Below are 57,671 nucleotides of genomic sequence, written 5' to 3'. Positions count from 1 at the left end.
GGCCCCAGACCACCTTGTTGACGTTCCAGCCACCGCCACGGAACACGCCTTCGAGTTCCTGGATGATCTTGCCGTTGCCGCGAACCGGGCCGTCGAGGCGCTGCAGGTTGCAGTTGATGACGAAGATCAGGTTGTCCAGCTTCTCGCGGCCGGCCAGGGCGATCGCGCCCAGGGATTCCGGCTCGTCGCACTCGCCGTCGCCCATGTAGCACCAGACCTTCTGCTTGCCGGCCGGGATGTAGCCACGGGCTTCCAGGTACTTCATGAAGCGCGCCTGGTAGATCGCCTGGATCGGGCCCAGACCCATGGAAACGGTCGGGAACTGCCAGAAGTCTGGCATCAGCCATGGGTGCGGGTAGGACGACAGGCCGTTGCCATCGACTTCCTGGCGGAAGTTGTTCATCTGGTCTTCGCTGATGCGGCCTTCCATGAAGGCGCGGGCGTAGACGCCTGGCGAGGCGTGGCCCTGGAAGAAGATCAGGTCGCCGCCGTGCTCTTCGGTAGGAGCCTGGAAGAAGTAGTTGAAGCCGATGTCATACAAGGTGGCGCTGGAGGCGAACGAAGAAATGTGGCCGCCCAGGTCCGAGTCCTTCAGGTTGGTGCGCATTACCATGGCCAGCGCGTTCCAGCGCACCAGGGAGCGAATGCGGCGTTCCATGAACAGGTCGCCAGGCATGCGTGCTTCGTGGGTGACTGGAATGGTGTTGCGGTATGGCGTGGTGATTGCGTACGGCAGCTGCGAACCACTGCGGGTGGCCAGCTCGCCCATACGGGTCATCAGGTAGTGAGCGCGGTCTTCGCCTTCTTTGTCGAGGACCGACTCCAGGGCGTCCAGCCATTCCTGGGTTTCGACGGGATCGAGGTCTTGCATGGCTTGCTCCAGGGCGGAAAGGCTTCCAGAATCGGTTGCCTGAAGTTTGCGACTGGCCTTTTGGGCAGACGACATGAATTCTTGGATTACCGGAGGTAGTCCCGGCGGCGTGTAGTTTTACTACAAATCGTTCCTCATTACATGCCTTCGACTGAAAAAAGCAGTAGTAAAACTACATCGGAACGACGTCCGGCCATCCGTTGGCTTGTGAGATAAAACGATACCGGTGATTGAAAACCGGTTACGAAAAGGTCTGCTGTGATGTTTTCTGCCAAAAAAACCGGATTTGCAGCTATTTCCAACTTTTGTACGACAGTCCAACCCGGGCCGCGTTCCGCCCGCCTCGTCACTGCCTGCCTTTTCCCGCGGATCAAGGATAGACCATGAGCCTGCCTTCGCTGGTCCAACTGCCAGAAACCCTGAAAGCCACCGCCCTCAATAATGAACAGGCCCTGCGCGATGCCGTGACGGCCCTCGACGGCCTCACCCTGGACGACTGGAGCAGCGAGCGCTGGAGCGCCTTCGCCCGGGTCTCGGCGGCCAGCGTGTTCGTCCTCGAACAGAGCCTGCGCGACCCGGCGATGCTCCTCGACCTGGCCGCCAGCGGCGACCTCGACCGGCGCTTCGCGCCCGGCGAGCTGTGCGCGCAACTGGCCGCCGCGGCCACCGCCGCCGGCAGCGAGGACGAACTGGCGCGCAACCTGCGCCGCCAGCGCAACCGGCACCAGGTGCGGATCATCTGGCGCGACGTGACCCGCCAGGCCGACCTGATCGAAACCTGCCGCGACCTCTCCGACATGGCCGACGCCGCCATCGACCAGGCCTACCAGTGGCTTTACCCGCGCCTGTGCGAGCAGTTCGGCACGCCGACCGGCAGCCGCAGCGGCCTGCCGCAACAGATGGTGGTGCTGGGCATGGGCAAGCTCGGCGCGGTGGAGCTCAACCTGTCCTCGGACATCGACCTGATCTTCGCCTACCCCGAAGGCGGAGAGACCACCGGGGTCAAGCGCTCGCTGGACAACCAGGAGTTCTTCACCCGCCTCGGCCAGCGCCTGATCAAGGCGCTGGACCCGATCACCGTCGACGGCTTCGTCTTCCGCGTCGACATGCGCCTGCGCCCCTACGGCTCGTCCGGCGCCCTGGTGCTGAGCTTCAACGCCCTGGAGCAGTACTACCAGGACCAGGGTCGCGACTGGGAACGCTACGCCATGATCAAGGCCCGCGTGGTAGCCGGCGACCAGGCCGCCGGCGCGCAGTTGCAGGAGATGCTGCGACCGTTCGTCTACCGCCGCTACCTGGACTTCTCCGCCATCGAGGCGCTGCGCACCATGAAGCAGCTGATCCAGCAGGAAGTGCGGCGCAAGGGCATGTCCGAGAACATCAAGCTCGGCGCCGGCGGCATCCGCGAGGTGGAGTTCATCGCCCAGGCCTTCCAGCTGATCCACGGCGGCCGCGACCTGAGCCTGCAACAGCGCCCCCTGCTTAAAGTGCTGGCGACCCTGGAAGGCCAGGGCTACCTGCCCGCCGCCGTGGTTACCGAGCTGCGCGAAGGCTACGAATTCCTCCGCTACACCGAACACGCGATCCAGGCCATCGGCGACCGCCAGACCCAGATGCTGCCGGTCGACGACCTGGACCGTGCACGCATCGCCTTCATGCTCGGTTTCCCGGACTGGGATGCCTTCCACGCCCGGTTGATGCACTGGCGCGGACGTATCGACTGGCACTTCCGCCAGGTCATCGCCGACCCGGACGAAGAGGAAGGCGAAGGCGAGGTGGTGGTCGGCGGCGAATGGCTGCCGCTCTGGGAAGAAGCCCAGGACGAGGAAGCCGCCTGCCGCCAGCTGGAAGACGCCGGTTTCCGCGACGCCCCGCGCGCCCTGAAACTGCTCGCTGGCCTGCGCTCCAGCCCACAGTTGCGAGCCATGCAGCGCCTCGGCCGCGAACGTCTCGATGCCTTTATTCCACGCCTGCTGGCCCAGGCCGTCGAGCACGACGATCCGGACCTGGTGCTGGAACGGGTGCTGCCACTGGTGGAAGCCGTGGCCCGCCGCTCCGCCTACCTGGTGCTGCTGACCGAGAACCCCGGCGCCCTGCGCCGCCTGCTGACCCTTTGCGCCGCCAGCCCATGGATCGCCGAGCAGATCGCCCGCTTCCCGCTGCTGCTCGACGAACTCCTCAATGAAAGCCGCCTGTTCAGCCCGCCGAAGGCGCCGGAACTGGCCGCCGAGCTGCGCGAACGCCTGACCCGCATCCCCGAGGACGACCTGGAACAGCAGATGGAGGCCCTGCGTCACTTCAAGCTGGCCCACAGCCTGCGGGTCGCAGCCTCGGAAATCGCCGGCAGCCTGCCGCTGATGAAGGTCAGCGACTACCTGACCTGGCTCGCCGAAGCCATCCTCAACCAGGTCCTGGCCCTGGCCTGGCGCCAGACCGTGGCCCGCCACGGCCGCCCGCAGCGCAGCGACGGCAGCCCCTGCGACCCCGGCTTCATCATCGTCGGCTACGGCAAGGTCGGCGGCATCGAGCTGGGCCACGGCTCCGACCTGGACCTGGTGTTCATCCACGACGGCGACCCACAGGCCGAGACCGACGGCGCCAAGCCGATCGACAGCGCGCAGTTCTTCACCCGCCTGGGCCAGCGCATCATCCACCTGCTGACCACCCAGACCAACTCCGGTCAGCTCTACGACGTCGACATGCGCCTGCGCCCGTCCGGCGCCTCGGGGTTGCTGGTGAGTTCGGTGGGCGCCTTCGAGCGCTACCAGCAGAACGAAGCCTGGACCTGGGAACACCAGGCCCTGGTCCGCGCCCGGGTGCTGGTGGGCTGCGAGCAGGTCGGCGCGGCCTTCGAAGACGTGCGCGCGCGCGTCCTCGGCAAACAGCGCGACCTGGCCGCCCTGCGCGCCGAAGTCAGCGACATGCGCGCCAAGATGCGCGACAACCTGGGCAGCAAATCCACCGCCGCCGGCACTGCGGCCAATGCCTATGACGCCGGCGTTCCCTTCGATATCAAGCAGGATGCCGGTGGTATCGTCGATATTGAATTTATGGTGCAATACGCCGCGCTCGCCTGGTCCCACACCCATCCGGCGCTGCTGCGCTACACCGACAACATCCGCATCCTCGAAGGTCTGGAGGAAGCCGGGCTGATGCCCGCCAGCGATGCCGTGCTGCTGCGCGAGGTGTACAAGGCGTTCCGCTCCGCCGCGCACCGCCAGGCCTTGCAGAAGCAGGCCGGGGTGATCGATGCGGCGCAGTTCGCCACGGAACGCCGCGAAGTCCGGCGGATCTGGAGCGAACTGGGGCTTGGCTGAGCGAAGTGCGAATCCGGCGGCAGGAAGCCAGCCAGCATCGGCCTACACTCTTCTGGGCGTAGGCCGTTGTAACCGAGCCTGACTATAAAGAGGGGAGGCCAGCGCTGTTGGAAAACAGGCTGCAGCCTCCCTGATCGTTTCTGGATAAAGCATGAGAATTTTGATAATCGGGCCCAGTTGGGTGGGCGACATGGTGATGGCGCAGACGCTGTTCCAGGTCCTGAAGCAGCGTCACGCCGACTGCGTGATCGACGTGCTGGCCCCCGAGTGGAGCCGGCCGATCCTCGAACGCATGCCCGAAGTGCGCCAGGCCTTGAGCTTCCCGCTCGGCCACGGCGTGCTCGACCTGGCCACGCGCCGGCGCATCGGCAAGTCCCTGGCCGGCCAGTACGACCAGGCGATCCTCCTGCCCAACTCGCTGAAGTCGGCGCTGGTACCCTTCTTCGCCGGGATTCCCAAGCGCACCGGCTGGCGCGGCGAATTCCGCTACGGCCTGCTCAACGACGTGCGGCGCCTGGACAAGGCACGCTACCCGCTGATGATCGAGCGCTTCATGGCCCTCGCCTACCCGGATGGCAGCGACCTGCCCCAGCCCTACCCGCGGCCGAGCCTGCGGATCGAGGATGCCAGCCGTGCCACCGCCCTGGCCAAGTTCGGCCTGGAGCTGGACCGCCCGGTCCTGGCCCTGTGCCCGGGGGCCGAATTCGGCGAAGCGAAGAAGTGGCCGTCGGAGCATTACGCGAAGATCGCCGAGCTGAAGATCCGCGAAGGCTGGCAGGTCTGGCTGTTCGGCTCGAAGAACGACCACCCGGTCGGCGAGCAGATCCGCGACCGCCTGATCCCCGGCTTCCGCGAGGAATCCAGCAACCTGGCCGGGGAAACCTCCCTGGCCGAGGCCATCGACCTGCTGTCCTGCGCCGATGCCGTGGTGTCCAACGATTCCGGCCTGATGCACGTCGCCGCGGCGCTGAACCGCCCGCTGGTGGCGGTGTACGGTTCCACCTCGCCGGGCTTCACCCCGCCGCTGGCCGACCAGGTCGAAGTGGTGCGCCTGGGCCTGGATTGCAGCCCCTGCTTCGACCGCACCTGCCGCTTCGGCCATTACAACTGCCTGCGCCAACTGGAGCCCGACGCCGTCGCGGCGGCGTTGCAGCGGCTCAACGGCCCGTCGCTGGTCGACATCAGTGCAGAGGTCGACTAAGTGCGGGTCCTGCTGATCAAGACAACCTCCCTGGGCGACGTGATCCACGCCCTGCCGGCGCTGACCGATGCCGCCCACGCCATCCCGGGCATCCAGTTCGACTGGGTGGTGGAAGAAGGCTTCGCCGAGATTCCCACCTGGCACCCGGCGGTGGACCAGGTGATTCCCGTGGCGATCCGCCGCTGGCGCAAGAACCTCTGGCAGACCTTCAGGAACGGCGAATGGCGCCAGTTCAAGCAACGCGTGCGCGAGCGCAAGTACGACCTAGTGATCGATGCCCAGGGCCTGGTCAAGAGTGCCTGGCTGACCCGCTACGTGAAGAAGACGCCGGTGGCGGGCCTGGACCGCTACTCGGCACGCGAAGGCTTCTCCAGTCGCTTCTACGACCGCCGCCTGTCGGTCGAGAAGGGCCAGCACGCGGTGGAACGCATCCGCCAGCTGTTCGCCCTGGCCCTGGGCTACGACATCCCCGAGGGCATCGGTGACTACGGCCTGGACCGCAGCCGCCTGGAGCAGATCGGCGTGGCGCCCTACGTGGTGTTCCTGCATGGCACCACCTGGGACACCAAGCACTGGCCCGAGCTGTACTGGCGCCAACTGGCCGAGCGCCTTGGCCGCGCCGGCCTGCATGTCTGCCTGCCGTGGGGCAACCCGGTGGAGAAGGCCCGCGCCGAACGCATCGCCCAGGGCTTGAAGAACGCCCGGGTACTACCCAAATTGAACCTGGCCGGGGTGGCCAAGGTGCTGGCCTCGGCGAAAGCCTGCGTGGCGGTGGACACCGGCCTCGGGCACCTGGCGGCGGCGCTGGACGTGCCGACCATCTCGCTGTTCGGCCCGACCAACCCTGGCCTCACCGGCGCCTATGGCAAGTCCCAGGTCCACGTGGCCAGCGACTTCCCGTGCGCGCCCTGCCTGCGCAAGAAGTGCACCTACAAGCCGAGCGCCGAGGAACTGCGCCGGTTCGATCTCAAACGTGAGTGGCCGCTGTGCTTCACTCGCCTGAATCCCGAACGTGTGGCCCGCCAGTTGGGCGAGCTGCTGCGGGCCGAGGATGTTCGTTGATGCAACTGGCTTTCGTGCTCTACAAGTATTTCCCCTTCGGTGGCCTGCAGCGTGACTTCATGCGCATCGCCCTGGAGTGCCAGCGGCGCGGGCACCAGATCCGCGTCTACACCCTGATCTGGGAAGGCGACGTGCCGCCCGGCTTCGAGGTACTGGTGGCGCCGGTCAAGGCGCTGTTCAACCATCGGCGCAACGAGAAGCTCAGCGCCTGGATGGAGGCGGACCTGGCCAAGCGCCCGGTGGACCGCCTGATCGGCTTCAACAAGATGCCCGGCCTGGACGTCTACTACGCCGCCGACGGCTGCTTCGAGGACAAGGCGCAGACCCTGCGCGGCGGCCTGTACCGGCGCTGGGGCCGCTACCGGCACTTCGCCGAATACGAGCGCGCGGTGTTCGCCCGCGATGCGCGCACCGAGATCCTGATGATTTCCGAAGTGCAGCAGCCGCTGTTCATCAAGCACTACGGCACCCAGGAAGAGCGCTTCCACCTGCTGCCGCCGGGTATCTCCCAGGACCGCCGGGCCCCGGCCAACGCCGCCGGGATCCGCGCCGAATTCCGTCGCGAATTCAACCTGGGCGACGACGACCTGCTGCTGGTGCAGATCGGTTCCGGGTTCAAGACCAAGGGCACCGACCGCAGCCTCAAGGCCCTCGCCGCCCTGCCCCCGGCCCTGCGCAAGCGCACGCGCCTGATGGTCATCGGCCAGGACGATCCCAAGGTGTTCCAGTTGCAGAGCACCGCCCTGGGCCTGGGCGACCAGGTGCAGTTCCTCAAGGGTCGCAGCGACATCCCGCGCTTCCTGCTCGGCGCCGATGTGCTGATCCACCCGGCCTACAACGAGAACACCGGCACCGTGCTGCTGGAGGCGCTGGTCGCCGGCCTGCCGGTGCTGGTCACCGCGGTGTGCGGCTACGCCCACTACATCGCCGAGGCCGACAGTGGCCTGGTACTGGACGAGCCCTTCGAACAGGACCAGCTCAACAGCTACCTGCAACGCATGCTCGAAGACCCGGCCGCCCGCGCCAGCTGGGGCCAGAATGGCCTGGCCTTCGCCGAGACCGCCGACCTGTACAGCATGCCCGAGCATGCCGCCGACGTGATTCTCGGGGAGCGCCCATGAAGCTGATCCTGGCAGAACCCTTCAAGCGCCTGTGGGCCGGCCGCGATCCGTTCGATGCCGTCGAAGCCCTGCAAGGCGAGGTCTACCGCGAGCTGGAAGGCCGCCGCACCCTGCGCACCGAGGTCGACGGCGAAGGCTTCTTCGTCAAGATCCACCGCGGCATCGGCTGGGGCGAGATCTTCAAGAACCTGTTCAGCGCCAAGCTGCCGGTGCTCGGCGCCGGCCAGGAATGGACCGCCATCCAGCGCCTGCACGAAGTCGGCGTGCCGACCATGACCGCGGTGGCCTTCGGCGAACGCGGCAGCAACCCGGCAACCCAGCATTCGTTCATCGTCACCGAGGAACTGGCGCCCACCATCAGCCTGGAAGACTTCAGCATCGACTGGGTCCGCCAGCCGCCGGAGCCACGGCTCAAGCGCGCGCTGATCGCCGAAGTGGCGAAGGTGACCGGCGGCATGCACCGCGCCGGGGTCAACCACCGCGACTGCTACATCTGCCACTTCCTGCTGCACACCGACCGACCGGTGACGGCGGATGACTTCCGCCTGTCGGTCATCGACCTGCACCGCGCCCAGACCCGTGACAAGGTCTCCCGGCGCTGGCGCGACAAGGACCTGGCCGCCCTGTATTTCTCGGCGCTGGACATCGGCCTGACGCGCCGCGACAAGCTGCGCTTCCTGCGCGGCTATTTCCAGCAGCCGCTGCGCCAGGTGCTCGCGGAGCACGCCAGCCTGCTGCGCTGGCTGGACGGCAAGGCGCAAAAGCTCTACGAGCGCAAGCAACGGTATGGGGACGCGCTCTGATGGCGGGTTGGACACTGGAGCCGAAGTACGCGGCCCTGGCAAAGGATTTCGGCAGTATCGACGCGGTGTTCGCCCTTCAGGGCGAGCGCCTGACCCGCGACCCGCTGAGCGAGGTGGTGCGCGTCGAGCGCGACGGCATAAACTATTACGTCAAGCGCTACACCGGCGCCGGCAAGCACCTGCGCCGCTACCTGGGCCGGCCACGGATCAAGGCCGAATGGCAGAACCTCAAGCAGTTCGCCAAGTGGCAGATCCCCACCGCCGAGGTGGTCGCCTGCGGCCTGGAGCGCAACGGCCTGAGCTTCGGCCGCGGTGCCATGATCACCCGCGAGCTGCCACGCACCGAGGACCTGTCGGTGCTGGCCGAGCGCAACGACCCGCGTCTCAAGGATCGCCAGTGGGTCGACCACATCAGCCGCCAGCTGGCCCGGCACACGCGGATCATGCATGACCACCACTTCACCCATAACGACCTGAAGTGGCGCAACCTGCTGGTGGATGACGCCGGCACGCTATTCTTCATCGACTGCCCCACCGGCGACTTCTGGTGGGGCTTCATGTTGCGCTATCGCATCACCAAGGATCTGGCGTGCCTGGACAAAGTGGCCAAGTATCACCTGTCGGCCACCCAGCGCCTGCGCTTCTACCTGCAATACCGCAATCGGGCTCGCCTGAATGCTGCGGACAAGAAGCGCGTCCGCCATATCGTGAAGTTCTTCGAGGGACGCGAATGAGTGATTTTGTGGCCAGTGCCGACACGGCGCTGCTCGAACGCCATGGCCTGAACGGCTTCGAACAGCTCTGGGCACTGCAACTGGACGCAGTGGACGAGCCCAATACCGGCCGTGGTGGCTGGAGCAGCGTGTTCCGCCTGGAACTCGAAGGCAAGGGCTACTACCTCAAGCGCCAGAGCAACTACCTGACCCACACCCTGCACCGGCCGTTCGGCGAGCCGACCTTCGCCCGCGAGTTCCGCAATATCAGCCGCTACCAGAAACTGCGCATCCCGGCGCTGCAAGCGGTGTACTACGGCGAACGCAAGGTCGACGGCCAGCGCCGGGCGATCCTGATGACCCGTGCCCTGGACGACTGGAACGACCTCGACAGCCTGCTCGGCCAATGGCCGCAACTGCCGCTGCCGCAGCGCCAGGGCATCCTGCGCGCCTGCGGGCAACTGGCGCGGACCCTGCACGGCGCCGGCCAGGTGCATGGCTGCTTCTATCCCAAGCACATCTTCCTGCGCGAGCGCGGCGACGGCTGGCAGGCGCAACTGATCGACCTGGAAAAGACCCGCCCGCTGCTGTTCGGCCAGCGCGACCGGACCAAGGACCTGGAACCCTTGCTGCGCCGCGCCCCGAACTGGACCGAGGCGGAGGTACGCCTGCTGCTTTCCGCCTACCTGGACCAGCCGAGCGACAGTTCGCTGGTCAATGCCTGGCTCCAGCGCCTGCTGAAACGCCGCCGCCACAAGGAAACCCGCTGATGCGTCTGTCCGAACTCAAGGATGCCGGGCGCACCCCGGCGCTGCCATTGAGCGTCACCCTCGCCGATGCCGCCGGCAGTGCCGATCTGCAACTGCTCAGCCTGCTGCGGGTACTGCCGGGGCAGCGTTATGTCGGTGCCGGCGTCTGGCGCGGCAAGCCGGTGCTGGCCAAGTTGCTGGTTGGCGGCAGTGCCGCACGGCACTTCCAGCGCGAGCTGGCGGGCGTGCGCCTGCTGGCCGACAACGGCGTGACCACGCCGCAATTGCTGGCAGACGGCCTGAAAGAAGGCGAAGGCGGCTGGCTGCTGTTCGAGTTCCTCGAAGGCTCCACCAGCCTGGGCGACGTCTGGTCCAAGGTCGAAGGGCAGCCACCGTTGAGCGACGAGCAGAGCCTGGTGCTCGGCGAAGCCCTCGCGGCGGTGGCCCAGTTGCATGCCAAGGGCCTGTGGCAGGACGACCTGCACCTGGATAACCTGCTGCGCCACGACGGCCGGCTGTTCGTCATCGACGGCGGCGGGATCAAGGCGGAAACCCCGGGCCAGCCACTGTCGCGCCAACAGGTGCTGCAGAACCTCGGCGTGCTGTTCGCCCAGTTGCCCAAGCGCCTGGAGCCGTTCATCGAGGAACTGCTGGTGCATTACCTGCTGGCCAACAGCGAGCACGCGCTGCCGCTGGAAGCCTTGCAGAAGCAGATCGACAAGGTCCGCCACTGGCGGATGAAGGATTACCTGGACAAGGCCGGCCGCGACTGCACGCTGTTCAGCGTCGAGCGCGGCGCCTCGGGCCTGAAGGCGATCCCGCGCAGCGAAGTGGCGGCGATGCAGCCGGTGCTGGACAACGCCGACGCGCTGATCGACGCCGGCCACCTGTACAAGACCGGCGGTGCCGCCAGCGTGGCGCGGGTCGAGGTCCAGGGCCGGCCGCTGGTGATCAAGCGCTACAACATCAAGGACACCGCCCACTGGTTCAAGCGCTTCTGGCGCCCGAGCCGGGCCTGGCATTCGTGGATCGAAGGGCATCGCCTGGCGTTCCTCGGCTTCGCCACGCCCAAGCCGCTGGCGGTGCTGGAGACACGCTGGCTGGGGTTGCGCGGCAAGGCGTACCTGGTGACCGAACTGCTCGACGGGCCGGACCTGATGGCCGCGTTTGCGCCCTATGTGGAAAGCGGTGATGTGCCAGAAGAGCAGTTGGCAGCGTTGCAGCAGTTGCTGGCGCGGCTGATTCACGAGCGCATCAGCCATGGCGACCTGAAGGCCTACAACCTGTTCTGGCAGGACGGGCAATGGGCGCTGATCGACCTGGATGCCATGTCGCAGCACGCGACCCAGCTGAGCTTCGCCCCGTCGTTCGCCAAGGACCGGGCGCGGTTGCTGAGGAACTGGCCGGTGGAAAGTGCGCTGTACAAGCGGCTGGACGAGTGCCTGCCCAAGCTCGCGGACTGAACGGCTCCCTGTAGGAGCGGGTTCACCCGCGATTGCAGTAGTGAATTCACCATCGCAATCGCGGGTGAACCCGCTCCTACAGGGGGGCCGTGTACAACCATTGAAAAAGGGGCCAATCACGGCCCCTTCTTCATTCCGGCTTACGCCGCACTGAACATCTTGTGCGGGTCGATCACGAATTTCTTCGGTACGCCGGCATCGAACTCGCCATAGCCTTCCGGCGCCTGGTCGAGGCTGATGACCTGCACGCCCACTACGTCGGCAATGTTGATGCGGTCCCACATGATCGCCTGCATCAGCGCGCGGTTGTACTTCATCACCGGGGTCTGGCCGGTGTGGAAGCTGTGGGACTTGGCCCAGCCCAGGCCGAAGCGGATGCTCAGGGCACCGATCTTCGCCGCGGCGTCCACCGCACCCGGGTCCTCGGTCACGTACAGGCCTGGAATACCGATCTTGCCGGCGACGCGGGTCACCTGCATCAGCGAGTTGAGCACTGTGGCCGGAGCCTCGTGCTTGGCGCCTTCATGACCATGACCACGGGCTTCGAAGCCGACGGCATCGACCGCGCAATCCACTTCCGGCTCGCCGAGGATGTCGATGATCTGCTCGTGCAGCGGGGTGTCCTTGGACAGGTCGACCACCTCGAAGCCCTGGGACTTGGCATGGGCCAGGCGCAGCGGGTTGAGGTCGCCGACGATGACCACCGCCGCACCCAGCAGGCGCGCCGAGGCAGCGGCAGCCAGCCCCACGGGACCGGCACCGGCCACGTATACGGTGCTGCCCGGGCCAACGCCTGCGGTGACTGCGCCGTGGTAGCCGGTCGGCAGGATGTCGGACAGGCAGGTCAGGTCGCGGATCTTCTCCATGGCCTTGTCGCGGTCCGGCAGTTTCAGCAGGTTGAAGTCGGCGTACGGCACCAGCACGTACTCGGCCTGGCCGCCGGTCCAGTCGCCCATGTCGACGTAGCCGTAGGCACCACCGGCGCGGGCCGGGTTGACGGTCAGGCAGACACCGGTGTGCATTTCCTTGCAGGAGCGGCAGCGACCGCAAGCGACGTTGAACGGCACGGAAACCAGGTCGCCGATCTTCAGGTTCTCGACGTCGCTGCCCTTTTCCACCACCTCGCCGGTGATTTCATGGCCCAGGACCAGGCCGACCTGGGCGGTGGTACGACCACGGACCATGTGCTGGTCGGAGCCGCAGATGTTGGTGGAGACCACCTTGAGGATGACGCCATGCTCGATCTTGCGACCGCGCGGGTCCTGCATCTTCGGATAGTCGATCTTCTGCACCTCGACCTTTCCGGCGCCGAGATACACCACTCCACGATTGCCAGACATGCTCTTACCTCGCTTGACTTGTAGTTATGCAGCGTTGGTTGAAGCGCCGCCGTCCATGGGCGGCCAGTGTTACTGGAATGGGGGAATTGTGGGCTTGGTTGGCGGGGATGCAGTGACTGATTGCGACAGCGGTTTATCTGTAGGCGGCAGGATTTCTGTCGGTTTCAGAAATGCAAATCGCCGGCAAGCCGGCCCCCACAAGGAAAACGGTATGCACCATCCCTGTGGGAGCCGGCTTGCCGGCGATGAGGCCAGTCAGAGCACTACAGTTCGATTGGCGTTCAGGAACACCCGTCGCTCGATGTGATACCCGACAGCCCTGGCCAGGGTCAGGCATTCGATATCCCGCCCCTTGGCGATCAGGTCCTCGGGGTAGTGACTGTGATCCACCACCTCCACGCCCTGGGCAATGATCGGCCCCTCATCCAGGTCGTTGTTGATGTAGTGCGCGGTGGCACCGACCATCTTCACGCCCTTGTTGTAGGCCTGGTGATACGGCTTGGCGCCCTTGAAGCCGGGCAGCAGCGAGTGGTGGATATTGATCGCCCAGCCATCCAGGCGCCGGCACAGCTCCGGCGAAAGCACCTGCATGTAGCGGGCAAGGATCACCAGTTCCGCCCCGGATTCCTCGATCACCTGCAGTACCTTGCGCTCCTGCGCCGGCTTGTCGTGGGGATCCAGCGGGAAGTGGTGATAGGGAATATGGTGCCACTCGGCCAATGGCTTGAGGTCCGGGTGGTTCGACACCACCGCCACCACGTCCATGCCCAGCTGGCCGATGCGCTGGCGATAGAGCAGGTCGTTGAGGCAGTGATCGGCCTTGGAGACCATGATCACCACCTTCGGCCGGTGGTTCGGCGCGGTCAGCTCGAAGAGCATGCCGAAGGCCTCGCCACGCTCGGCGAGGCCGGCGCGGAAGCCAGCCTCGTCGAAGTCGTCCGGCTGGCGGAACTCGACGCGGATGAAGAAGCGCCCGGACAAGCGGTCATCGAACGAATGGTGCTCGGTGACGTAGCAGCGCTGCTCGTAGAGGAAGCGGGTGACCACGTCCACGGTGCCGAGCAGGCTCGGGCAGTCGGCGGTGAGGATCCAGGTGTCCGGGGCTCGGCTCATGGCAATGCTCCTCAGGCTTCGATGGCCAGGCCGTACTCGGCGGAGGCGTCCTGCAGCCACAGCCACCAGTAGTCGGAGAAGCTGCGGCGGATCAGCAGTTCCCAGGTTTCCTCGCCGGTACGGCGGATCACCAGTTGCGACTTGGCGAACACGGTGCCGACCGCCTTGCCCACCGGGAAGTTGTTCGGGTGCACGTCGTAGCTGGTGGACTTCATCAGCACTTCGCGCACTTTCGGACCGCTCAGCTCCAGCAGGGTCTGGCCGCCGCTGACGTTGACGACCTGGATGTGCTGGCCGTCCAGCGCATCGCGCAGGGCGTTCTCCACGGCGAACTCCTGGCCGCCGGGCACGATCAGCAGCCACTCGTCGGGGCCAAGCCATTGCAGCGACATGTCGCCGTTGGCCACCACGGTCAGGGCTACCGGCAGTTCCAGGCCGATGGCCTTGAACACGCCGCTAGCGAAGGCCGGATCATGGCCGTCGCCGCGAATGGTCAGGTGACCGAGGAATTTCTTCTCGCGCAGGGTCACCCCGGCGTTCTTGCGGCCCTTGCCGACCAGGCTGGACAGGTCGGCGTGGTGCAGCGGCGATTCGGCCTTGGCATCGGAGCCAGGGCGTTGTTCGTAGACGTTGATGGCGCTCATCTTTTTATACCTGCCTGAATTCTGGAAACCTTGTTGGGGCTGCTTTGCAGCCCTTCGCGAGCAAGCTCGCTCCCACAAGAGCAGCTCCACTCCACCGTGGGAGCGAGCTCGCTCGCGAAGGACCGCACAGCGGTCCCAAAGCTTCAAACGTTCTGCCGCTCACCCTTCGGATCGAAGAACACCGAAGAACAGATCTCCGCCTCGATCACGCTGCCATCCGCCTGCGGCGAATAGACCCGCTCGCCGATGCGCTTGAGACCACCCTTGACCACACCCATGGCGAAGGAATAGCCCAGCGAGTTGGCCGCGTAGCTGGAAGTGACGTGACCGACCATGTCCATCGGGATCGGCTGCTTCGGATCGAACACCAGTTGCGCGCCTTCCGGCAGCCACTTGGTCGGGTCGACCGGCTTCAGGCCCACCAGCTGCTTGCGGTTCTCGCGCACGCAGTCCTCGCGGTTCATGCCACGCAGGCCGATCCAGGAGTACGGCTTGTTGCGGCCCACGCACCAGCTCATGTTCAGGTCGTCCGGGGTCATCGAGCCATCGGTGTCCTGGCCGACGATGATGAAGCCCTTCTCGGCCCGCAGGACGTGCATGGTCTCGGTGCCATACGGGGTCAGGTTGTACTTCTTGCCGGCCTCGGCGATCTTCTCCAGCACGCCCATGGCGTAGTTGGCCTGGATGTTGACCTCGTAGGACAGCTCGCCGGTGAAGGAAATCCGGAACACCCGCGCCGGCACGCCGCCCACCAGGCCTTCCTTCCAGCTCATGAACGGGAAGGCGTCCTTGTCCAGGTCGATGTCGCTGACCTCGCTGAGCAGCTTGCGGCTGTTCGGGCCGGACAGGGTCAGGGTCGCGTAGTGGTCGGTGACCGAGGTGAAGTACACCTTCAGGTCCGGCCATTCGGTCTGCTGGTAGATCTCCAGCCACTGCAGCACGCGAGCCGCGCCGCCGGTGGTGGTGGTCATGATGAAGTGGTTGTCGCCGACGCAGGCGGTCACGCCGTCGTCGAACACCATGCCATCTTCCTTGCACATCAGGCCGTAGCGGGCCTTGCCCACGTCGAGCTTGGTCCAGGCGTTGGTGTAGATGCGGTTGAGGAACTCGCGGGCATCCGGGCCCTGGATGTCGATCTTGCCCAGGGTCGAGGCGTCCAGCAGGCCCACGCTGTCGCGCACGGCCTTGCATTCACGGGCCACGGCGGCGTGGATGTCCTCGCCGGCGCGGGGGAAGTACCACGGCCGTTTCCACTGGCCGACGTCTTCGAACTCGGCACCGTTCTTCACGTGCCAGGCATGCAGCGCGGTGAAGCGCACCGGCTCGAACAGGTGGCCGCAGTGACGCCCGGCGACCGCGCCGAAGGTGATCGGCGTGTAGTTCGGGCGGAACATGGTGGTGCCCATTTCCGGAATGGTGATGCCCATGGAGCGGGCGGCGATGGCCAGGCCGTTGATGTTGCCCAGCTTGCCCTGGTCGGTACCGAAGCCCAGCGCGGTGTAGCGCTTGACGTGCTCGACCGACTCGAAGCCTTCGCGGGTCGCCAGTTCGATGGCGGCGGCGGTGACGTCGTTCTGCTGGTCGACGAACTGCTTCGGCGCACGGGCGGTGTTCTTGTCATGCGGAACCTGGAACAGCGCGACGGTGGCTTCTTCCTGGCGCGCCAGGGCTTTCGGCAGGCTGACCGCAGCGGCCTTGAAGCCGGCCTCGGTGGCCGCGCGAGCGCCGCCCTCGATGCCGTCGGCCAGGCTCTCGGCCAGGCCGAACACGCCGTTGATGCCACCGACGCACACGCGTTTCTGCGGCGCGTCGCCCGGCACGAAGCCGAGGATGTCTTCACGCCAGACCGGCTTGCCGCCCAGGTGCGATGCCAGGTGGACCACCGGGCTGTAGCCGCCGGAGCTGCCGATCAGGTCGCATTCCAGCCACTCGCCGGGGCTGGTGACCTTGTGTGCCTTGACGTCGATGGCGGCGACACGGGCGGCGCTGACGCGCTTGCTGCCACGGGCCTCGACCACCGAGCTGGACGTCAGGATGCGGATGCCCTTGGCGCGGGCTTCTTCCACCAGCGAGCCACGCGGATTGTGGCGGGCGTCGGCGATGGCGACGACCTGCAGGCCGGCGTCGTGCCAGTCGAGGGCGACGCGGTAGGCGTGGTCGTTGTTGGTCGCCAGCACCAGCTTGCGGCCCGGGGCCACGCCGTAGCGGCGGATGTACACGGAGATGGCGCCGGCCAGCATGTTGCCCGGCACGTCGTTGTTGGCGTAGACCAGCGGACGCTCGTGGGCGCCGGTGGCCAGGACCACACGCTTGGCCCGCACGCGGTGCATGCGCTGGCGCACCTGGCCCATCGGTGCGCGGTCGCCGAGATGGTCGGTGAGGCGCTCGTGGATGGTCAGGAAGTTGTGGTCGTGGTAGCCGTTGACCGTGGAACGCGGCAGCAGGGTCACTTCCGGCAGGCCGCGCAGTTCGGCCAGGGTCGCCGAGACCCACTCGGTGGCCGGCTTGCCGTCGAGGCTTTCGCGGCTGTCCAGCAGGCTGCCGCCAAACTCTTCCTGTTCGTCGGCGAGGATCACCCGCGCGCCGCTACGGGCGGCGGCCAGGGCGGCGGCGAGACCGGCAGGGCCGGCGCCGACCACCAGCACGTCGCAGTGCTGGTTCATGTAGTCGTAGGTGTCCGGGTCGTTCTGCAGCGGCGCGCGGCCGAGGCCAGCCGCCTTGCGGATGTACTTCTCGTAGGTCATCCAGAACGACTGCGGGTACATGAACGTCTTGTAGTAGAAGCCCGGCGGCATCATCTTGCCGCCGACCTTGCCGAGGATGCCCATTACGTCGTTGTTCACGCTCGGCCAGCCGTTGGTGCTGGTGGCCACCAGGCCCGAGTACAGCGCCTGCTGGGTGGCACGCACGTTGGGGATCTGGGTGGCTTCGCTGGCACCGATCTGCAGGATCGCGTTCGGCTCTTCGGCACCGGCGGCGATGATCCCGCGGGGACGCGAGTACTTGAAGCTGCGACCGATGATGTCGACGCCGTTGGCCAACAGCGCGGCGGCCAGGGTGTCACCGGCGTAGCCCTGGTAGGTCTGGCCGTTGAAGGTGAAGTTCAAGACTTTGCTGCGGTCGATGCGACCGCCGCTGGAGAGGCGATAAACCTGGCTCATACCTTTTCTCCCTGGCCGTTGGCGACCAACTGCGGGGCGCTGCTCTTGCCGGTGACTTGTGGCTTGCTGCCGATCTTGTAGGTTTCCAGGATCTCGTAGGTCACGGTGTCACGGGTCGCGTTGAAGTACTGGCGGCAACCGGCGGCGTGGATCCACAGCTCGTGGTGCAGGCCGCGCGGGTTGTCACGGAAGAACATGTAGTCGCCCCACTGCTCGTCGGTGCAGGCGTTGGGGTCCAGCGGCCGCGGGATGTGGGCCTGGCCGGACGAATGGAACTCTTCCTCGGACCGCAGTTCGCCGCAGTGTGGACAGAAGATATGCAACATGATGGTTTCTCCTGTTAGTGGGCGACGGCGGCTGCGCCGTGTTCGTCGATCAGGGCGCCGTTGTGGAAACGGTCGATGGAAAACGGCTTGGCCAGCGGGTGCATCTCGCCTTTGGCCAGGCTGGCAGCGAAGACGTTGCCCGAGCCCGGGGTGGCCTTGAAGCCGCCGGTACCCCAGCCGCAGTTGAAGAACATGTTCTTCACCGGGGTCTTGGAGATGATCGGGCAGGCGTCCGGGCTGGTGTCGACGATGCCGCCCCACTGGCGGTTCATGCGCACGCGGGAGAGGATCGGGAACATTTCCACGATGGCCTGCAGGGTGTGTTCGATGACCGGGTACGAACCGCGCTGGCCGTAGCCGACCCAGCCGTCGATACCGGCGCCGATGACCAGGTCGCCCTTGTCCGACTGGCTGATGTAGCCGTGCACGGCGTTGGACATGATCACGCTGTCGATGATCGGCTTGATCGGCTCGGACACCAGCGCCTGCAGCGGGTGGGATTCCAGCGGCAGGCGGAAGCCGGCCAGGCGTGCCATGTGCCCGGAGTTACCGGCGGTGACCACGCCGACGCGCTTGGCGCCAATGAAGCCCTTGTTGGTTTCCACGCCGATCACGGTGTTGTTTTCCTTGCGGAAGCCGATCACCTCGGTCTGCTGGATCAGGTCGACGCCCAGGGCGTCGGCGGCACGGGCATAGCCCCAGGCCACGGCGTCGTGGCGGGCGACGCCGCCGCGACGTTGCACGGTGGCACCGAGGATCGGATAGCGGGTGTTCTTCGAGCAGTCCAGGTACGGGATCTCGTCCGCCACCTGCTGGGCGTTGAGCAGCTCACCGTCGACGCCGTTGAGGCGGTTGGCGTTGACCCGGCGCTCGGAGTCACGGATGTCCTGCAGGGTGTGGCACAGGTTGTAGACGCCGCGCTGGGAGAACATCACGTTGTAGTTGATGTCCTGGGACAGCCCTTCCCAGAGCTTCATGGCGTGCTCGTACAGGTGCGCCGACTCGTCCCACAGGTAGTTGGAACGCACGATGGTGGTGTTGCGGGCGGTGTTGCCGCCGCCCAGCCAGCCCTTCTCGATCACGGCGACGTTGGTGATGCCGTGCTCTTTCGCCAGGTAGTAGGCGGTTGCCAGGCCGTGGCCGCCACCGCCGACGATGACGACGTCGTAGACCTTCTTCGGCGTCGGCGTGCGCCACATGCGCTGCCAGTTCTCGTGGTGGCTGAGGGAGTGCTTGAAGAGGCCGAAGCCCGAATAACGTTGCATGGTCTGTTGCTCCACTCAGCGGTAAACCGGGAAGTCCGCACACAGTGCCGACACGTTGCGCGCCACATCGGCTTCCACATCGGCGTCGCCGAGGTTGTCGAGGATGTCGCAGATCCAGCCGGCCAGCGCCACGCACTGGGCGACCTTGAAGCCGCGGGTGGTGACGGCCGGGGTGCCGATGCGCAGGCCCGAGGTCACGAACGGCGACTGCGGGTCGTTGGGCACGGCGTTCTTGTTGACGGTGACATGGGCACGGCCCAGGGCGGCGTCGGCGTCCTTGCCGGTCAGGCCCTGACGGATCAGGCTGACCAGGAACAGGTGGTTGTCGGTGCCGCCGGACACTACATCGTAGCCACGATCAATGAACACGCCAGCCATGGCCTGGGCGTTCTCGATGACTTGCTGCTGGTAGGCCTTGAAGCCGGGTTCCAGGGCTTCCTTGAAGCACACGGCCTTGGCCGCGATCACGTGCATCAGCGGGCCGCCTTGCGCGCCGGGGAAGACCGCGGCGTTGAGTTTCTTCTCGATCTCTTCGTTGGCCTTGGCCAGGATCAGGCCACCACGCGGACCACGCAGGGTCTTGTGGGTGGTGGTGGTGACCACGTCGGCGAACGGGATCGGGTTCGGGTACAGGCCGGCAGCGACCAGGCCGGCGACGTGGGCCATGTCGACGAACAGCAGGGCACCGACCTTGTCGGCGATCTGGCGGAAGCGCGGGAAGTCCAGGGTCTTGGAGTAGGCGGAGAAGCCGGCGACGATCATCTTCGGCTTGTGCTCGACGGCCAGGCGCTCGACTTCGTCGTAGTCGATCAGGCCGGTGTTGGTGTCGATGCCGTACTGCACGGCGTTGTACAGCTTGCCGGAGGACGACACCTTGGCGCCGTGGGTCAGGTGGCCGCCGTGGGCCAGGCTCATGCCCAGGATGGTGTCGCCGGCTTGCAGCAGGGCCAGGTAGACCGCGCCGTTGGCGGACGAGCCGGAGTGCGGCTGGACGTTGGCATAGTCGGCGCCGAACAGCTGCTTGGCGCGTTCGATGGCCAGCGCCTCGACCTTGTCGACGTGCTCGCAACCACCGTAGTAGCGCTTGCCCGGATAGCCTTCGGCGTACTTGTTGGTGAGGCCGCTGCCCTGGGCCTGCATGACGCGCTTGCTGGTGTAGTTTTCCGAGGCGATCAGTTCGATGTGATCTTCCTGACGTTGCTCTTCGGCATTCATGGCCGCCAGCAGTGCATCGTCATAACCCTGGATCTGGTCTTGCTTGCTGAACATCGCATTTCTCCCGGCAGCGGTGGGTCTCTTATTGAGTGGAACCCGTGACATTGACGGGTGTCCTTTGCAGCGATGGTATGACCGGGCGGGTGCGCTCAGATGCCTGCGCACGCCACGCAAAGGTGCGTTTACGACATTGTTTTGTCTTGTTTGCGATAGTCGGGGTGTGAAAGTCCTCCGGGGCCTCATCGCGGGTAAACCCGCTCCCACAGGCAGGGTGCATACAGACCTTGTAGGAGCGGGTTCACCCGCGATGAGGCCGCTGAAAGCGACACAGGAACCAGGTTGTATAGGCAACCTGACAATCCATGCATTAGAGTGCTCTCCTGCCTTGCTAACAGGACCCGAGCCATGACAGAACAAAGCCAACAATTCGCCAGCGACAACTATTCCGGCATCTGCCCGGAAGCCTGGGCAGCCATGGAAAAGGCCAACCAGGGCCACGAACGCGCCTACGGCGACGACCAGTGGACGGCCCGCGCCGCCGACCATTTCCGCCAGCTGTTCGAGACCGACTGCGAAGTGTTCTTCGCCTTCAACGGCACCGCGGCCAATTCACTGGCCCTGTCCTCCCTGTGCCAGAGCTACCACAGCGTGATCTGCTCGGAGACCGCCCACGTCGAGACCGACGAATGCGGCGCCCCGGAATTCTTCTCCAACGGCTCGAAACTGCTGACCGCGCGCAGCGAGAACGGCAAGCTGACCCCCGATTCGATCCGCGAAGTGGCGCTCAAGCGCCAGGACATCCACTACCCCAAGCCGCGGGTGGTGACCATCACCCAGGCCACCGAAGTCGGCAGCGTCTACCGCCCCGACGAGCTCAAGGCGATCAGCGCCACCTGCAAGGAACTGGGCCTGAACCTGCACATGGACGGCGCGCGTTTCTCCAACGCCTGCGCCTTCCTCGGCTGCTCGCCGGCGGAACTGACCTGGAAAGCCGGGATCGACGTCCTGTGCTTCGGCGGCACCAAGAACGGCATGGCCGTGGGTGAGGCGATCCTGTTCTTCAACCGCAAGCTGGCCGAAGACTTCGACTACCGCTGCAAGCAGGCCGGGCAACTGGCGTCGAAGATGCGCTTCCTGTCGGCGCCGTGGGTGGGCCTGCTGGAGAATGGCGCCTGGCTGCGCCATGGCGCCCATGCCAACCACTGCGCCCAGTTGCTGAGCGGGCTGGTGGCGGACGTGCCGGGGGTGGAACTGATGTTCCCGGTGGAGGCCAACGGCGTATTCCTGCAGATGCCGGAAGCGGCGCTGGAGAAGCTGCGTAACAAAGGCTGGCGGTTCTATACCTTCATCGGCAGCGGTGGGGCGCGGTTCATGTGTTCGTGGGATACCGAGGAAGCCCGGGTGCGGGAACTGGCGGCGGATATCCGCGCCGTCATGGGCGCCTGATCCTGCATTGCCCTTGAGGGCCTCATCGCTGCATGGGTATCTACACATTTTCAGTGATGTAGAGAGAGCAGAGATTGAGAGAGCGGCGCGTAACCTGTGGGAGCGGGTTTACCCGCGATTACTGTAGTGAGTTCACCATAGCAATCGCGGGTGAACCCGCTCCCACAGGGTCCGCGATGGAGCCAATAAAAATCTACAGCCGGAACCCACCCATCTGCCGCGACAAATCATCCGCCAGCCGCTGCAACGCCTCGCAATCCTTCCTGCACCCCTCCACTTCCGCCGCCGTCTGCCGGGCCAGGTCGGAAATGCCCTGGACATTGCGGTTGATCTCCTCGGTCACCGCCGATTGCTCTTCGGTCGCCGTCGCCACCTGCAGGTTCATGTCGCTGATGCGCTCCACCTGGCCGGTGATGGTGGTCAGGGATTCGCCGGTCAGCTGACTCGACTCCACACCCGTCCCCGTCGCCGACTGCCCCGCATGCATCGAGTCCACCGCCGTCCCGGTGCCCTGCTTCAGGCGCTGGATCATCTGCTGGATCTCGCCGGTCGACACCTGGGTGCGCTGCGCCAGGGTCCGCACTTCATCCGCCACCACGGCAAAGCCACGCCCCATCTCCCCGGCCCGCGCCGCTTCGATCGCCGCGTTCAGCGCCAGCAGGTTGGTCTGTTCGGAAATACTGCGGATCACCGCCAGCACCTGGTCGATCGAGGCCACTTCCTGCGCCAACTGGCTGACCGCCTCCGCCGCCGTACCGATCTCGCCGGACATGCCTTCAATATGCGCGATCGAGCGCTGCACCACCTGGCGCGCCTCCAGCGCCTCGTCCCGCGCACTCTGCGAAGCCTGCGCCGCTTCGCCGGCGTTGCGCGCGATATCCTGCACGGTCAGCCCCATTTCATGCACCGCAGTGGCGACCATCTCGGTCATTTCCTGCTGCTTGCCGGAGCGCTCGGCGGTGCTCACCACCACGCGGATCACCTGCTCCACTTCCTTGCCCAACTGCTGGCTGGTGCGCAGGACTTCGCCGATCAAGCGGCGCTGCCCGTCGAGGAAGCGGTTGAAGCCGCGGGCCAGATCACCCAGCTCGTCGCGGCGGCTCTCGTCGAGGCGGTGGCTGAGGTCGCCACCACCGTCGCCGATGGCGCCGAGGGCCGCTGTCACCTGGCGCAATGGGCGCACGATGCCCCGCGCCAGCAGCACCACCAGCAACAGGGAAATCAGGCCCACGGCGGCGCCGGTCAGGCTGGTCAGCCATACGGTGTCCCTCACCTGGGCGTAGATCTGCGCTTCCGGCACTTCGGCCACCAGGCGCCACTTCACGTCGCGCAGCGGCAGGCTGAGGGCCAGCCAGGTCTCGCCGTCGCGCTCGAAGCGCACGCTTTCGAAACCGTCGTGGTTGAGCAGGATGCTCTGCGCCGCCGCATCGCCGATCTGCTCGGCCAACTGGCGCTTGCCGCCGTGCTCGGTCTGCGGATGGACCTGGATCAGGCCATCGTTGCGCACCAGCATCACCCGCCCGCGCTCGCCAAAACTGAAGTTGTGGATCAGCTCGGACATCTCGGCCATGCGCAGGCCAAGGCCGCCGACACCGACCAGCTTGCCGTCCTTCTCCACCCGGTAGTCGATGAACAGCGCCAGCTCGCCGGTGCTGGTGTCGGTATCGATGTTGAGCATGCGTGCATCGCCACTGTCGACGAAGCCGTAGAACCACTTGTCCACAGGGTTGCTGCGGCTCAGGGTGCGATCCAGGCCTTTCTCGTTGTAGTAGTGGTTGCTCAGGGTCGAGGCGTAGACCGAGGTAAAGGCCTTGTTCTGATCGCGCATGGCTTCCAGGTATTCGACGATGGCCGGGGCCTGGGCCGGGTCTTCGCCGGCGGCCAGCCAGTCGCGCAGCATGGGGTTGCGGGCGATGTCGGCGGCGGCGGTCAGCGGCCGGGTGAGCATGCGCTCGATGTCGTTACGAATCGCCTCAATGCTGGCCGGCAGCGCCGTGTTCACCAGGTAACGCTCGGTGAGGCGATTGACCGCCACGGTATAGATACCGACCACGATCAGGATGCTCACCAGCAGGGCTGCGCCCATGCTTGCAATCAATTGCCACTGGATACTGCGCCGCCAGAACTGCATGGGTTTTCCTCTGAGAAATAAGACCTGTACTGCAAACGACAGGCCAATTGTATACAACAGAGGTATACGATTTTTCCAGACCTATCGGTCAGGATTCACCGCAAAAGTGGGGCCAACAGTGGATGCAAAACGACGGATGGCGGTGGGAGCCGCGGACGGTGGCTCCCACGACAGGGGTCAGGCGTTATCGATCGCCTGGGAGATGGCTTCGACCGTGGCGCTGACTTGCTCTTGATAACGGTCGAGGGTTTGCTGATGCGTCTGTTGCAGGGCGATCTGCCGGGAACACAGGTTCAGCGCCGCGAGGACCAGCAACTTGTCGCCGATCAGCGAGGGGTAACTGCGCTTGGTGTCGGCCAGGGATGCCTTGAGCATCTGCACGGCCTCGGCAAGTACCTTCTCCTGGCCGGCCGGGGCCTTGATCGAGTAGTCATTGCCCATGATCGAGACGACATTGATCGTCTGCGCGGACTCGTTCATGCGCCGACGGTACCGCTGGCACGTTCAATCAGCGCCTGGATGCGCGCGTTGGTGGCGCCGTACTTTTCTTCCTGCTCCATCAGGTTCAGTTGCAGGCTTTCGTTTTCGTCCTTGGCCTGGGCCAGTTCGCCTTCCAGTTGACCGTTTCGCTCGGCCAGTTGCTGATTCTTCTGCAGCAGTTCGCCGACCAGTTGTTCCAGTTGACTCAGGGTGGTATCGAGCATGATGACTTCTCTCGGAGGGGGGTGATGAGGGGGCGCACACGATAAAGAAAACGTGACTGAGCCGCCAGAGATATCGGGGCCAGAGCCCCGCGTTGGTGCAGATTGACCTGATATGGGTCATCCGGTTCCTGCATTTGGTCGGCAAGAGGGCGAAAAGGTGATGATTTTTGTCGGACAAACCTCAAGTCCGCCCGGCCAATACCGATAGTCATGAGAGCAGACTCTCTCCTGGCGCATGGATCGCGTCCCCCACGATTTGGATCCGACCCATGTCCCTACGCAACATGAACATTGCCCCGCGTGCGCTGCTGGGGTTTGCCCTGATTGGCGCGCTGATGCTGGCCCTGGGCGTCTTCGCCCTGACCCAGATGAGCAAGATCCGCCAGGCCGGCGAAGACATCGAGCAGGTCACCGTGCCGAGCATCAAGGCCCTCGACCAGATCAACCTGCTGACCTTGCGCCTGCGCACCTTGTCCTACCGCCTGATGATCAACCGCGAAGCGGACGTGGTGCAGAACAGCTACAGCCAGCTCAACGAGCGCAACGCGCAGATCGACGCGGCGCGCAAGGTCTACGAGCCGCTGATCGCCAGCAATGAAGAACACGCGGTGTACAACCAGTTCGTCCAGGTGCTCGGCCAGTACCGCCAGCTGGAAGCGCGCATGGTCCAGCTGTCCCAGGCCAACGACCTGCCGGCGATCCGCGAGATGATCAACCGCGACCTGCTGCAGAGCATGGAGCAGATCACCACCGCCATGGACAAGCTGGTGAAGATCAACACCGAGCAGACCCGCGACATCAACCAGGCCGCGGCGAACGACTACGACAGCGCCTTCACCCTGGTCATCGTCCTGCTGGTGGCCGCCACGGTGCTGACCTTCCTTTGCGCCATTGTCCTGACCCGCAGCATCGTCAAGCCGATCGACGAAGTGCTGGCCGTGGCCGAGCAGATCGCCGTGGGCAACCTGACCCACAGCATCCGCCCCGAGGGCAGTGACGAAGCCGCGCGCCTGCAACAGGCGATCGCCAAGATGCAGGAGCAACTGCGCGACACCCTGCAGCAGATCTCTGGTTCCGCCACCCAGCTGGCCTCGGCCGCCGAGGAGCTGAACAGCGTCACCGAGGAAAGCGCCCGCGGCCTGCAGCAGCAGAACAACGAAATCGAGCAGGCGGCCACTGCGGTCACCGAGATGACCAGCGCGGTCGAGGAAGTGGCCCGCAATGCGGTGAGCACCTCCGAGGCCTCGGCGGAAGCCACCCGCTCCGCCACCGACGGCCGCGACCTGGTGCTGGAGACCGTCAGCGCCATCGAGCGCATGAGCAACGACGTGCAGAGCACCTCGGTGCTGGTCGGCAACCTGGCCGAGCAGTCCCGCGATATCGGCAAGGTGCTGGACGTGATCCGCGGCCTGGCCGACCAGACCAACCTGCTGGCCCTCAACGCCGCCATCGAGGCGGCCCGGGCCGGTGAAGCCGGTCGCGGCTTTGCGGTGGTGGCCGATGAAGTGCGGGCGCTGGCGCACCGTACCCAGCAGTCCACGGCGGAAATCGAACGCATGGTCAGCAGTATCCAGGGCGGAACCGAGCAGGCGGTCAGCTCGATGCGCAACAGCACCGAGCGCGCCGAATCGACCCTGAATATCGCCCGGGGTGCCGGCAGCGCGCTGGATACCATCACCGGCGCGGTGGCACAGATCAACGAGCGCAACCTGGTGATCGCCAGCGCGGCCGAGGAACAGGCCCAGGTGGCCCGTGAAGTGGACCGCAACCTGGTGAACATCAACGACCTGTCGGTGCAGTCGGCGACCGGTGCGCACCAGACCAGCGCGGCCAGCGCCGAGCTGTCGCGCCTGGCGGTGGACCTGAACGGGCTGGTGGCGCGGTTCCGGGTCTGATCCGCAACCGAAAAAGCATCACGAAACCCTGTGGGGCCAGCCCCCACAGGGGCATGAGCATCTACACATCTCCTGTCGCACACAAATAGGCGGATAGCCGCAATCCTGTGGGAGCGGATTCATCCGCGATTGGCCGCGAAGCGGCCATAAAACCTGCGTCTTCGGTGTATCAGACAAACCCAGCACTCAGGTTTTACGACGGCTTCGCCGCAGATCGCGGATGAATCCGCTCCCACACTGACCGCGTTGCGGCACATCCAAGATGTGTAGATACCGATGCTACAGGGACCGTGATACTCGACAGAGCGCGTAGGAAAATTTCAGTACCTGGCTAAACCTGCCAGGCCCGCCTACACCACTCAAACCCCGCAAAACCCACCCTGAAAACCCATTCCTACAAAACCAGCCAATTCCCCGCCGAAACCGCCAGACTCCGCGAAAATCCCCTGCTTCCCTGCGCACGATTTGAAGCACTTTTCCCGCCCATCCCCCTCAAGCACTCCCTAACCTCTCGGCGTTCTACCCACCCGCCAACGCCGGACCGCCCCGATGAACAAGGCCCCCGCCAGCCTGCCCCTGGATTCCTCCGACACCACATCGAGCGCAATCGACAGCCACAGCCGTCAGACCTTCCTGTTCTGGTTCACCAGCAACTGCCTCCCCGTCACCCTGGCCATCGGCTTCATCGGTCCATCACTCGGGCTGGGCTTCTGGCACAGCACGCTGGCGATCCTGGCGGGCGTACTGCTTGGCAGCCTCGCCCCCGCCTTCCTGCCCGCGCGGCAGCGGAAACTCCTGCTGCCGCTATGCCTGCTGTTGCCGCTGCTGTACCTCGATGCCCTGGCGCGGATCGCAGTGCACCAACTGCCGGGACAGGTGCTCAACTGGCAACTGCTGGCGCTGCTCGCCGCCGCCGCCATCGCCCTGCAGGGACAAGCCTTGTCGAGGCGTCTGCAGGGCTTGCTGGCACCCTTGCTGATCATCGTCTTCGCCCTACTCAGCCTCGGTGCGGTGTTGCTGCTGGAGGCAGACACCGCGCAACGCCAGTTGCACTTCTCCGGCGCGGGCTTCGCCACCCAGCTCGCCGCCGCCGCCCTGTGGCAGGCGAGCTTCACCCCGCTCGCCAGCAGCCAGCGCCCGGCCACGCTCTATGCCGGACTGCTGGCATCCGCCCTGTGGCTGATGAGCCTGGGCGCCCTGCTCGCGTCAGCGGTGCCGGCGGTCGACGCGGTGGTCAGCCTGCGCCTGGTCGGCGAGCGTTTCTACCCGGGCCTGGGCACGCTGGCGGTGCTGCTCGGCGCCCTGCCCCTGGTCGGCGCCATGGCCCTGAATGGCTGCGCCGTTGCCCGGTGCGGCAGAAACGACAAAGCCCGCGGGCTATTGCTCGCGGGCTTTGTCATTGCCGTACTGGCGCTGTACTTCGGCGGCCTGCCGGTCGAGCGCATCGACACCCTGCTGCTCGACCTGCTGCGCTGAACCTCAGTACTCGATACGCACGTCCCCCTTCGGCACGCTGCAGCAGGAGAGGATGTAGCCTTCGGCGACGTCTTCGTCGGTGATCCCGCCGTTGTGCTCCATCTCCACCTCGCCGCCCAGCTTGAGCACCTTGCAGGTGCCGCAGATGCCCATGCCGCAGGCCTTGGGAATCATCAGGCCGACCTTCGCCGCGGCGGCATGCACCGTCTCGCCGGGAGCGATGCGGCTGCTCTTGCCCGTAGCGGTGAACTCCACCAGGTGCATGTCGCCAACGGTGATTTCCTCGGCCGCTTCCGCCGCCTGCTCGGCATGCTCCACGGCATCGGCCTTGGCTTCCGGTGGCGTGGCGCCGAACGACTCCTCGTGATAGCGGCGCATGTCGTAGCCAGCCGCTTCCAGCAGGCGCTTGACCGCGGTCATGTACGGCGTCGGGCCGCAGCAGAAGATCTCGCGCTCCATGAAGTCCGGCGCCATCAGCTCCAGCAGCTTGTGGTTCAGGTAGCCGCGATAGCCGGCCCAGGGTTCGCCCAGGCCGTGCTTCTCGCAGATGATGTGCAGGCTGAAGTTGGGAATCCGCGACGCCATGTGCTCCAGCTCGCGGTGATAGATGATGTCCTTGGGCGAACGCGCGCTGTGCACGAAGACCATGTCGACATTGCCGTTGGTGTCGTAGAACCAGCGGGCCATGGACATCACCGGGGTGATGCCGACGCCGCCGCTGAGGTACAGCACTTTCGAGCTGGGGAAATCCATGGCGTTGAACAGCCCCACCGGCCCGTGCACGGCCAGCTCCTGGCCTTCGTGCAGGGTGTCGTGCAGGTAGTTGGAGACCTTGCCGCCCGGCACGCGCTTGATGGTCACCGAGAAGCTGTAGGGCACCGACGGCGAGCTGGAGATGGTGTACGAGCGCATCACCGGCTGGCCTTCGATCTCCAGCTCCAGGGTGACGAACTGGCCCGGCTTGAAGAAGAACATGATCGGCTGGTCGGCCATGAAGCAGAAGGTGCGCACGTCCCAGGTTTCCTGGATGACCTTCACGCAGCGGACGATATGGCGACCGTTGGCCCAGGTCTGGGTGGTTACCGGATTCAGAAAGGTATTGGACATTGTTATTCGCTCCACGGCCAACGGCGGCTTGATGGTCACGATAATGCTCGGGGAACGACCGCCTCACTTACCCATTCACGACATCGGCGTGCTTATCGCGACCAGCCCCTGACGGCAAGGGCTGGCGCGTCGGAAACGGATTCGACCATGTCGCCCATGGATATGGTTCGCGTCGCCGGCAATCGCACACTCCGTCGCAAATGATCCTGCAGAAATGCCTTGCGTCGCATAACAACGATTAGCCACTTTCGCCGGCCGCCAGAGGCCATGAGGAAACATACGATGGACACCACTACCCTGAGCCTGGGCGACCCGCTGGAACCCGCACGCAAGGCCACCGCCGAGATGCTGCAGAACCGCGAGCGCACCTTCTCCCTGCCGCAGCCGTTCTACACCGACGAGCGCCTGTTCCAGATCGACATGGAAGAAATCTTCCACAAGGAATGGCTGATCGCCGGCATGACCTGCGAGATCCCGGCCAAGGGCAACTTCCTCACCCTGGAGATCGGCAAGAACCCGATCATGGTGGTGCGTGGTGCCGAGGGCCAGGTGCATGCCTTCCACAACGTCTGCCGCCACCGCGGCTCGCGCCTGTGCACCAGCGACAAGGGCAAGGTGGCCAAGCTGGTCTGCCCGTACCACCAGTGGACCTACGAGCTGGACGGCCGCCTGCTGTTCGCCGGCACCGAAATGGGCGCCGACTTCGACATGAAGCAGTACGGCCTGAAACCGGTGCACGTGAAGGTCGCCGGCGGCTACATCTTCATCAGCCTGGCGCAGAACCCGCCGGCCATCGACGAGTTCCTCGCCACCCTGGCGCACTACATGGAACCGTACGACATGGAGAACGCCAAGGTCGCGGTGCAGACCACCCTGATGGAAAAGGCCAACTGGAAGCTGGTGCTGGAGAACAACCGCGAGTGCTACCACTGCAGCGGTTCGCACCCGGAACTGCTCAACACCCTGCTGGAGTGGGACGACACCAACGACCCGCGTGCCACCCAGTCGTTCAAGGACCACGTGGCCGCCTCCGCCGCCGCCTGGGACGCCGAGAAGATCCCGTACCTGCACAAGAGCCACGGCCTGCGTAACCGCATCGTGCGCATGCCGCTGCTCAAGGGCACCGTGTCCATGACCATGGACGGCAAGCAGGCCTGCGCCAAGCTGATGGGTCGCATCCAGAACCCCGACCTCGGCTCGATGCGCATCCTGCACCTGCCGCACTCGTGGAACCACTGCATGGGCGACCACATGATCGTCTTCACCGTGTGGCCGATCAGCGCCCAGGAAACCAAGGTCACCACCAAGTGGCTGGTGCGCAAGGATGCCGTCGAAGGCGTCGACTACGACCCGCAGCGCATGCGCGAAGTGTGGGACGCCACCAACGACCAGGACCGTCGCCTGGCCGAGGAAAACCAGCGCGGCATCAACTCCACCGCCTACCAGCCAGGGCCTTATTCCAAGACCTACGAGTTCGGCGTGGTCAACTTCATCGACTGGTACAGCCAGCGGGTGCTGAACAACCTGGGGGCAGAGCCGGCGCCTTATCTGAAGGATGTTTCGGCGCAGTAATCGGTGATCGGTGCCGGAACCCAGCCCAAGCGCTGGGTTCCGGCATTTGCGCATGTCGGTTCAGAGCCAAATCTCAGGAGTGGTCACCCGTATCTTCGGCGGCGGTAGTATTTGCCGGGATGTCCCGGGCCGTGGCGACGGCGGACGCAGGGCATGACTCTTTGGCGAGCGAATCTCTTGCATCTGCAGACTCGGCGCGCGGTCCAGTTGCCTTGTCGCTGGCCCCATCCGGAAACTTTCCGGCACCCGGGGCGGAGTCATCGTGGCATCGCGAACAGCCCGCTTGCCATGGAGGAACTCGGCCCATTTCCGGGGCTGGCCGGACGGGACATTCTTGGGCGCAGCAAACGCCGCGCCCTTCACCAGCAGAACGCCGAGGCTGACGGTCATGGCGGCATACATCAGGCCGCTCAGCGCCTCACTCTGCGGATCCTTGGCGCTGACCGCAGTCGCGGCGATGCCGATCACCGAACCCAGCATCCCGGCTCCGGTGGCGTAGGCGTTGAGCCCGCCAATCGGCGTTGCCATGTCCGGTTTCATGTCGACAAATCGGGCCCGCCTGCCTCCTGGAGCACCCCGAGCCAGCCAGTGGGGCATCAGCAGCGTTGCCACGCCGACTATCTGCACCAACGCATGCAGCACGTACGTCATCTCATGGAGGCCTTCGCCGCTGCGGCCTGTCGGATCAGTGAAATTGAGCGGATCGCCCTGGCAGTAGGCATAGGCGTTCAAGCCGCCCGCGCCGAAGGGGCTGAGGTCGTCGGGACAATGGAAGCGCATCAGCAGCGGGCTGTAGACCCTGCGGCCATGGCCCAGGTGGTACCAGTCCTGTGGGGGCTCTCGCAGTTGGCCATTGAAGCCGAGGCTCGATGAAGGCATGCGTAGTGACACTGCGGCGGCACAGGGAGCAGGGACTGACGAGCGCCGGTTCATGACAGCTTCGCCATCGTGTAAAGCATGCTGTCGCGACGCGGGGGCTGACGGATATTCCCGGCAATCGTCGGCAGTTCCGGCATCACCGATTGCTGGCTGCTGGCCGACGTGGTCGATTTTATGCTCGCCATCGAATCCGACCGTGCCTTCGTCATGTGCCCAGGCAAGGCGGACTTCGGTGAAACCGTGTTCGAGCGGGAAGACATCTGCTGCGAGCGCGCAACCGAACTCGCCGGGGAAGGCACCGGCGATGAAGAAGTCGCGCGGCTCTGGATTGGGCTCCCAGGCTGGGAAGTCGGCGCGACGTACCGGGTTTCGGCCGCAGGACCATGCATCCCGTGCTGGGCTCTCAGTCTTTGCTGGTTGAAACGCTCATTCCGGGTTCCCTTCCAGGCGAGCCCGACGCGCCACCAGGCAGCAACCGACGAGATCGCGGTACCTACCCACATGATGTACTTGGCTTCCGGGTTGCCTAGCAGTTGTTCGACGGCCCCATAGGCGCCCACCATGGCACCGGCAGCACCCACGTAGGTCGCGTGTAGCGCGGGGCCCCTCTGCATGGCCGGCGCCGAACTACCGATCCCCAGGGCAGCGACACCGAACAACCCGACGTTAAGCACTAACGCCAGCATGGGCATGACGTGCTCCTCCCAGCGCCCGCTGGGGTCGACCCGGTTGACCGGATCTCCTGAGCAATAGGCATAGGCATTCAAGCCGCCCCGATCGAAGGGGCTCCAGTGATCCGGGCTGTGGAAGCGCATCAGCGCGGGGTTGTAGGCCCGATAACCATTGCCCGGGAGGTAGCAGCCCGAGGGTTCGAGCAGCTGGCCATTGAACGCGACACTGGCAGTACCTGACGCGTGTCGAGCAGTCCGATCAGCGAGCGATGTGGCCATGTGGACCTCACGGGAAAAGTACTCCGGTCACCTTACCCCCCGTCCCAGGACTCCACTACTGGCAGATTTATCAGGTAGCCCGGTGTAGCTGTACGTTTTTTGCTCAACCCCTGGATATCCCCGTATTCATTGACTGCGGACGGCTTCGCAAACACTTTATCCACAGCCGGGCCCACAGCTACTGTGGGAAACCGTTGTGGAAAACCGCCGCAGCTCAATGGTCTTCGCTGCGCCGAGCGTTGATCGTTTTTTAATCAAAGCTCTGTAGCCCTTTGAATTCAAGGCTCATGGATGTTGGCGAACACCTTATCCACAAAGGGGCCAACAGACTTTGTGCGAAACTTTTCAGGCTCGTTTCCGTGGTGTGGATAAGCACGTTAAACCAGCGAATTACCGGGCTTTCCTGATCTCGGAAAAGAAAATAAAGTGCATCTGATCGTTTTTTGCACAAAACTCATAACTAGTTGTTTTATATAGATTTAACAAACAACCAAACAGTTTATCCACAAAGCCGCAAACAGAGATTGTGGGCAACTGGGCCGTATATTCTCTGACGCAAGCGCAAAACTACCGATGCCAACACTGGACAAATTTCGATCAAATGCACGAAAGCCTTGCAGAGCAAGGCTTCCAGAGGGTGGCAAACATTTTATCCACAGAACCGCCAACAGACTTTGTGCAAAACCCTCAGCGCAACACGCCCTCTTCCATCAACAGCTTGAGAATCGCCTCGGCGCCCGCCTGTGGACTGACATCCTTGAGCACCTGGCCGCCACCACCGCTGGCCTTGGCGGTGGCTGCCTTCATGCGGTCTGCACCGCTCTTCGCCTTGATCACCTTGAGGCGCTTGGGACGAGGCTTGGCGGGCAACAGCTCGGCGCTGGCGAACAGTTCGTCGTCGACGATCTCGACCTCGCGGGCCGCCAGCACGCCACGGCGGGCCGGGCCGAACGCGCTCTGCCGTGGCTTCGGCGCGGCGTTATCCACAGAGGCGAGGAACGGCAGGCGCACCTTGAGCCGGCGCCGTTGCCCGCGGGGCAGCGCCTGGAGCACCTGGGCCGTGCCGTTGTCGATGGATTCCACCTCGGCCAGGCCCACCACCAGCGGCCAGCCCAGGCGTTCGGCCAGCAGGAACGGCAACATGCCCGAGCCCTCCCCGGTTTCCGCCTGGCTGCCGGTGAGTACCAGCTGCGCCCCGGCCTCGCGCAGGTAGTCGCCGAGCACGCCGAGCACATCGGCGCCGGCGGGTTGTTCCAGCACGTCGAGCTGGGCCAGGCCCATGCCGAGGTAGCCGCGCAGGGCTTCCTCGTGCGGGTCGCCGGCATGCAGCACCTGCAGTTGTTCGCCGGCCAGCTGCAGGCCCAGTTCTACCGCGCGGGCGTCCTGTTCGGCGCGGCGGCTGCGCCCCGAGGTGGGGTGGGCGCCGACCGATACCAGGCTGATGACCTTCGTGTTCATGCTTGTCCCCTGCCCTTATGCCGCATCGCGCCTGGCGCCATTGCGGAAGTTGTCCACAGCCTCGATCAGCGCCTGCAGGATCGCCGCGCTGTCGCCGATCACCGAAAGGTCGGCGCGCTTGATCATGTCGCAGCCCGGGTCCATGTTGATCGCCACCACCTTGTCGCAGGCACCGATGCCCTGCAGGTGCTGGATCGCCCCGGAAATGCCCACCGCCACATAGACCCGCGCGGTGACCCAGGTACCGGTGGCGCCGACCTGGCGGTTGCGCGGCATGAAGCCGTCGTCCACCGCCACCCGCGAGGCGCCTTCGGTGGCGCCGAGGGCTGCGGTGGCGCGGTGGAACAGTTCCCAGTCCTTGACCCCGTTGCCGCCGGAGACGATGAACTCGGCTTCGGCCATGGCGATGGCGGCCGGGTCCACGGCCACCGGGCCGAGGTCCCCGATCCGCGACAGGCTGCGCGCAACGCCTGTGGACAACTCCACCGGCAGGGCTTCGTGACGGGTTTCGCTGACCGGGTCGGCACACTCGGCGGCGGCCAGGATCAGCCGCGGCAGGTTGCGCACCAGGTCCTGCTGGCCGGCACCGGCGCGGCCACTGCTGATGCCGTCCTTGACCTGCCAGACCCGCGTCGCCGGGCGTTCGCCCAGGGCCGCAGCGAAGCGCCGGCCCAGTTCGCCGCCACCGGTGCGGCTGTCCGGCAGCAGCCAGTGGCGTGGGGAAAACTGGTTATCCACAGCCCGCAGCCCCTGCACCCGTTGCTCCGGTGCATAACCCTCGAACTGCTCGCCTTCGATCACCAACAGGCGATCGACGCCGTTGCCGGCGAAGTTGCTTTCCTTGTGCTCGCCGAACACCACGGCCAGCACCGCACCGTCGCTGCCGGCGAGGCTGTGGGCCAGGCCGAGCAGGTCGCGGTCGTGGCTGCTCAGGCGGCCGCCGACCATGTCCGGAACCACGGCGATGTAGAACGCCGGCGCCGTGACCTGGTGCAGCGGCAACTGCACCTCGGCCGCCGCGCTGCGCTTGCCGCTGCTGCCGCCTTGCTGGGCGCCGCTGCGGTCGATGCGCTTGATCCCGTTCGGGCCGATGAAGCCCACGGCATGGGGGTTCTTGCGGATGACGCCGTTGGGCCCCATCCAGCTGTCCTGCTGCACCTGCATGGCCGCATGCAGCGGGTGCAGGCGGTTACGCGCGATCCACTCGGCGCGCGGGTCGCGGCGGATAATGTCGCTCATCAGTGCACCTCCGCGGGTTCACGTTTGCTCACGGCCGGTTTGCTCGGCGCCGGGGTTTCCAGCAGGGCGTCGGCCACCAGTTCGGCCAGGTCCTTGATCAGCGGACGCGGTTCGACCACGCCTTCGAGCATCGCCGTGCACTGTGGACAACCTACCGCCACCACTTCGGCGCCGGTCTCGCGGATGTCCTCCATGCGCATGTCGGGGATACGCTGCTTGCCGGGGATATCGGTGATCGGCGCGCCGCCGCCGCCGCCACAGCAGCGTGAGCGGAAGCCCGAGCGTTCCATTTCCTTGACCTCGATGCCGAGGGCGCGCAGCACCTGGCGCGGCGCCTCGTACTCGCCGTTGTAGCGACCGAGGTAGCACGGATCGTGGTAGGTCACGCTGCCGCCCTTGTGCGCGTCGAGGCTCAGCTTGCCGGCGTCCAGCAGCTCGGCGATGTAGGTACTGTGGTGCTGCACCAGGTACTCGCCGCCGAAGGCGCCGTATTCGTTCTTCAGCACATGGAAGCTGTGCGGGTCGCAGGTGACGATGCGCTGGAAGCGGTACTTGCCCAGGGTCTGGATATTGCGCTTGGCCAGGGTCTGGAAGGTGGCTTCGTCACCCAGGCGCCGGGCGACGTCGCCGCTGTCGCGCTCTTCCAGGCCGAGCACGGCGAAGTCGACGCCGGAGGCTTTCAGCACCTTGACGAAGGAGCGCAGGGTGCGCTGGTTGCGCATGTCGAAGGCACCGTCGCCAACCCAGAACAGCACTTCGGTGGACTTCACCTCCGACAGCACTTTCAGGTTCAGGTCGGCGGCCCAGTTCATCCGCCCGCCGGGGTTGAAGCCGCCGGGGTTGTCGGTGGCGATCAGGTTGTCGAGGACTTCCGCGCCCTTGTTCGGCGTGGCGCCCTTTTCCAGGGTCAGGTGGCGACGCATGTCGACGATGGCATCGACGTGCTCGATCATCATCGGGCACTCCTCGACGCAGGCGCGGCAGGTGGTGCACGACCACAGGGTTTCGGCGTCCACCAGGCCGTTGACGATCGGCTGGTGCGGATGGCCGCCGTGCTCGCCGATCGGCTTGCCCGGATACGGGCTGCCGGCGAACTGCGCATCGGTGCCGCCAGCCAGGCCGATGACCATGTCCTGAATGAGCTTCTTCGGGTTCAGCGGCTGGCCCGCGGCGAAGGCCGGGCACATGGCTTCGCACTTGCCGCACTGCACGCAGGCATCGAAGCCGAGCAACTGGTTCCAGGTGAAGTCCTTGGGTTTTTCCACGCCCAGCGGTGCGGACGGGTCTTCCAGGTCCAGCGGCTTGAGGCCGGTGGAGCGGCCGCCGCCGAAGCGTTCGGCACGGCGGTGCCAGGCCAGGTGCAAGGCACCGGCGAAGGCGTGTTTCATCGGTCCGCCCCAGGTCATGCCGAGGAACAGCTCGGACACGCCCCAGACCACGCCCAGGCCCAGCAGGCCGACGATGAACCAGCCACCGAAGCCTTCGGGGAGGATGCCGGCCACCGGCAGGGTGGCGATGAAGAAGGTGGTGGAGAACACCAGCAGGCTTTTCGGCAGGCGCATCCACGGGCCTTTCGACAGGCGCGACGGCGGATCCAGGCGACGCTTGAAGACGAAGATCGCACCGCAGAACATCAGCACGGTGGCGGCCAGGAGGGCGTAGCCGAGGATCTGGCTGCGCAGGCCGAAGCCGTGGACCACGATGGCCAGCACGGCCGAGAGCACGAAGCCACCGGCGGTGGCCACGTGGGTCTTGGACATGTACTTGTCGCGTTCCACCACGTGGTGGAGGTCGACCAGGTAACGCCGCGGCATGGCCAGCAGGCCGGCCAGCAGGTTGACCGGCGACGGCCGGCCCTGGCGCCACATGCGCACGCGCCGCACCGCGCCGAGCACGGCCAGGCCGAGGGCGGTGAAGAGCAGGATGGGGAGGATAAGGTTCAGCATGGGAAGCTCCCACTGGGTTTGAGTTGGCGCGGACCCTGCAGGAGCGGGTTTACCCGCGATTGCGATGGTGCATCCACTACAGCAATCGCGGGTAAACCCGCTCCTACAAGGGCCGCGCCGCTCTCTCGATCAAGGTCCGATCAGAAGTCCTTGCACAGGCGCAAGGCGTCGTAGATCGCCGCATGGGTGTTGCGCTGCGCCACGCAGTCGCCGATGCGATACAGCAGGTAGCCCTCGCCGGCCTGGCCGAGGATCGGCTGCGGCTGGATGGCGAACAGCGCCTCGACGTCGATCTGGCCCTTGTTGCGCGAACCATCCTTGAGCGCGTAGTACAGCGCTTCGTCCGGCCGCACGCCGTTCTCGATCACCACCTGGTCGACCACCCGTTCTTCCTTGGCCCCGGTGTATTCGTTCTCCAGCACCGCCACCAGCTTGTCGCCCTCGCGGTAGACCTTTTCCAGCATCAGGTCGCCGGTCATGATCACTTCCTTGGGGTACATGCTGCGGTAGTAGGTCGGGAACGACGTGCCACCGATGGCCACGCCCGGCTTGATGTCGTCGGTGACGATCTCCACCTGGCTGCCCTTGTCGGCGATGAAGTCGGCCACCGACATGCCGGTGAACTCGCAGATGGTGTCGTATACCAGCACGTTCTTGCCCGGCGCGACCTTGCCGTCGAGCACGTCCCAGCTACTGACCACCAGCCCTTCGGCGGCGCCCCAGTGCTCGTTCTGCTCCATGAACGGGTGCCCGCCCACTGCCAGCACGACGATGTCCGGACGCAGGTCCATGATGGTGTCGGCGTCGGCGGCGGTGCCCAGGCGCAGGTCCACCTTCAGGCGCGCCAGCTCCAGCTGGTACCAGCGGGTGATACCGGCGATCTGGTCGCGCTGCGGCGCCTTGGCGGCGATGGTGATCTGCCCGCCGATCTGGTCCTTCTTCTCGAACAGGGTCACGTCGTGGCCACGTTCGGCGGCGACCCGCGCCGCTTCCATGCCGGCCGGGCCGGCACCGACGATCACCACCTTGCGTTTCGCCCCGGTGGATTTCTCGATGATATGCGGCACGCCCATGTATTCACGGGAGGTCGCGGCGTTCTGGATGCACAGTACGTCCAGGCCCTGGTACTGGCGGTCGATGCAGTAGTTGGCACCGACGCACTGCTTGATCTGGTCGACCTGGCCCATCTTGATCTTGGCGATCAGGTGCGGGTCGGCGATGTGCGCGCGGGTCATGCCGACCATGTCCACGTAGCCGCCTTCAAGGATGCGCGTGGCCTGGTTCGGATCCTTGATGTTCTGCGCGTGCAGCACCGGCGCCTTGACCACTTCCTTGATACCGGCGGCCAGGTGCAGGAACGGCTCCGGTGGATAACTCATGTTGGGGATGACGTTGGCCAGGGTGTTGTGGGTGTCGCAACCCGAGCCGATCACGCCGAAGAAATCGACCATGCCGGTGGCATCGTAGTACTTGGCGATTTCCTTCATGTCCTCGTGGCTGAGGCCATCGGGGTGGAATTCGTCACCGCAGATACGCATGCCGACGCAGAAATCCGGGCCGACCTCGGCGCGCACCGCCTTGAGCACTTCGAGGCCGAACTTCATGCGGCCCTCGAAGGTACCGCCCCATTCGTCGGTGCGCTTGTTGACCCGCGGGCTCCAGAACTGGTCGATCATGTGCTGGTGCACGGCCGACAGTTCCACGCCGTCCAGACCACCCTCTTTCGCCCGGCGAGCCGCCTGCGCGTAGTTGCCGATCACCCGCCAGATCTCTTCCGGCTCGATGGTCTTGCAGGTGGCGCGGTGCACCGGTTCGCGGATGCCCGACGGCGACATCAGGGTCGGCCAGTGGAAGCCGTCCCAGCGCGAGCGCCGGCCCATGTGGGTAATCTGGATCATGATCTTGGCGCCATGCTTGTGCATGGCGTCGGCGAGGTTCTGGAAGTGCGGGATGATGCGGTCGGTGGACAGGTTCACCGACGACCACCACTGCTGCGGGCTGTCGATGGCGACCACGGAGGAACCGCCGCAGATGGCCAGGCCGATGCCGCCCTTGGCCTTCTCTTCGTAGTACTTCACATAGCGCTCGGTGGTCATGCCGCCGTCGGTGGCATAGACCTCGGCGTGCGCGGTACTCAGCACGCGGTTGCGGATGGTCAGTTTGCCGATCTGGATCGGCTGGAACATAGCTTCGAACGCCATGGCGCGGGCTCCTCGACTTACAACGGCTTGACGATGAACAGGCCGTCGTCGTGGCCTTCTTCGGAACCGCCGTAAACCTGTTCGGCGACGGTACGGATGCTGCTGCCGCGGGCGGCGAGGATCTGGTCCATGGCGCCGGCGAACCAGCCGGTGAACATGTAGTCGACCTTGCGCCCGACCTTGCCGTAGACGTAGACGAACGCCGAGTGCTCAAGCTTGACGCTGCAGGTGCCCTTGTCGAGGTCGATGTCCTGGATCTTGAACAGGCCCCAGCCGCGCTGGGACAGGCGCTTCATGTAGTGTTCGAACACCGCCACGCCTTCCAGGCCGTGGCATTCGGCTTCCTTCTCGCACCAGTGCCAGGCGGACTTGTAGCCGGCCTTGTAGAGGATCTCGGCGTAGGCGTCGGCGCCCAGCACTTCCTCGATGCCCATGTGGTTGTTGACGAAGAAATGCCGCGGTACGTAGAGCATCGGCAGGGCGTCGCTGGTCCAGACACCGGTCTCGCTGTCGACTTCGATTGGCAATTGCGGGGCGATCTTGGCCATGGAAACTCAACTCCAGAAATTTTTGTTTGGCTGCCCCCGCCCTGATGCGGGGGTTGGAAAGAGAGGCTTCGGAGGCTTACTCGCCCCAGACATCCTTGAGAACGTTCACCCAGTTTTCGCCCATGATCTTGCGTACCACGCGCTCGGAATGGCCGCGCTTGAGCAGGGTCTCGGTGAGGTTGGGGAACTCGCCCACGGTGCGGATGCCCAGCGGGTTGATGATCTTGCCGAAGTTGGTCAGGCGACGGGCATAGCCCTTGTCGTGGGTCAGGTACTCGAAGAAGTCCTGGCCATGGCCCTGGGTGAAGTCGGTACCGATGCCGATGGCGTCTTCGCCGACGATGTTCATCGTGTACTCGATGGCTTCGGCGTAGTCGTCGATGGTGGAGTCGATGCCCTTGGCCAGGAACGGCGCGAACATGGTCACGCCGACGAAGCCGCCGTGGTCGGCGATGAACTTCAGCTCTTCGTCGGACTTGTTGCGCGGGTGTTCCTTGAGGCCCGAAGGCAGGCAGTGGGAGTAGCAGACCGGCTTCTTCGATTCGAGGATGACTTCCTCGGAAGTCTTGGAGCCCACGTGCGACAGGTCGCACATGATGCCGACGCGGTTCATCTCGGCGACGATCTCGCGACCGAAGCCGGACAGCCCGCCATCACGCTCGTAGCAGCCGGTACCCACCAGGTTCTGGGTGTTGTAGCACATCTGCACGATGCCCACGCCGAGCTGCTTGAACACGTCCACGTAGGCGATCTGGTCTTCGAACGCATGGGCGTTCTGGAAGCCGAAGAGGATGCCGGTCTTGCCCAGTTCCTTGGCCTTGCGGATATCGGCGGTGGTACGCACCGGCATCACCAGGTCGCTGTTGTCGCGGATCAGCTTCTGGCTGGCGGCGATCTGGTCGACGGTGGCCTTGAAGCCTTCCCAGACCGACACGGTGCAGTTGGCCGCGGTCAGGCCGCCCTTGCGCATGTCCTCGAACAGTTCGCGGTTCCATTTGGCGATGATCAGACCGTCGATAACGATACTGTCGGCGTGTAATTCGGCTGGGCTCATCAGGCAGTCCCCTTTTTTGGCATTCCCGCGCCGAATCGTCTGCCGGCGCTATTGGGGGTCAGCATATGCCTCGGGTGAATGTCGCCCCGATGCAAAAACGACAGGGGAATTGCCGAAAGCGTCAAAGGGCGACAAAGGGCCGTCGGGAGCGCGCCGCCGCCCCTGTGGGAGCGGGTTACCCGCGATGGCGTCCGGTCAGGCAACGGCGTTGTCAGTGCTGGCGCTATCGCGGGTAAACCCGCTCCCACAGGTCCCGTGCCGCAAGGCAAGGAAGGCTGTCCGCCTGCCGTTCGCCGGGAGACTCGCTAGTGTCGTCGCCTTCCCCCACGACAGGAGTCACCCCCATGAACGACACACTCGAATTCATCGCCAGCCTGGAACTGCCCGCAATCGGCCACCCGATCCTGCGCAGCCCGCCGGGCGGAGCGCCAGTCGCCGGCACCAGCGCCAGCGCAGCGCTCGTCGGCGAAAGCATCGTGTCCTTCGTTGCCGGCCTGGGCCAGCAGGCCCGCGAGGATGTCCTCAACAGCACCCTGCTGATGCAACTGGCGGCCAGCAAACGCTTCGACAAGGGCTCGCAACGGGAAGAATGGTTCACCTTCTACACCGAGGGCCTGGGCAAGCTGGGCTGGACCCTGTCGCGCCAGGAGATGGAACGCTACACGCCGCATCAGCAGGCCTTCACCATGGACGACGTGGTGCTGGACATCATGGAACACGTGGTCGGCGGCGCCAGCTTCACCTCCATCACCCGGCAGACCTTCGACTCGCTGCGCAAGCAGCCACGGTTGCTGGACCTGTTCCTCAGCCGCAGCAACAAGCATAACGTCGGCACCTTCCAGGTCATGCCGTGCACCCAGAACGCCGACGGCGACGTCACCATGCTGCTTAGCTGCGTGCAACTGATTCGCAACGCCAGCAACGATCACATCCTGTTCTTCACCTTCCAGAAGAACGACGTGATCATCTACCGCGCCGCCCAGACCTCGGTGCTCAACACCCAGGTCTACAGCCAGGTGCGCGAGGCGGTGATCGAAAAACTGGGACACAACGCCAACCAGTTCGTGACCAACCTGAGCCTATGATCCCGGGCCCCTGGCGCTGCCCGCGTGGCAGCGTCAGGCCGGCACCGTCTCCTGCTCCAGCGCCAGCGTGTTATCGAACAACGCCGCCAGCCCGGGCTGATGGGTGATGGCGATCACGGTGCACCCCGGCAGTTCCCGCTTCAGCCGTTGCAGCAGCCCCCGAGCGCTGGCTTCGTCGAGCTGGTTGGTCGCCTCGTCCAGGTACAGGGTGTCCGGCCGGTACAGCAATGCCCGGGCCAGGCTGATCCGCTGCTGCTCACCGCCGCTGAGCACCCGATCCCATTCGCACTGTTCATCCAGCCGGGCCACCAGCCCCGGCAAGCCCACCGCATGCAGGGCGCCGGCCAGCCGTGCGTCGTTGGGCAGTTCGGTGTCCGGATAGGCCAGCAATTCGCCCAGCGGCATCTTCGCCAGGTAGGGCTGCTGCGGCAGCAACAGGCTGCGGCCCATGGGCAGTTGCCAGTTTCCGCGACAGTACGGCCAAAGGCCCTGCAGGGTGCGCAGCAAGGTCGACTTGCCCAGCCCGCTGCGGCCGGCAAGCCGCACCCATTGCCCAGGCATCACCCGCACATCCAGGCCGTCCAGCAACACGCTGCCATCCGGCCGGCACACCGCCAGGCCCTCGGTACACAGGCACGCCCCTGCCGGCGCCTCGCGCACCTGCTGGCGGCTGGCGGCGATGGCCCGCTCGAACTGTTCCAGGCGCTGCAATGCCGCGCTCCAGCGCACCAGCTTGGGATACAGCTTGATAAACCAGCTCAGCGAGCCCTGCACCGCCGTGAACGCACTGCGGATCTGCATCAGGCCGCCGAGGGTGATGGTCTTGGCCAGGAACAGCGGCAAGGCGGCGAACACCGGGATGATCAGGCTGACCCGTTCGAAGGCCACGGTGAACAGGCTCAGGTTGCGCTCGCGGCCCATCAGTTGCCGCCAGTTGTCGGCGATGGCCTGGAAGCGCTCGGCCAGCTGCCGCCGCTCCACCGCTTCGCCGCGGTACAGGGCGATCTGCTCGGCATGGTCGCGCTTGCGCAGCAGGCTGGCGCGGAAATCCGCCTCGCGGTGCTCGCGTTCGTAGTTCAGGCCATGCAGCGGCTTGCCGACCCAATGGGTGACCAGGCTGCCGAGCAAGGTATAGACCAGCACCAGCCAGACCAGGTAGCCGTCGATGCTGAACGTGGTGCCGAACAGGCTGAAGGTCTGGGTCCCGGACAGCTCCCAGAGAATCACCACGAAGGCACCGACCTGGGCCAGGTTGATGACGAACGAGGCCGTCAGCTCGACGCTCAGGTCGACCATCATGTCCACGTCCTGGGCGATGCGCTGGTCCGGGTTGTCCGGCTCGTCGCCAAAGCCCAGGCGATAGAAAGCCTGATCGCCGAGCCAGGCGGCGGTCAGGCGCTCGGTCATCGCCTGGCGCCAGCGAATCACCAAGCCCTTGCGCAGCCAGTCGAGGTAGACGTAGATCAGCACGTAGCTGCCGATATACAGCGAGTACTGCCCCATCAAGGCATACAGCGCATCGGTGTCGAAGGCGCCGAGGGTGTCGTAGAAGGTCTTGCTCCAGGCGTTGATCCAGACATTGATCTGCACCACCAGCAAGCCCATGCCGATCACCCCGGCGAGCATCAGCCAGGCCAGCCACTGACTGCGACTGCCCCAGAACGGCCGGGACAGCCGGTAGAACGCCCGCAGCGCGTTCACAGGGCCTGTTCCTGCGCGGCCGGGGTCGGCAGCAGGGTCTGCCGGACCTGGTTGGCGCGGGGGAACAACTGCCCCGCGGTGACCTTGAGCGCCTCCAGGGTCAAGCCTTCCGGCAGTCGTGCCTGCTGGCTCAGGTAGCGCGGATCGCCCCAGTGCCGCTCGCTGAGGACCAGGCGGCGCTGCTGGGTCTGTGGATCGTCACGGCGCTTGCGTTCCTGGCGCAGCAGCTCGACGCGCTCGCTTTCGACCCACTTGCCCTCCACTGCCTGCGGCAGCCCGGCCAGGGTATCCCGGGCCAGCGCCCAGAGCTCATCGACCCGGGCCGGATCGCAGGTAAAGCTCAAGCGGCTTTCGATACGCCCGGTATCCGGGTTCAACTCGCTCTCGAACTTCAAGCGGTAGACCCCGGCGGCCTCGCCGCGCAGGCGCTGCTTGAGCTGCTGGCTGGCCAGGTCACGCAGTGCCGCGACCCGCGCCGCCGCCTGCGGACTCCAGGCCTGCTCGCTGTAGCTGCTGGCCTGGAACACCGCGCGCGGCTCCAGGGCGATGGCCAGCGACTCGCTGCGCTGGCCGGCCTTCTGCAACGGCACTTTCGGCGCCAGCGCCTGGCCTCGGGGGATATTCGCCAGACGGGCCAGCACCGCCTCTTCCAGTACCCGGACGTCGATATCGGCCATCAGGTAGTAGGTCACCGGGGCTGCGGACAGGCGCTGCCAGTCGCTTTCCAGCTGGCGGGAGGTCAAGGCTTCGAGGGCTGCGGCATCGGGTGAGTGCCAGCTGTCCTGCCCGTACATCAGCCGACGCATGCTTGCCCCCTCGACAGCGCGCACATCGTCGGGGCGGTCTTGCAGACGCTTGAGCAGTTCCTGGCGTGAAGCGTCGAAGGTCGCCGGGTCGATGTGCATGTCGAGCTGGCTCAGGCGGTAGCTTTGCAGCAGATCGACCAGCGCGCCTTCGGCAGGCGCCACGCTCAGGCTGACTTGCAGCCGCTGGGGCTTCTGCTCGACGCCCAGGCCGACCTTGTGCGCCTTGCGCCAGCTCTCCAGCGCCTCGGCGGACAGCCCTTGCGGTGCGCCGCGGGTGGCCAGCTGGGTGGCCATCTGGGTCCGCCACAGCGGGCGGTCCGCCAGGTTGAAGCCGGCCGTGGACTCGGCCTGCAGCGACCAGCGGCCATCCTCGGCATTGGCCTTGAGCCAGACCAGGCGGTCGCCGTTGCCGAGCTGCCAGTGCTCGACCTTCTCCGCCGCGAACGTTGTGCGCTTGGCCAGGCGGCCTGGCGCCGGCAAGGCCGGCATGACCAGTTCGGCCACCGGCTTGCTTTCAGCCTGAGCGACCTTGTCCCGGGGCGCACTCAGCGAGGAATTGGCAATGGCGGCCTGCATCTCCTCGACCTCGGCCACCGTTGGCAGCGCCAGCGGCGTCAGGCCCGGTGCGCTGAACTGCAAGACCCGGTCGGGACTGCCGATCCAGCGCCACAGCCGCTGGTTCATGGCCTCGCGATCGATACTCGGCAGCACCTCAAGATAACGCTGCGCCGCCGCGTGTTTTTCCACCACCGGTTGGCCCTGCACCGCCGCGTTGTTCAGTTGTTCGACCCACTGCTCGAAGGTACGCGCGCCCTCCTTGCCCAGGGTCTTGGCACCCAGGTCGCGGATCACCGCACTTTCGCGCTCGGCATCGGCCTCACTGAAACCATGCTGGCGCAAGCGCTCGATCTCCGTGAGCAACTGCTGCAAGGCCTGGCGATGCTGCATCCCCTCGACCCCGGCGGCGATGCCAAGCACGGTGGAGTGCTCGCCGATCAGGGTCTTCTGTGGCGTCAGGCTGCGCACGCCGTTGGTCAGTGCCTGACGACGCAGCGAGGTTTGCAGGGCGGCCAGGGTCATGCGGTCCAGCAGCCGCTCGCGCATGGCGGCGCGGGTGGTGCCGCGACTGTCCGGCTCGTGCAGGCGGAACAGCAGGGCCACCTGGTTGCTGCCGGTCTGCGGGTCTTGCAGGCGGAAGATCTTCAGCCGGTCGTCCAGCGGCAGTTCGCGCTGCTCGCGACTGGCCAGGGTGGCAGCGGCCGGCCTGGCGAAGGCCTGCCCGATCTGCCGCGCCAGTTCGCTCGGCTCGAAATCGCCGACCACCGACAGCACCATGTTGTTGGGCACGTACCAGCGCTGCTGGTAGCGCTTGAGTGCATCGAGGCTGGCATTGCGGATCGCCGCCTCGTTGCCGATGGTACGGTGCGCCGGGTAGTGCGAGCCGACCCGCTGGGAAGCAATGCGCTGCTCGTTCATGCGCTGGGCCACGCCCAGGCCGCCGCGCCATTCCTCGATCACCACCGGGCGTTCGCGCTCAAGGTCGGCAGCGTTGTAGTCCATGGCGAACACCAGGTCGGCCAGGGCGTCCAGCGCCTGCGGCGCCTGTTTTACCCCGGACGGCGGGCTGAGCAGGTATTGGGTGCGGTCGTAGTTGGTCACGGCGTTGAAGTGCCGGCCCTGGACCCAACCCAGCGCGGTCATGCGCTCGCGCAGGTTGGCCGCGTCGCTGCCGTGGCTGTAGAAGGTCAGGTGTTCCACCAGGTGGGCGACGCCGACCTGGTCGGCCTCCTCGTCCACCGAGCCGGCCTGCACCGTCAGGCGCAGGTCGAGGCGGTTGGCCTGGCTGGCGTCGCGCACCAGGCGGTATTCCAGGCCGTTGGGCAAGGTTCCGCGCACCACCCCGGCGTCCCAGGGCAGCGCGGTGTCGGGCGCCTGGGTCGTTGCGCAGGCGCCGAGCAGCAGCGGACCAAGCAGGCCCGCGAGGATCTTGTTCATCAGGTTCATTCCACGGTGAAGACGTCAGAAGCGGTAGCCGACCTCAAGCCAGTACTGGCGGCCGATCTCGTAGGTGGTCTTGGCGGTGGAGCCGCTGTAGACGATTTCGTTGACTTCGTCGGTGACGTTGGTCACGTCCACGGCCACGAACAGCGCTTGATCCCTGGCAGTGGGAATTTCCCATTTGACCCGCATGTCCCAGGTCGGCGCCGCCTTGACGGAGGCCGCGTCATAGATCGCCAGGGCCTCGCCATCGACATCCTCGGTGCGCCCGGTGTCGATGATCTGGTCGTAGGCACCGCGGTAGCGGACGAAGTTGCTGATCGTCAGGTTCCACGCGGGGATCTCGGTGATGGTGCTCAGGCGCGCAGTCCAGGGCCGGTTGTAGTCGTTGGGCGGCAGCTCGGTGAAGCTCATGCGCTCGCCGTCGTAGATCACGTCCGAGTCGTTCAGCTCATCGAGGCTGATCGAACTCTCGTAACTGCCGTAGGCGTCCTTGGAATGCGACCAGTCCAGGGCTACCTGCAGGCTGGTGTAGCTGCCCAGGAAGCGGATCGGCTGGAGTGGCGTAATGGTCAGGCTGACGTTGTCGCTCTCGCTCGAACCTTCGTTGGTGTATTGGGTGTAGAGCGACTGGTAGCCCTCCAGCGGGTCCTGGGCCAGCACGCGGCGGTTGGCCTTGACGATCTTGTCGTGGCCGCTGCGGTGCACGTACTTGAGGCTGAAGTCGGTATCCAGCCAGCGCTGTTCCAGGCCCAGGGTCCATTCGTCATCGTAGGGAATGTCGAGACCGGCGAAACGGGTGAGGTTCTGGTTGGTCGTGCCCTTCCACTCGGCAGTCTGGGAGGTGCGGGTGTAGAAGGTGTTGAAGGCCTGGCGGCCATCGTTCAGGCGGTACTTGAACAGATTGCGTCCGTAGTAGCGGTTGGCGCCGAAGACCAGCACGGTGCTGCGGTCGCCGAAGAAATCGTAGTCGCCGGCAAAGCGCGGCGAGACGGTCTTCTGGTCCATGTAGTCGTCACCCTCGAAGCGCACGCCGGGGCGCAGGCCGAGCTTGCCGATCTGCATGGCGTCCTGGGCGAACACCGCCCAGGCGATCTCCTCCACTTCGAGCTTGCCGGCGCCATATGCCGTGCGCTGGTTGGCCCATTGCCGGGTATTGCCGTCGGCCAGCAGGCTGATGGAACACCAGGGATCGTCGTTGGCGCAGGTGGCGATCGTGTCCCTCTTGAACGCGCTCACACCCTGCCCGGTGCTCTCCCGCTCCCAGGTGGCATCGGTGCGGCGCAGTTCGACACCGGTGGTCAACGAGTGGGTGGCACCGGCGAACTGGAACGACTGCCAGTCGACCTTGAGGTCGTAGTCGATGCTTTTCTGGGTCTGGTCGAGGTTGCCGAAGGAGCCTTCGCCACTGCGCGAGTTGCCGTTCTCCAGCTTGCCCCAGTTCTTGGCCTGTGAGTAATACCAGGCGATGGTGTCGCTGGCATTGCCGGTACGCGAGCTGTACAGGTCGTTGTAGGCCAGGGTGTGGGTCCAGCGGGCACTGTCGCCTTCCCAGGTCGCCTTCAACGCGCCCTGCTTGCCACCGTTGATGTTGGTAAAACCGGAGTTCAGGTAGTTCTCGCGGAACAGCCGGTTTTCCTGCGGGGCGCTGAGCAGGGTGAGGTCCAGGCTGAGGCGATCGTTGACCGTCCAGTAGGTCTTGAGCATGTAGTTGTCGAGCTGCCGGGTCTGTTCCTTGTCGCCGTCGTTGTACGGGCTGGTGTAGCCGTCGGCGTAGAGGTTCATCGGCATGGTGGAACGGCGCTGGGAGAAGCTGAAGATCGCGCCGAAGTCATCATTCAGATGACCTTCGAGGGTGCCACGCAGCGTGGTCTTCTCGAAGTCGGGGGTGTACTGCTCGTTGCTGGCGTTGTCGAAGTTGGCCTGGTCGGCGCCGGTGATGTGGTACTTGGTCCACTCGGAGCGGCTGAGGCTGTAGGAAATCTTGCCGTGGAAGTCCTTGGTCGGTCGGCGGGTGATGGAGTCGATCACACCGCCGTTGAAGCCGCCGTACTCGGCCGGCACGTTGCTGTCGTAGACCTTAACTTCTTCCAGCAGGTCGGCATCCAGGGCGATGCCGTACGAGCGGCTGGGCGCCGCATCGAACTGGCGGGCTTCGCCGAAACCATGGGCACCCGGGTCGAGGTCGTTGTTGATCGAGATGCCGTCGATCATGAAGTTGTTCTGCCAGAACTTGGCACCGTTGATGCTGATGTCCGCCGGGTCGATTTCGCCGGGAGTGTTCGAGTTCTGCTGCGAGCTGCTGAACTGTACTGCCGGATGCATCTGCAACAGCCTGGTGATATCGCCATTGGCGCCGGGGAAAGCCTGCACCGCCTTGTGGTTGATCACCGTGGCGCCCTGGTAGCTGTTTTCCTCGGTACCGCCGAGGACCAATGTGTCGTGCAGTTCCAGCTTGCCCGCATCGGCGTCGGCGAGCAGGCGGAAGCTCAGCACACCGTCGTTGTAGTCCCAGGTGATGCCGCTGCCCTGCAGCAGGCGCGACAGTGCGCCTTCGCTGCTGAGCTGGCCGTGGACCGGGTTGGACTGCTGGTCGCGCAGCCATTGGGCGTCGACGGTGACCTGCAGGCCGCTCTGCTGGCCGAAGGCGATCAGCGCGCTGGACAGGCGCTGCGCCGGGATATCGAAGGCATGCACCTGGCTCGGCAACTGCGCGGCGGCCTCGTCGGCCAGCGCCGGCAGCACCCCGCCGTTCAGACAGGCCAGACCCAACAGACCACCGCACGCAGCGCGTTTCAACCGCAACGACCAACCGCCCCGGCCTTTCGGCACCGGGCAAAACACCTGAAACATGACTGGCTCCCCGCCCCGGGAAATCCCGGAAAAATTGAATACGAATGGATCTCATTGCTGCGCGCGGAGCAGAAGACGGGGTAGCGCGGAGGATTTTCAGAAAAAAATGAAAAAAGTTTTGGCGATGGTCGACGCGGGTAGGAGCTGCGTTAGCTGCGAAGGACCGCGCCACATGGGTTTGGGTAAACCGGAAGACGTTTAGATACCCATGCAGCGATGAGGCCAGAAAGGACGAATGAAGATTCAGCGCAACACGATGACCCAAGGCCCCCAGGCCTCGACCTTGCCACCATGGGGCTGCAACACCGCGCGCAACGCCGCCTGTGGCTTGCGCAGGTCATACACGCCGGTCACGCGCTTGCGCCCCAGTTCGTCGTTGCGCAGCACCACCAGGCCCGGCGTGTAGCGACGCAACTCGGCGACCACCTCGCTCACCGGCGTATCGTCGGCAATCACCTGGCCATTGCGCCAGGCTGCAGCCTGGGCCGGGGCGAACCTGTCCAGGTGCGCCAGCCCGTCGTGGTAGTCCAGGCGGTCGCCCGGCTTCAACTGCGCCGCCAGCGCCTTGGCCGCGCGCCAGTCATCGACCTTGACCGAGCCTTCCTGCACCGCCACGCGCATCTGCCCGGCGCCGACATCGACGTTGAACGCCGTACCGGTAACGGTGACCTCCAGGGCTTCGGCACGTACATGGAACGGCTTGCCTTTGTCCGGCATGACCTTGAAGAAGGCCTGCCCGCGGATCAGCTTCACATCACGCCGGTCACCGGCGTAGTCGACGGCGATCGCCGTGTCGCTGTCCAGTTGCACCAGGCTGCCATCGGCCAGGGTGACGTCGCGGGTCTCGCCGGCAGCCGTGCGGTAGTCGGCCTGCATGCGCAGGGACAGCGACGGCGCCAGGGCGATCATCAGGCAGGCCGCGACCGCCCCGCCCAGCCAGTAACGCCGCCGTTTCGGCCGCACCGGCAGGGGCATCACCGGCGCCAGCTGCGGCTCGACCGGCCATTGCGCCTGGGTGGTCGGTGCCAGTTGCGCGCTCATCTGCCAGACCCGCTCGGCCTTTCGATAGGCCTTGGCATTGGCCTCGTCGGCGGCGCACCACTGCTCCATGCCGGCGCGCAGTTGCGCATCCCCGGGTGCCGCCTGCAGGCGCAGGAACCAGTCCAGGGCCTGGTCCCGGCGGCGGGTCGCGCAGTCCGCTGAGGTCATGTCCGGCATCTCTCCGAAGGCTGAAAAGGGCGGTAAGGGTCGCACACTCGTCCCTCGCGTCGCAAAAGACGCATCAGCCACGGATTTTTCCAGCGGATTGTCGCGCATATCAGTCATCGTCCGGCTCCAGGCATTCCAGGCAATGACGCAGGGCGTCGTGCACCAGTTGATGGACCAGGCTGGTGGACACGTTCAGGTGGCTTGCCACCTGCTGCAAGGTGAAGCCGCCAAGGCGGTGCATCTCGAAGGCCAGGCGGGTCCGTTCGGGCAGCGCTTCGAGGGCACGGCTGATGGCAGCCAGCTCGTTCTGGCCGCTGACCTCGCGCTCTGGCGAGGCGCTGCTGGAGGGCAGTTCGGCAAGGATCTCGTCGCCGCCGGGCTGGGCTTTTTCCGTGGCGTGGCGGCGGGTCAGGTCGAGGGCCAGGTTGCGCACGATGCGGTACAGGTAGCTGGCCGGATGGCGGATCGCCGCGTCCTCGTCCTGGCGGCTGAAACGCAGCCAGGCCTCCTGCACCACGTCCTCGGCCCGCGCCCGGCAGCCGACGATGGGCGCCGCATAGTCCAGCAGCGCCGCGCGATGAGCGAGGTAGAGCTCCAGCTTGTCGTCCGCCACGATTCGGCTGCCTGTCGATGAAGTCGCCCGGAGGCATGGGTCGGCGATGTTACCGGCAGTCGATAATCATTATCAATAACAACTGATAAAACCTTCATCTGCCCCTGCTGTTCAATGCCCGGTCAAAGAGCGAGAATCCCGCCCCATAGTCCCTTGGGAGATGACTTTGATGAAATCGATGGTCTTGCTGATGCTGGCTGCCCTGGCCGTAGGTGCCCACGCCGCCGAAGAAGAAAGCACGCCGTGCGACAACGTGGAAACCGACCAGCAGAACTACGAATGCGCCCGCTACAGCCGCACCGCCTCCGAGCGCGAGCTGGACGCCGCCTTCGCCGACCTGCGGGACCGCATCAAGGAGCAATACGCCGGCAAGGCCGCGAAGGTCGCCGAACTGACCAAGCGCCTCAACGACGCCGAAGCGGTGTGGAAACAACTGCGTGACGCCGACTGCAAGGTCGAGACCTACGACATCCCGGCGGGCAAGGCCTTTGAAGCGGCGCAGAACACCTGCATGGCGCAGCGCAACGACGACCGCTCCGAATACCTGCAATCCCTCGGCCTGCCGACTTCCGACTGAGTAACCCAATGATCATCTGCGGTATCGAACTCAAGGGCAGCGAAGCCCTGCTGGCCCTGGCCAGCCTGGACGCCGGGCAACCGATACATGTGGCCACGGCGATCAAGAAGATCGGCATCGAGGACGACGAAGACGCGGCGCAAGTCCGCGACTTCGCCGCGCGCATGCAGGCGTTTGTCGGCGAGCACGGCATCACTCACCTGGCGATCAAGAAGCGCAGCAAGAAAGGTGATTTCGCCGGCGGGCCGGTGACCTTCAAACTGGAAGGGGTGTTGCAGCTGCTGCAGGGCTGCGAGGTGCACCTGGTGTCGCCGCAGACGATTACGGCGCAGGGCAAGAAGCATGATTTCACCCCGCCGGCAGCCCTCAACAAGTATCAGCACGAAGCGTGGAAGAGTGCTTGTGCGTTGATGTTCAAGCGTCGTTGAGGGCTATTTTCAGGCGCGCCTAGCCCATCGCCTGCCCCTCCTCCATCCCTTTCATCATCGACTCGGCCAACGCCATGGATGCTTCCAGGGTGTGCTGGGTCGCCCAGAGCATGCCCGCCAGGTAGTTGTCCTTGACCGTGTCACAGGCCTGGAGATTGGTTTCGTAGGCGGAGCGCAGCATGACGATGAGGTGGACCATGGCCTTGTCGAATTCGGCACCGCCACATACGGCAAACAGCGGGGGATGATCGCTACGGCAGGAGGCGAAGCGGGTGTGGACGGTGAGTCCGCGTGAGGATGGCGCGGGGGGATCGGGGACGATCTTTTTCATGGGCATTTCCTTTCGGTAGTGAAATGGAACTGCCAGACGTTGCTGTCAAACAAGCGGGTGGCAGCTGTACGCGGGTTGACAGACCGGGCCGAAAGGACCCCGGCGCGCACGAATGCGCCCCACGCACAGCCGCCATGACACGAAGAAAATGGGCCATGGGCGTTGCGGGTACTTTCGGTAGCGGTCTGTCAAAACCGGTCGCCGGACATCAACGACGGCAGCAAGACTAGGCAGCGTTTCCCCAGCACGCAACGGCTGATAAGCCGCGGAAGTATGCTTGGGAAATTGCCTACAAGAAAGTCGGAGATCGGTGAAGTTTCGTAGCCATTTATGGCAATCACTGATGGTTTTCCGGGGCTGCAAAGCGGCCCCAGATATTCCCTAGCCACCCCCAAGCGCCCGCCGATCCTCCCGCGGACAACACTGAAACCGCGCCCGATAACTCCTGGTGAAATACGACGGCGAATCAAATCCGCAGGCAATGCTCACCTCCAGCACACTCATCCCGGTCTGGCGCAGCAACTGCCGTGCCTTGTCCAGGCGCAGGCGCAGGTAGAAACCGCTGGGGGTGTCGTTCAGGTTCAGGCGGAACAGACGCTCCAGCTGGCGTCGGCTGACCTGGATCGACTCGGCCAGTTCCAGGGTGTTGAGCGGCGTTTCGGTATTGCGCTCCATGGCGCCGATCACCTGCACCAGCTTGCTGTTGCTGATGCCGTAGCGCGAGGCGATCTGCATGCGCTGGTGGTCCTGGCGCGGGCGGATGCGGCCGAGCACGAACTGCTCGGACACCTGGATCGCCAGTTCCGGGCCATGGGCCTGGCCGATCAGGTCGAGCATCAGGTCGATCGAGGCGGTGCCGCCTGCCGAGGTGATGCGCCGACGGTCCACTTCGAACAGCTCCTGGGTCGCCTCCAGGCGCGGGTAACGCTCCTTGAACGCCTCCAGCGCTTCCCAATGCAAGGTGACCCGGTGCCCGTCGAGCAGGCCGGCCTCGGCGAGGATCAGGGTGCCGGTGTCGATACCGCCGAGCACCACGCCTTCGTGATCCAGCTTGCGCAGCCAGTGGGCCAGGGCCGGGCCATAGCCCTGCAGCGGCTCGAAACCGGCCACCACCAACAGCGTCGCGCCCTTGCCCAGTGGCTCCAGCGGACCATCGGCGTTGACCGACATGCCATTGCTCGCCAGCACCGCCCCGCCGTCCAGGCTCAACACCCGCCAGCGGTACAGCCCGGGGCGAAAGCGGTTGGCCACCCGCAGCGGTTCCAGCGCCGAAATGAAGCCAAGGGCGGAGAAGCCGGGTAACAGCAGAAAATGGAATTCCTGAAGCATACGGGGCGACTCGCTGGCCGGGAAACACCGGTTAATACTCCCCAGGTCGCCACTGTGCAAGTGCCGGTCGCCACAGTGCGATTTCATCGGGCCATCCCCGCGTAACTTGAGCACCACGGCTCGCAGAAGCCGCCCCCCATAACAATTAGAACTGCCGTTGGAGGAGCCACCATGCAATCGATCAGTCGTTCGCTTCTGATGCTCGTCGGTACCGCAATCCTCAGCACCAACGTGATGGCCGCAGAACCGGCCGCCTGCAAGAACGTGCGCCTGGGCGTCGTCAACTGGACCGACGTGATGGCCACCAGCGCCATGACCCAGGTGCTGCTCGACGGCCTCGGCTACCAGACCAAACAGACCAGCGCCTCGCAGCAGATCATCTTCGCCGGCATCCGTGACCAGCGCCTGGACATGTTCCTGGGCTACTGGAACCCGATCATGACCCAGACCATCACGCCGTTCGTGGATGCCGGGCAGGTCAAGGTCCTCGACGCACCGAGCCTGAGCGACGCCCGCGCCACCCTCGCGGTGCCCAAGTACCTGGCCGACAAGGGCCTGAAAACCTTTGCCGACATCCACAAGTTCGAGAAGGAGCTGGGCGGCAAGATCTACGGCATCGAGCCGGGCTCCGGGGCCAATACCCAGATCAAGGCGATGATCGCCAAGAACCAGTTCGGCCTCGGCAAGTTCCAGCTGGTGGAGTCCAGCGAGGCCGGCATGCTCGCCGCCGTCGACCGCGCCGTACGGCGCAAGGAAGCGGTGGTGTTCTTCGGCTGGGCACCGCACCCGATGAACGTGAACGTCGACATGGAATACCTCAGCGGCAGCGAGAACGCCCTCGGCCCGGACGAAGGCCGCGCCACGGTATGGACGGTGACCGCACCGGACTACGCCAGCCGCTGCCCGAACGCCAGCCGCCTGCTGGCCAACCTGACCTTCAGCGCCGAGGACGAGAGCCGCATGATGCAGCCGCTGCTCGACCACAAGGACGCGCTGGAATCCGCGCGGCAGTGGCTCAAGGACCATCCCGAGGACAAGGCGCGCTGGCTTGAAGGGGTGACCACCTTCGATGGCAAGCCGGCTGCAGACAACCTCAAGCTCACCGCCAACTGACAGACCGTTATCGCGGCGGTCCGGCGTCCCGGTGAACCCGCTCCCACAGGGGTCGCACACCTTGTGGGAGCGGGTTCACCCGCGATGAGGCCCTCCCAAACGACAAAAACCTCGCTGCCGATCCCGGCAACGAAGCCCTGACACGCCTGAAGGAAACCGCAATGAACCACGACGTCATCATCACCTGCGCCCTCACCGGCGCCGGCGACACCGCCAGCAAGAGCCACTTCGTCCCGGTCACCCCGAAACAGATCGCCGAGGCCGCCGTGGAAGCGGCCAAGGCCGGCGCCACCGTGGTCCACTGCCACGTCCGCGACCCGCAGACCGGCCGCTTCAGTCGCGACGTCAACCTGTACCGCGAGGTGATGGAGCGCATCCGCGAATCCGACGTCGACATCATCGTCAACCTCACCGCCGGCATGGGCGGCGACCTGGAAATCGGCCCGGGCGAGATGCCCATGGAATTCGGCGCCGGCACCGACCTGATCGGCCCGCTGGAGCGCCTGGCCCACGTCGAGGCGCTGCTGCCGGAAATCTGCACCCTGGACTGCGGCACCCTCAACTTCGGCGACGGCAACAGCATCTATGTCTCCACCCCGAGCCAGTTGCGCGCCGGCGCCAGGCGCATCACCGAACTGGGCGTGAAGGCCGAGCTGGAGATCTTCGACACCGGCCACCTGTGGTTCGCCAAGCAGATGATGAAAGAGGGCCTGCTCGACGACCCGCTGTTCCAGCTGTGCCTGGGCATCCCGTGGGGCGCGCCGGCAGACACCACCACGATGAAGGCCATGGTCGACAACCTGCCGCCGAACGTGACCTGGGCCGGCTTCGGCATCGGCCGTATGCAGATGCCGATGGCGGCCCAGGCGGTGCTGCTCGGCGGCAACGTACGGGTCGGCCTGGAAGACAACCTGTGGCTGGAAAAAGGCGTGCTGGCCAGCAACGGCCAACTGGTGGAACGCGCCGCCGAGATCCTTCACCGCCTCGGCGCCCGGGTCCTCACCCCCGCCGAAGGCCGCGCCAAGATGAACCTGACCCGTCGCTGATCCACAGGAGAATTTCATGAGTTTCATTACCGACATCAAGACCTTCGCCGCCCTCGGCAGCGGCGTGATCGGCAGCGGCTGGGTCGCACGCGCACTGGCCAACGGCCTCGACGTGGTGGCCTGGGACCCGGCGCCCGGTGCCGAGGAAGCCCTGCGCAAGCGCATCGCCAATGCCTGGCCGGCCTTGGAAAAACAGGGCCTGAAACCCGGCGCCGCACAATCGCGCCTGCACTTCGTCGCCACCATCGAGGAATGCGTGCGTGACGCCGATTTCATCCAGGAAAGCGCCCCGGAGCGCCTGGAACTGAAGCTCGACCTGCACGGCAGGATCAGCGCCGCCGCCAAGCCCGACGCGCTGATCGCCTCCAGCACCTCGGGCCTGCTGCCCAGCGAGTTCTACGAATCGTCCAGCCATCCCGAGCGCTGCATCGTCGGGCATCCGTTCAACCCTGTGTACCTGCTGCCGCTGGTGGAAATCGTCGGTGGCCGCAACACCGCGCCCGAGGCGATCGAGGCGGCGAAACAGGTCTACAGCGCCCTGGGCATGCAACCGCTGCACGTGCGCAAGGAAGTCCCCGGCTTCATCGCCGACCGCCTGCTCGAAGCGCTGTGGCGCGAGGCGCTGCACCTGGTCAACGACGGCGTGGCGACCACTGGCGAGATCGATGACGCGATCCGTTTCGGCGCCGGCCTGCGCTGGTCGTTCATGGGCACCTTCCTCACCTACACCCTGGCGGGCGGCGATGCCGGCATGCGCCACTTCATGGCCCAGTTCGGCCCGGCGCTGCAGTTGCCGTGGACCTACCTGCCGGCACCGGAGCTGACCGAGGAACTGATCGACGCCGTGGTCGATGGCACCAGCGAGCAGCGTGGCGAACGCAGCATCGCCTCGCTGGAGCGCTATCGTGATGACTGCCTGCTGGCGGTGCTCGACGCGGTGAAAACCACCAAGGCCCGCCATGGCCTGAACTTCAGCGACTGAGGAGACCGCGATGCCTGCGCTGACCACCTACCGCACCCCGGTGCTGCCGGACTGGGTCGACTACAACGGGCATCTGCGTGATGCCTTCTACCTGCTGATCTTCAGCTACGCCACCGATGCGTTCATGGAGCGTATCGGCCTGGACGCTGACGACCGCGAAACCAGCGGGCATTCGCTGTTCACCCTGGAGTGTCACCTGAACTACCTGCATGAGGTGAAACTGGGCACGCAGGTATGGGTCAACACCCAGGTGATCGGCTTCGATCGCAAGCGCCTGCACCTGTATCACAGCCTGCATCGCGAGGGGTTCGACGAGGCGCTGGCGGCCAGCGAGCAGATGCTCCTGCATGTGGACCTGGCGGGGCCGAAGTCGGCGCCGTTCACGCCGGAGACGGTGGAGCGGTTGCAGGGGATCATCGCGGAGCAGTCGGATCTGCCGGCGGCGGAATTTGTCGGGCGGGTAATGCGCTTGCCCGGCTGATCGCAGCCCTTGTAGGAGCGGGTTCACCCGCGATTACGGTGGTGAACTCACTGACGTTAAACGCGGGGGTACCCCGACCCCAAAAAAATGGCCACAAAAAAAACCCCCGCCACCCGGGTAGCCCCCCGGGGCAAAAAGCCCCCACCAAA

At 65.3% G+C, this 57,671-nt stretch carries 46 protein-coding genes and 1 pseudogene (1 of these 47 running past the window's edge); 19 read left to right on the top strand and 28 right to left on the bottom strand.

Annotated features, from left to right (window positions below):
• Positions 1 to 871, bottom strand: the 5' end (the start) of a protein-coding gene (gene aceE / locus V0R59_RS07605; RefSeq protein ID WP_330074301.1) for a pyruvate dehydrogenase (acetyl-transferring), homodimeric type. It extends 1,775 nt beyond the left edge of the window; 871 of the gene's 2,646 nt are visible here — the first part of the coding sequence; the start codon lies at positions 869 to 871; the stop codon falls past the left edge of the window.
• A gap of 383 nt (positions 872 to 1,254) precedes the next feature.
• Between aceE and glnE the strand changes: the two genes are divergently transcribed.
• From glnE to V0R59_RS07565, 8 genes are all read left to right on the top strand, one after another.
• Complete coding sequence (gene glnE, locus V0R59_RS07600; RefSeq protein ID WP_330074300.1) at positions 1,255 to 4,188, top strand: bifunctional [glutamate--ammonia ligase]-adenylyl-L-tyrosine phosphorylase/[glutamate--ammonia-ligase] adenylyltransferase; 2,934 nt, start codon at positions 1,255 to 1,257, stop codon at positions 4,186 to 4,188.
• Positions 4,189 to 4,339: 151 nt separating this feature from the next.
• Positions 4,340 to 5,389 (top strand): lipopolysaccharide heptosyltransferase II, encoded by a 1,050-nt coding sequence (gene waaF / locus V0R59_RS07595; RefSeq protein WP_330074299.1) that lies wholly within the window; start codon positions 4,340 to 4,342, stop codon positions 5,387 to 5,389.
• The gene (gene waaC / locus V0R59_RS07590; RefSeq protein WP_330074298.1) at positions 5,390 to 6,451 is read left to right on the top strand and encodes a lipopolysaccharide heptosyltransferase I; all 1,062 of its coding nucleotides are present in this window, start codon (positions 5,390 to 5,392) and stop codon (positions 6,449 to 6,451) included.
• A complete protein-coding gene (locus V0R59_RS07585; RefSeq protein ID WP_330074297.1) occupies positions 6,451 to 7,572 on the top strand; it encodes a glycosyltransferase family 4 protein in 1,122 nt (373 codons plus the stop codon). Before waaC ends, V0R59_RS07585 begins: the two co-directional genes overlap by 1 nt.
• Positions 7,569 to 8,375, top strand: a complete 807-nt coding sequence (rfaP, locus tag V0R59_RS07580; RefSeq protein WP_330074296.1) for a lipopolysaccharide core heptose(I) kinase RfaP — start codon at positions 7,569 to 7,571, stop codon at positions 8,373 to 8,375. The genes V0R59_RS07585 and rfaP overlap by 4 nt, the downstream gene beginning before the upstream one ends.
• Positions 8,375 to 9,109 (top strand): lipopolysaccharide kinase InaA family protein, encoded by a 735-nt coding sequence (locus V0R59_RS07575; RefSeq protein WP_330074295.1) that lies wholly within the window; start codon positions 8,375 to 8,377, stop codon positions 9,107 to 9,109. The genes rfaP and V0R59_RS07575 overlap by 1 nt, the downstream gene beginning before the upstream one ends.
• Positions 9,106 to 9,858 (top strand): lipopolysaccharide kinase InaA family protein, encoded by a 753-nt coding sequence (locus tag V0R59_RS07570; protein WP_330074294.1) that lies wholly within the window; start codon positions 9,106 to 9,108, stop codon positions 9,856 to 9,858. The genes V0R59_RS07575 and V0R59_RS07570 overlap by 4 nt, the downstream gene beginning before the upstream one ends.
• The gene (locus V0R59_RS07565; RefSeq protein WP_330074293.1) at positions 9,858 to 11,300 is read left to right on the top strand and encodes a lipopolysaccharide kinase InaA family protein; all 1,443 of its coding nucleotides are present in this window, start codon (positions 9,858 to 9,860) and stop codon (positions 11,298 to 11,300) included. Before V0R59_RS07570 ends, V0R59_RS07565 begins: the two co-directional genes overlap by 1 nt.
• Positions 11,301 to 11,440: 140 nt before the next feature.
• Here the strand turns inward: V0R59_RS07565 and fdhA are convergent, their stop codons facing one another.
• The 7 genes from fdhA to V0R59_RS07530 all read right to left on the bottom strand — a co-directional run bounded on the left by fdhA (position 11,441) and on the right by V0R59_RS07530 (position 20,418).
• Positions 11,441 to 12,640, bottom strand: a complete 1,200-nt coding sequence (fdhA, locus tag V0R59_RS07560) for a formaldehyde dehydrogenase, glutathione-independent (protein WP_330077737.1) — start codon at positions 12,638 to 12,640, stop codon at positions 11,441 to 11,443.
• 255 nt (positions 12,641 to 12,895) lie between these two features.
• Positions 12,896 to 13,753 carry a formyltetrahydrofolate deformylase gene (gene purU / locus V0R59_RS07555; protein ID WP_330077738.1) on the bottom strand — a complete coding sequence of 286 codons (858 nt, stop codon included), beginning with the start codon at positions 13,751 to 13,753 and terminating at the stop codon, positions 12,896 to 12,898.
• A gap of 11 nt (positions 13,754 to 13,764) precedes the next feature.
• Positions 13,765 to 14,397, bottom strand: coding sequence for a sarcosine oxidase subunit gamma (locus V0R59_RS07550; RefSeq protein WP_330077739.1), 633 nt, complete (start codon positions 14,395 to 14,397; stop codon positions 13,765 to 13,767).
• A 143-nt stretch (positions 14,398 to 14,540) separates the two neighbouring features.
• Positions 14,541 to 17,558 (bottom strand): sarcosine oxidase subunit alpha, encoded by a 3,018-nt coding sequence (locus V0R59_RS07545; protein WP_330077740.1) that lies wholly within the window; start codon positions 17,556 to 17,558, stop codon positions 14,541 to 14,543.
• On the bottom strand, positions 17,555 to 17,884 hold the full coding sequence (locus V0R59_RS07540) for a sarcosine oxidase subunit delta (RefSeq protein WP_042124082.1): 330 nt from the start codon (positions 17,882 to 17,884) through the stop codon (positions 17,555 to 17,557). Before V0R59_RS07540 ends, V0R59_RS07545 begins: the two co-directional genes overlap by 4 nt.
• Positions 17,885 to 17,898: 14 nt before the next feature.
• Positions 17,899 to 19,149, bottom strand: a complete 1,251-nt coding sequence (locus tag V0R59_RS07535; RefSeq protein WP_330077741.1) for a sarcosine oxidase subunit beta family protein — start codon at positions 19,147 to 19,149, stop codon at positions 17,899 to 17,901.
• Positions 19,150 to 19,164: 15 nt separating this feature from the next.
• Positions 19,165 to 20,418 (bottom strand): serine hydroxymethyltransferase, encoded by a 1,254-nt coding sequence (locus V0R59_RS07530; protein ID WP_330077742.1) that lies wholly within the window; start codon positions 20,416 to 20,418, stop codon positions 19,165 to 19,167.
• Between the two features lie 351 nt (positions 20,419 to 20,769).
• On the opposite strand from V0R59_RS07530, the gene V0R59_RS07525 reads away from it, so the two are divergent.
• Complete coding sequence (locus tag V0R59_RS07525) at positions 20,770 to 21,810, top strand: threonine aldolase family protein (protein ID WP_330077743.1); 1,041 nt, start codon at positions 20,770 to 20,772, stop codon at positions 21,808 to 21,810.
• Between the two features lie 193 nt (positions 21,811 to 22,003).
• On the opposite strand, the gene V0R59_RS31850 is transcribed toward V0R59_RS07525, so the two are convergent.
• From V0R59_RS31850 to V0R59_RS07510, 4 genes and pseudogenes are all read right to left on the bottom strand, one after another.
• Complete coding sequence (locus tag V0R59_RS31850; protein ID WP_408005212.1) at positions 22,004 to 22,732, bottom strand: methyl-accepting chemotaxis protein; 729 nt, start codon at positions 22,730 to 22,732, stop codon at positions 22,004 to 22,006.
• Positions 22,733 to 22,870: 138 nt separating this feature from the next.
• Positions 22,871 to 23,896 (bottom strand): annotated as a pseudogene (locus V0R59_RS31845) (cache domain-containing protein); the annotation flags it as partial.
• A gap of 222 nt (positions 23,897 to 24,118) precedes the next feature.
• Complete coding sequence (locus V0R59_RS07515) at positions 24,119 to 24,421, bottom strand: cell division protein ZapA (RefSeq protein ID WP_330077745.1); 303 nt, start codon at positions 24,419 to 24,421, stop codon at positions 24,119 to 24,121.
• Entirely contained in the window at positions 24,418 to 24,645 is a 228-nt protein-coding gene (locus V0R59_RS07510; RefSeq protein ID WP_330077746.1) for a hypothetical protein, read from the bottom strand. Before V0R59_RS07510 ends, V0R59_RS07515 begins: the two co-directional genes overlap by 4 nt.
• 269 nt (positions 24,646 to 24,914) lie before the next feature.
• Here V0R59_RS07510 and V0R59_RS07505 point away from each other — a divergent pair, with 269 nt between their 5' ends.
• Positions 24,915 to 26,540 (top strand): methyl-accepting chemotaxis protein, encoded by a 1,626-nt coding sequence (locus V0R59_RS07505; protein WP_330077747.1) that lies wholly within the window; start codon positions 24,915 to 24,917, stop codon positions 26,538 to 26,540.
• 549 nt (positions 26,541 to 27,089) lie between these two features.
• Positions 27,090 to 28,016: a hypothetical protein gene (locus V0R59_RS07500; RefSeq protein ID WP_330077748.1), complete on the top strand. Its 927-nt coding sequence runs from the start codon at positions 27,090 to 27,092 to the stop codon at positions 28,014 to 28,016.
• Positions 28,017 to 28,019: 3 nt separating this feature from the next.
• On the opposite strand, the gene gbcB is transcribed toward V0R59_RS07500, so the two are convergent.
• Positions 28,020 to 29,123 (bottom strand): glycine-betaine demethylase subunit GbcB, encoded by a 1,104-nt coding sequence (gbcB, locus tag V0R59_RS07495; protein WP_330077749.1) that lies wholly within the window; start codon positions 29,121 to 29,123, stop codon positions 28,020 to 28,022.
• Between the two features lie 282 nt (positions 29,124 to 29,405).
• On the opposite strand from gbcB, the gene gbcA reads away from it, so the two are divergent.
• Positions 29,406 to 30,695, top strand: a complete 1,290-nt coding sequence (gene gbcA / locus V0R59_RS07490) for a glycine-betaine demethylase subunit GbcA (protein ID WP_330077750.1) — start codon at positions 29,406 to 29,408, stop codon at positions 30,693 to 30,695.
• A gap of 60 nt (positions 30,696 to 30,755) precedes the next feature.
• Here gbcA and V0R59_RS07485 read toward each other — a convergent pair whose 3' ends face one another.
• From V0R59_RS07485 to V0R59_RS07450, 8 genes are all read right to left on the bottom strand, one after another.
• On the bottom strand, positions 30,756 to 31,574 hold the full coding sequence (locus tag V0R59_RS07485; RefSeq protein WP_330077751.1) for an RHS repeat-associated core domain-containing protein: 819 nt from the start codon (positions 31,572 to 31,574) through the stop codon (positions 30,756 to 30,758).
• Between the two features lie 50 nt (positions 31,575 to 31,624).
• A complete protein-coding gene (locus V0R59_RS07480; RefSeq protein ID WP_330077752.1) occupies positions 31,625 to 32,524 on the bottom strand; it encodes an RHS repeat-associated core domain-containing protein in 900 nt (299 codons plus the stop codon).
• 687 nt (positions 32,525 to 33,211) lie between these two features.
• The gene (gene etfB / locus V0R59_RS07475; protein ID WP_330077753.1) at positions 33,212 to 33,982 is read right to left on the bottom strand and encodes an electron transfer flavoprotein subunit beta; all 771 of its coding nucleotides are present in this window, start codon (positions 33,980 to 33,982) and stop codon (positions 33,212 to 33,214) included.
• Positions 33,983 to 33,997: 15 nt separating this feature from the next.
• The gene (gene etfA / locus V0R59_RS07470) at positions 33,998 to 35,221 is read right to left on the bottom strand and encodes an electron transfer flavoprotein subunit alpha (protein WP_330077754.1); all 1,224 of its coding nucleotides are present in this window, start codon (positions 35,219 to 35,221) and stop codon (positions 33,998 to 34,000) included.
• The gene (dgcB, locus tag V0R59_RS07465) at positions 35,221 to 37,167 is read right to left on the bottom strand and encodes a dimethylglycine demethylation protein DgcB (RefSeq protein ID WP_330077755.1); all 1,947 of its coding nucleotides are present in this window, start codon (positions 37,165 to 37,167) and stop codon (positions 35,221 to 35,223) included. Before dgcB ends, etfA begins: the two co-directional genes overlap by 1 nt.
• A gap of 140 nt (positions 37,168 to 37,307) precedes the next feature.
• Positions 37,308 to 39,368: a dimethylglycine demethylation protein DgcA gene (gene dgcA / locus V0R59_RS07460; protein WP_330077756.1), complete on the bottom strand. Its 2,061-nt coding sequence runs from the start codon at positions 39,366 to 39,368 to the stop codon at positions 37,308 to 37,310.
• Positions 39,369 to 39,385: 17 nt separating this feature from the next.
• The gene (locus V0R59_RS07455; protein ID WP_024776567.1) at positions 39,386 to 39,916 is read right to left on the bottom strand and encodes a DUF5943 domain-containing protein; all 531 of its coding nucleotides are present in this window, start codon (positions 39,914 to 39,916) and stop codon (positions 39,386 to 39,388) included.
• A gap of 76 nt (positions 39,917 to 39,992) precedes the next feature.
• Positions 39,993 to 40,970, bottom strand: coding sequence for a dipeptidase (locus V0R59_RS07450; protein WP_016497618.1), 978 nt, complete (start codon positions 40,968 to 40,970; stop codon positions 39,993 to 39,995).
• Positions 40,971 to 41,314: 344 nt separating this feature from the next.
• Here V0R59_RS07450 and V0R59_RS07445 point away from each other — a divergent pair, with 344 nt between their 5' ends.
• Entirely contained in the window at positions 41,315 to 42,055 is a 741-nt protein-coding gene (locus tag V0R59_RS07445) for a hypothetical protein (protein WP_330077757.1), read from the top strand.
• Positions 42,056 to 42,088: 33 nt separating this feature from the next.
• Here V0R59_RS07445 and V0R59_RS07440 read toward each other — a convergent pair whose 3' ends face one another.
• The 5 genes from V0R59_RS07440 to V0R59_RS07420 form a co-directional block, all read right to left on the bottom strand.
• On the bottom strand, positions 42,089 to 43,756 hold the full coding sequence (locus tag V0R59_RS07440; RefSeq protein ID WP_330077758.1) for an ABC transporter ATP-binding protein/permease: 1,668 nt from the start codon (positions 43,754 to 43,756) through the stop codon (positions 42,089 to 42,091).
• Entirely contained in the window at positions 43,753 to 46,557 is a 2,805-nt protein-coding gene (locus V0R59_RS07435; protein ID WP_330077759.1) for a M16 family metallopeptidase, read from the bottom strand. The genes V0R59_RS07440 and V0R59_RS07435 overlap by 4 nt, the downstream gene beginning before the upstream one ends.
• 24 nt (positions 46,558 to 46,581) lie before the next feature.
• Positions 46,582 to 49,413: a TonB-dependent receptor gene (locus V0R59_RS07430; RefSeq protein WP_330077760.1), complete on the bottom strand. Its 2,832-nt coding sequence runs from the start codon at positions 49,411 to 49,413 to the stop codon at positions 46,582 to 46,584.
• 243 nt (positions 49,414 to 49,656) lie between these two features.
• Positions 49,657 to 50,622 (bottom strand): FecR family protein, encoded by a 966-nt coding sequence (locus V0R59_RS07425; protein WP_330077761.1) that lies wholly within the window; start codon positions 50,620 to 50,622, stop codon positions 49,657 to 49,659.
• 109 nt (positions 50,623 to 50,731) lie between these two features.
• Positions 50,732 to 51,235, bottom strand: a complete 504-nt coding sequence (locus V0R59_RS07420; RefSeq protein ID WP_330077762.1) for a sigma-70 family RNA polymerase sigma factor — start codon at positions 51,233 to 51,235, stop codon at positions 50,732 to 50,734.
• Positions 51,236 to 51,404: 169 nt separating this feature from the next.
• Here V0R59_RS07420 and V0R59_RS07415 point away from each other — a divergent pair, with 169 nt between their 5' ends.
• Together V0R59_RS07415 and V0R59_RS07410 are read left to right on the top strand one after the other, a co-directional pair.
• Positions 51,405 to 51,812, top strand: a complete 408-nt coding sequence (locus tag V0R59_RS07415; RefSeq protein WP_330077763.1) for a lysozyme inhibitor LprI family protein — start codon at positions 51,405 to 51,407, stop codon at positions 51,810 to 51,812.
• Positions 51,813 to 51,820: 8 nt separating this feature from the next.
• Positions 51,821 to 52,240 carry a DUF3010 family protein gene (locus V0R59_RS07410; protein ID WP_330077764.1) on the top strand — a complete coding sequence of 140 codons (420 nt, stop codon included), beginning with the start codon at positions 51,821 to 51,823 and terminating at the stop codon, positions 52,238 to 52,240.
• Between the two features lie 19 nt (positions 52,241 to 52,259).
• Here the strand turns inward: V0R59_RS07410 and V0R59_RS07405 are convergent, their stop codons facing one another.
• Both V0R59_RS07405 and V0R59_RS07400 read right to left on the bottom strand, forming a co-directional pair.
• A complete protein-coding gene (locus V0R59_RS07405) occupies positions 52,260 to 52,571 on the bottom strand; it encodes a hypothetical protein (protein ID WP_330077765.1) in 312 nt (103 codons plus the stop codon).
• Positions 52,572 to 52,952: 381 nt separating this feature from the next.
• Positions 52,953 to 53,900: a GlxA family transcriptional regulator gene (locus tag V0R59_RS07400; RefSeq protein WP_330077766.1), complete on the bottom strand. Its 948-nt coding sequence runs from the start codon at positions 53,898 to 53,900 to the stop codon at positions 52,953 to 52,955.
• Between the two features lie 171 nt (positions 53,901 to 54,071).
• Between V0R59_RS07400 and choX the strand changes: the two genes are divergently transcribed.
• From choX to V0R59_RS07380, 4 genes are all read left to right on the top strand, one after another.
• Positions 54,072 to 55,013: a choline ABC transporter substrate-binding protein gene (choX, locus tag V0R59_RS07395; protein ID WP_330077767.1), complete on the top strand. Its 942-nt coding sequence runs from the start codon at positions 54,072 to 54,074 to the stop codon at positions 55,011 to 55,013.
• Positions 55,014 to 55,174: 161 nt separating this feature from the next.
• A complete protein-coding gene (locus V0R59_RS07390; RefSeq protein WP_330077768.1) occupies positions 55,175 to 56,059 on the top strand; it encodes a BKACE family enzyme in 885 nt (294 codons plus the stop codon).
• Between the two features lie 16 nt (positions 56,060 to 56,075).
• On the top strand, positions 56,076 to 57,041 hold the full coding sequence (locus tag V0R59_RS07385; protein ID WP_330077769.1) for an L-carnitine dehydrogenase: 966 nt from the start codon (positions 56,076 to 56,078) through the stop codon (positions 57,039 to 57,041).
• 10 nt (positions 57,042 to 57,051) lie between these two features.
• Positions 57,052 to 57,522: a thioesterase family protein gene (locus V0R59_RS07380; RefSeq protein ID WP_330077770.1), complete on the top strand. Its 471-nt coding sequence runs from the start codon at positions 57,052 to 57,054 to the stop codon at positions 57,520 to 57,522.
• Positions 57,523 to 57,671 lie beyond the last annotated feature (149 nt).

Origin of the sequence: Pseudomonas ulcerans, assembly GCF_036324125.1 — a bacterium.
Lineage (GTDB): Bacteria > Pseudomonadota > Gammaproteobacteria > Pseudomonadales > Pseudomonadaceae > Aquipseudomonas > Aquipseudomonas ulcerans.
The sequence above is the reverse complement of the archived record's forward strand: the minus strand, read 5'-3'. Positions and strand labels throughout refer to the sequence as shown.

Bases quoted from the DNA above. Each gene is read 5' to 3' on its own strand.
- V0R59_RS07425 (WP_330077761.1), bottom strand. From the start codon at position 50,622: ATGACCTCAGCGGACTGCGCGACCCGCCGCCGGGACCAGGCCCTGGAC.
- V0R59_RS07450 (WP_016497618.1), bottom strand. From the start codon at position 40,970: ATGAGCCCAGCCGAATTACACGCCGACAGTATCGTTATCGACGGTCTG.
- choX (WP_330077767.1), top strand. From the start codon at position 54,072: ATGCAATCGATCAGTCGTTCGCTTCTGATGCTCGTCGGTACCGCAATC.
- V0R59_RS07415 (WP_330077763.1), top strand. From the start codon at position 51,405: ATGAAATCGATGGTCTTGCTGATGCTGGCTGCCCTGGCCGTAGGTGCC.
- V0R59_RS07430 (WP_330077760.1), bottom strand. From the start codon at position 49,413: ATGTTTCAGGTGTTTTGCCCGGTGCCGAAAGGCCGGGGCGGTTGGTCG.
- V0R59_RS07540 (WP_042124082.1), bottom strand. From the start codon at position 17,884: ATGTTGCATATCTTCTGTCCACACTGCGGCGAACTGCGGTCCGAGGAA.
- V0R59_RS31850 (WP_408005212.1), bottom strand. From the start codon at position 22,732: ATGGTCGCCACTGCGGTGCATGAAATGGGGCTGACCGTGCAGGATATC.
- V0R59_RS07455 (WP_024776567.1), bottom strand. From the start codon at position 39,916: ATGGCCAAGATCGCCCCGCAATTGCCAATCGAAGTCGACAGCGAGACC.
- V0R59_RS07545 (WP_330077740.1), bottom strand. From the start codon at position 17,558: ATGAGCCAGGTTTATCGCCTCTCCAGCGGCGGTCGCATCGACCGCAGC.
- gbcB (WP_330077749.1), bottom strand. From the start codon at position 29,123: ATGTCCAATACCTTTCTGAATCCGGTAACCACCCAGACCTGGGCCAAC.
- V0R59_RS07380 (WP_330077770.1), top strand. From the start codon at position 57,052: ATGCCTGCGCTGACCACCTACCGCACCCCGGTGCTGCCGGACTGGGTC.
- fdhA (WP_330077737.1), bottom strand. From the start codon at position 12,640: ATGTCTGGCAATCGTGGAGTGGTGTATCTCGGCGCCGGAAAGGTCGAG.
- purU (WP_330077738.1), bottom strand. From the start codon at position 13,753: ATGAGCCGAGCCCCGGACACCTGGATCCTCACCGCCGACTGCCCGAGC.
- dgcA (WP_330077756.1), bottom strand. From the start codon at position 39,368: ATGGCGTTCGAAGCTATGTTCCAGCCGATCCAGATCGGCAAACTGACC.
- etfA (WP_330077754.1), bottom strand. From the start codon at position 35,221: ATGAGCGACATTATCCGCCGCGACCCGCGCGCCGAGTGGATCGCGCGT.
- V0R59_RS07445 (WP_330077757.1), top strand. From the start codon at position 41,315: ATGAACGACACACTCGAATTCATCGCCAGCCTGGAACTGCCCGCAATC.
- V0R59_RS07525 (WP_330077743.1), top strand. From the start codon at position 20,770: ATGACAGAACAAAGCCAACAATTCGCCAGCGACAACTATTCCGGCATC.
- V0R59_RS07410 (WP_330077764.1), top strand. From the start codon at position 51,821: ATGATCATCTGCGGTATCGAACTCAAGGGCAGCGAAGCCCTGCTGGCC.
- V0R59_RS07505 (WP_330077747.1), top strand. From the start codon at position 24,915: ATGTCCCTACGCAACATGAACATTGCCCCGCGTGCGCTGCTGGGGTTT.
- V0R59_RS07535 (WP_330077741.1), bottom strand. From the start codon at position 19,149: ATGCAACGTTATTCGGGCTTCGGCCTCTTCAAGCACTCCCTCAGCCAC.
- glnE (WP_330074300.1), top strand. From the start codon at position 1,255: ATGAGCCTGCCTTCGCTGGTCCAACTGCCAGAAACCCTGAAAGCCACC.
- V0R59_RS07565 (WP_330074293.1), top strand. From the start codon at position 9,858: ATGCGTCTGTCCGAACTCAAGGATGCCGGGCGCACCCCGGCGCTGCCA.
- etfB (WP_330077753.1), bottom strand. From the start codon at position 33,982: ATGAACACGAAGGTCATCAGCCTGGTATCGGTCGGCGCCCACCCCACC.
- rfaP (WP_330074296.1), top strand. From the start codon at position 7,569: ATGAAGCTGATCCTGGCAGAACCCTTCAAGCGCCTGTGGGCCGGCCGC.
- gbcA (WP_330077750.1), top strand. From the start codon at position 29,406: ATGGACACCACTACCCTGAGCCTGGGCGACCCGCTGGAACCCGCACGC.
- dgcB (WP_330077755.1), bottom strand. From the start codon at position 37,167: ATGCTGAACCTTATCCTCCCCATCCTGCTCTTCACCGCCCTCGGCCTG.
- V0R59_RS07390 (WP_330077768.1), top strand. From the start codon at position 55,175: ATGAACCACGACGTCATCATCACCTGCGCCCTCACCGGCGCCGGCGAC.
- V0R59_RS07405 (WP_330077765.1), bottom strand. From the start codon at position 52,571: ATGAAAAAGATCGTCCCCGATCCCCCCGCGCCATCCTCACGCGGACTC.
- V0R59_RS07515 (WP_330077745.1), bottom strand. From the start codon at position 24,421: ATGAACGAGTCCGCGCAGACGATCAATGTCGTCTCGATCATGGGCAAT.
- V0R59_RS07500 (WP_330077748.1), top strand. From the start codon at position 27,090: ATGAACAAGGCCCCCGCCAGCCTGCCCCTGGATTCCTCCGACACCACA.
- V0R59_RS07400 (WP_330077766.1), bottom strand. From the start codon at position 53,900: ATGCTTCAGGAATTCCATTTTCTGCTGTTACCCGGCTTCTCCGCCCTT.
- V0R59_RS07510 (WP_330077746.1), bottom strand. From the start codon at position 24,645: ATGCTCGATACCACCCTGAGTCAACTGGAACAACTGGTCGGCGAACTG.
- V0R59_RS07550 (WP_330077739.1), bottom strand. From the start codon at position 14,397: ATGAGCGCCATCAACGTCTACGAACAACGCCCTGGCTCCGATGCCAAG.
- V0R59_RS07480 (WP_330077752.1), bottom strand. From the start codon at position 32,524: ATGGCCACATCGCTCGCTGATCGGACTGCTCGACACGCGTCAGGTACT.
- V0R59_RS07585 (WP_330074297.1), top strand. From the start codon at position 6,451: ATGCAACTGGCTTTCGTGCTCTACAAGTATTTCCCCTTCGGTGGCCTG.
- V0R59_RS07570 (WP_330074294.1), top strand. From the start codon at position 9,106: ATGAGTGATTTTGTGGCCAGTGCCGACACGGCGCTGCTCGAACGCCAT.
- V0R59_RS07435 (WP_330077759.1), bottom strand. From the start codon at position 46,557: ATGAACAAGATCCTCGCGGGCCTGCTTGGTCCGCTGCTGCTCGGCGCC.
- V0R59_RS07530 (WP_330077742.1), bottom strand. From the start codon at position 20,418: ATGTTCAGCAAGCAAGACCAGATCCAGGGTTATGACGATGCACTGCTG.
- V0R59_RS07485 (WP_330077751.1), bottom strand. From the start codon at position 31,574: ATGCCTTCATCGAGCCTCGGCTTCAATGGCCAACTGCGAGAGCCCCCA.
- waaF (WP_330074299.1), top strand. From the start codon at position 4,340: ATGAGAATTTTGATAATCGGGCCCAGTTGGGTGGGCGACATGGTGATG.
- V0R59_RS07385 (WP_330077769.1), top strand. From the start codon at position 56,076: ATGAGTTTCATTACCGACATCAAGACCTTCGCCGCCCTCGGCAGCGGC.
- V0R59_RS07575 (WP_330074295.1), top strand. From the start codon at position 8,375: ATGGCGGGTTGGACACTGGAGCCGAAGTACGCGGCCCTGGCAAAGGAT.